Here is a 56,523-nt window from a genome sequence, read left to right on the forward strand (position 1 = left end):
TTCTGCTAGAAGTCTCTCCAGCCCCATAGGTTGATCATGCCCAAGCCGCAACCGAAGTTTGCCGCGGCACTATCCGTTCGTGACACCACTGAAGACGCATTGGCAGAGGTCATTCGCCAAGCTCTGGACGATCTCGCTGCGCCGGTTGATCTGGCGATGGTCTTCCTTTCGCCTCACCATGCGCAGCACGTGGAAACGGTCGCCAAAGAGTTGACGCGTCTGCTGGGCACAAGCAACGTCATCGGGTGCACTGGCGAATCGATCATCGGAGAATCTCGCGAAGCGGAAGACACACCGGCAATTAGTTTGTGGCTGGCTCACCTGCCGGAAACGACCATCGTCCCGATGCACTTAGAGTTCCAGCGTACCGCCGACGGAGGAAGTATCGTCGGTTGGTCCGATCAACTTCCCAACACTTGGCCAGCCGATGCGGCATCGCTGGTCTTGGCAGAACCGTTTAGTTTTCCGACGGATTTACTGCTAGAACGAATTAACGAAGACCATCCCGGCATGCCAGTCATCGGTGGCATGTCGAGCGGCAGTTACCAGCCAGGCGAGAATCGCCTGATCATGGGAGACAAAGTTCTCGAGTCGGGCGGGGTATTCGTCTATGTCCAAGGCAACGTTCGTATTCGCTCGGTAGTCTCGCAAGGCTGTCGACCGATTGGCGATCCATTCGTAATTACTAAAGCAGAGCGAAACGTCGTCTACGAGTTGGGTGGCCATCCGGCGCTGCAGCAAGTCGAGGCGATCTTCAAGACCTTGCCGGTTAAAGACCAACAGCTTGTCAGTCGTGGACTTCATATCGGCCGTGTTGTTGACGAATACCAGTCGGATCGCAGTCAGGGCGACTTCATCGTTCGTAACGTCGTGGGCATCGAAAAGGAGTCCGGCGCACTGATGATCGGCGACTACGTAAAGCCAGGGCAGACGGTTCAGTTCCATGTTCGAGACGAGTTCTCCGCGTCGGCCGAACTAAAGCAACTCTTCGCAGAGCTCAAGAAAGACGGCTGCCAGGCTGCCTCCGTGCTTACGTTTACCTGCAACGGACGAGGCACCAAGTTATTCAGTCAGCCGCATCACGACGCGACATGTGTGACCAACGCGTTCGGTAAGATTCCCAACGCAGGCTTCTTCGCCGCTGGCGAAATCGGCCCCGTCGCTGGACGTAATTTTCTGCACGGTTTTACCGCCAGCGTCGCCGTAATGGAAGCGTCTGCGGAATAGCCAGTCGCGTTGACCGGTGCCCAGCGATTCATGAGCATTGTCGAGCTTCACATCGGCTCGTTGGTCTGAGGCATTTTTGTGGCTACGAATCGCTTCGGGCTCGTACCCGTCAAACGGCGGAACATCGCAATGAACGACGACGATGTTCCGTATCCCAGGTCCAATGCGACCGATTCAACGCTGTGCCCGCCTTGAAGAAGTGGCAGGGCGCGGACAATCTTCAAACGCTGTCGCCACTCGGTTAAAGACATCCCTAGTTCCAACTGACAATGTCGCATGAGCGTTCTTTTGCTCATGTCGAAATCTGCAGCAAGCTGATCGAGCGAACGATTATCTGCGGGGTCGTTTCTGAGCTCCTGTAGTAAGGCATCCAAATCAGGATTGCTGGTGGCCGGGACATAGCTGCCGGTGATCTGGCAATTGGCCAGTTGATCGACCAAGACGCGAAGAAGCCTTTGCCGCTCGGACTGATTATTGTCGGCTGGGTTATCTCGCAGGAAATCGAGTATTGCTTGAACGAGTGGGGTAACGACCACTACGCAAAGTTCGTCTGGCATCGGCTTGCAGTACTTGCGTGAGATGTACAGCGAACAGTGAACCGTCTCGTTGTGATTAAAGCTGGTGTGCTCAGTCCCTGCGGGAATCCACAGGCCCAAATGAGGCGGTGCCAGGAAAAGATCGTCGCCCGCTTGGACCTCGGTGATACCACTATACGAATAAACAAATTCGCTCCATGGGTGACGCATCACCGGATACGCCCCACGAGCTGGCATGTGCTCTGTCCGAAAGTAAATCGGCGCTGGCATCTTGTCGGCAAATGGAGGATGTCGAACGTGATCGATCTGCTTCGTTCTCTTCTTTTTCATACGATTGGCACTCCTTCACGACCCATTGGCCATTTTGCGCTATATGTCGTGAAGTGGCAATCAATACACTAGATCATGCTCGACTAGAAACAAGGAATAAGAGAATGAGAAAGCAAGTCGACGCCATGGCCACGGCTATTATGATGCTGCTGTGTTTGACATGGGGTCTGCAACAATCGGCCATCAAAGCGGTATCGGGCGAGATGGCGCCTCTTTTACAAATCGCCGTCCGCTCCGGAGGAAGTGCCGCATTGGTCTGGTTAGTAAGTCGTTACCTCTTTCGAGACCAGTGGCTCAACGGTGTCGCTTGGCGGTCAGGCTTGGTTGTTGCGTTGTTGTTCTCTGGCGAGTTCCTCTTAGTTGCCGTAGGCCTGCGTTGGACGACGGCGTCGCATATGGCGATGTTCCTCTACACATCTCCTTTGTTCGCGGCAATCGGTTTGCACTTGGTTCGCCCGGAAGAACGACTGAACCTGTGGCAGTGGCTGGGAGTTTTGATTGCTTTCGGCGGTATCGTACTCACCTTCTCCGCGCCACAAGAGGTAACCACAGCCAGTCCCACAGCACCCAATATGCTCTTGGGTGACTTCATGGGACTCTGTGCAGGAGCGGCCTGGGGGCTCACGACGGTGGTCCTGAGGACGAGTCGTCTGAACGATGCTCCTGCAGCACAAACGCTTTACTATCAGCTCGCTGGAGCATTCCTTGCGTCAATCGTTGTTGCCTTAGTCACGGGAAAGATGGGCATCACCATCACGCCACTCCTCGTTATGAGCCTTAGCTTTCAAACCATCGTCGTGGCGTTTATGAGCTACTTGGTTTGGTTCTGGCTCCTGCGACATTATTTAGCGAGCCGTTTAGGTGTCTTATCATTAATGACACCGCTTTTTGGCATTGCGTTTGGAGCCATCTTACTTCGGGAACCGCTCACCTGGGCGTTTCTCGCTGGCGGATCTTTTGTGCTTGGCGGGTTGGTGCTGGTCAGCCGCGGCAAGGGCCGAGGCACATTCAAAGTGGTCGACGACTGCCAGGAGAAGGCTGTTAATGTACAGCCGGCGATTGAAGTGGTATCTGCTTGTCGCTCGGCAACCGGCGTCGAACGAGGGTCGTTTGCTAGCAACCAAGAAGATCTAGCGAAGACTACGCTTTAGCATTTCGAGTTCAAGTTCCATCAAGCGAACCTTGTCTTGGTGGAACCGCTGGAGAAGTGCTTTTTCTTCATTCAGATTCTTGAGTTCTTCCTCTGCTTCGACGTGAGCGACTTTGACGAACTCTAACTGTCCAAAAAGTGGGCCCGAGTATTTGAACTTGGTGAACTGTTCATACTCGTTCAGTTGTCGCTCCAGCGACTCGATCCGGGCCTTGGCCACTTTGATCTTCGAATCGAGTAGGCGTCGCTGAAGCGGGTACTCTTGTCCTTCGTAAAGCTTGATCCGCAATTGGGCCGCTTCGATTTCAGGAGATACTTGCTGCGACGGTGCGGCCTGGGCGACCAGACAGACTACGAAAAGCATCTTTAGAACAACGATACAAACGGTCGGGATGCGGACCAGCAGGCGGTAATTCACGGCGAAAGATCCTGAAAAGAGCGTCAAGGTGTTACTTTCCAGCCTAATTACCGGCCAAGAAAGCTCAACTGCTTGCGGTAACCCAAGCTCTATCAGCCGTTTCCGTAAATCGAATGCCGCCCTATAATCTCCCTAATTGAATCGCCACCGCGGGAGTTGCCGAGGAAAACCATGTCGGAAACGTATAAAATTCTGATCGCCGACGACAATCAATCGAATGTCGAACTACTGGAGGCCTACCTGGCCAACATCGATTGCGATACTGAAATCGCCGTCAACGGCCAAGATACGCTCGACAAAGTGGCCAGTTTCAAGCCAGATTTGATTTTGCTCGACGTGATGATGCCCAAATTGAGCGGTTTCGAGGTGTGCAAGCAGCTCAAAGCCGACCCGGCGACGAAGGGCATCATGATTCTGATGGTCACCGCGTTAAACGAGCTTGGCGATATCGAACGGGCTGTATCGGCCGGAACAGACGATTTCCTATCGAAGCCGGTCAACCGAATCGAGCTGACGAAACGCGTCGAAAACATGCTTCGCTTGAAAAACGTCGAGAATGAGAACGAACGGCTTCGTCAGTACATCGAACAGATGGAGAACAGCCGAGCTTAGCTCGGTGTACTGCGAGAGCGTCTCAAAGCTTATTGCCCCTCTCCCGGGAGGGGCTCATTGCCAACAAAGGCGGAATCACCCCCACTGGTTTCTCACTTGATTCTCCGCCACGGAAACTCTTGCCTTGTTTCTCGCGCAACTCAAGGAGTATCCTAGAGGGGGTGCTTGTTTGTTTTGGCGAGGATTGATCGATGCCTTGGAATAACCGGCTTTGCCGATTGAACGCTGCGGTCTGCCTATTTCTGATTGGTTCGCTGACCGCTTCATCGGTCCATGCGCAATCGACCACGCCTGCAACGCCGCAGGTCGATCAACTTATCAAACAGCTCGGCGACCCCAACTTCATGGTGCGTGAACGAGCACAAACCGAACTCGCTCGGATGGGCGTCACGGCATTCGACCAGTTGTTTGGCGCGATGCGAGATAACGATCTCGAAGTTGCTCGCAGAGCTCAGTACCTCATCCGTAGTGTCGAGATTGAATGGACACGACCTGAGTTCTCGGAAGAGGTGAACTCGTATCTGAATCGCTATGGCAACTTAAACACCGACAACCGCCGCAGCCGCATCGGGGAATTGGGGCGTCTACATTCGATCGATGCCCTGAGCGCGCTATGCCGCATCAGCCGTTATGACGTTTCGGAAGCCATCTCAAAAGAAGCTGCCCTTGCTGCCGCGATTCAATTCCAAGGTGCCCAAGGGGAAGAGAAGGAAAACATCGCTAAGGTCATCACCGAGCGAATAGGGGATAGTCCGCGTACCGGGCCAAGCTGGCTGAAGATCTTCCGCAAGAGTTTGGATCAACCAGAGGAAGCCGCTAAACAGTGGCAAGTGCAAGTCGATAAAGAAATCGACCTATTCACGACGCGGCCCGCTCTCACTAGTCAGCAAACGGTCTTAGACCTCGTCCGGTGGCAAGTCGATCAGCTTCGCTCGGACGGACAACAGGAAGAAGCCCTCGCCGCAATGCGTGACGTGATCCGGATCAGCACAAAGTTCTCGGAGAGTGAACTAATCGATCTGACGACGTGGTTTCTCGATCGGAAGGGGCCTTCGGTTGTCTCGGAATTGGCCGCGATGCATGCTGAAAAGCATCCTGTTCCTGACGACAAAGTCATGGGCGGTCCCTTCGGCGATAATCCTTCGCTACTTTACCTTCTCGCCGAAGCGGAGCTGGTTCAAAACAATATTGAACTTGCCAATCAATATGCCGATGCCGCATTGGCGTTGTTCCCCGAATCGTTTGATAGCCACTACCTGACGGCGCAGTCGCTTCAGGAACGTGGCTGTTTCCGTTGGAGCCGCAACGAGTATCAGTACGTGATTGATAGCAATCCGATCGATGATCGGGTTGGAATCTTCGCACGCGTGCAATACGCAGAAATGGAGCACGATCACGGCGACTCGAAGCGAGCTATGGAAATCATGTGGCCGTGGGTGGAAGTGGCGGAAAAGAAGGGCTCCGGCAATCGCGATCCATTCGGGGGCCGCGAACTCGACGAAGTTAACGGTGCATCTCTAGCTCGGGCCTATCTGTTCCGCGCTTCCTACCGAGAAAAGCAAGGCAAGTTCAAGGAAGCTCAAGAGGATCTCTTGAAAGCGCTGAAGCACGACGAAGACGAAGCAGACGTGCTGATCGCAGCCTATCGACTCGGCAAGAAAGATGAGATGTGGCGAACCAAGGCCAAGGAACACATTGATCACACCATCGCGTTCTACAAGCCGTATATCGAGCGTTTCCAGAAACAGTACGAGTTCTTCAAAGAGAACCGCCGTGGTGACGACATCATGGGCGCTCAGTCAAGCCAGATGGCCCGCTATTGCAACCAATATGCTTGGCTTGTGGGCAATACCTATGGCGACTTCGATCACGCGATCGCGGCTAGCAAGCTTTCCCTCGACTTGCAGCCTGGCAACGGCGCCTATCTCGACACCCTAGCGCACTGCTATGCCGCGAAAGGGGACTGGGAGCAAGCCTATAAATGCCAACGTCAGGCCGTTCAGCAGATGCCACATTCCGGCATGGTTCGTCTAAAGTATCTTGAGTTCGCCGAGCAATGTAAGAAGCACAAGATCGAAATCCAACCACTCGATCTACCGTCCAGCCCAGACACCCATTTCCCCGATTTCATGAAAGACGGAGGAAAGTGAGTTCGTCGCTTGTGACGCCGCTGCCTGACGAACCGGTACAGCCGCGACGATGGGCGTTTCACGTGCTAATGCTGGCGATATCGTTGCCGGTGATTGGACTCTCGTTTCTGCTTTACCTCGATGGTCCGACGCATGTCGTGATCCCCTGGTTCGATATGCCGCTGCCGCCGAGTTGTGGTATGCAGCGAGTCCTTGGACTCGATTGCCCTGGCTGTGGTCTGACACGTAGCTTCATTGCGTTGGCCCATGGTGACCTTAACGCTTCGCTAGCGTTTAATCCCGGCGGGTTCCTGGTCTTCGGCTTAGCACTATTTCAGATCCCATATCGAATTGCCCAGCTGTACCGAGTTTGGTTGGGAGAAAAACCTTGGGATCTGACAACGATGTCACTATGGTTCTGGTCGTTGATTGGCGTCGTACTGATCTTCCAGTGGGTTGTCAAAATGGTTCTGTGACTTTCCAACGTTGCGTGCCACACCTCGAAAGATAATAGACATGGATCATACACTCACCATTGGCGACACTCGGTTCTTCGTTCGCACGGAAGGGAAAGGAAGCCCCTTGCTCTTGGTCCATGGTTTTCCGTTGGATCATCACATGTGGGACGCAGTGATCCCTCAACTGGCCGCCAAGCATCTGGTCATTGCACCCGACCTACGAGGTTTCGGTAAGTCAGAGGGGCACGTTGAAATTGCCCCAATGGAGTTGCTGGCCGACGACTTGGCTTCGCTTCTCAATGCCCTTGAGGTTACCGCCCCCATCACATTTTGCGGGCTTAGCATGGGAGGTTACATCGGCTGGCAGATGTGGCGGCGCCACTCCGATCGACTCGCCCGATTGATTCAACTCGACACGCGGGCCGCCGCCGACAGCGAAGTACAGGCGCGAGCACGAGGCGTAAATGCAGAACATGTACTTGCTAACGGAATGAGCGAAGTCCCTCAAGCGATGCTGCCCAAGCTGCTTAGCGAAAAGACCATTGAAAACCAGCCCCAGGTTGCCGATTCGCTACGGGATATTATTTTGCGACAAGACCCTCGCGCTGCGGCCGCAGCTCAACGAGGCATGGCGCAACGTCCCGATGTTACCAACTGGCTTCCTGAAATCTCGCTACCCACGCTAGTACTCTGCGGAAGCGACGACGGCATCAGTCCTCCGGCTGAGATGCAAGCATTCGCCAAAAGGATTCCAGGTGCCCAATTTCTCGAGATTCCAAACGCCGGACACATGGTCCCAATGGAAGATCCCAACGCGACTGTGGAAGCCATACTGGAATTTTCCAGTCGAGCAAATTAGCAGGCAGACGCCTAACCGCAAAAGCAACTTGCAGCGTTAGCCGGGAAGGCGGAAATAGGTTTCCGTTTTAACGATTGCATTGTCGTCGGGAAACGTATGAAACGCCTGGATAAAGACACTGCGGTTGCGTGTTTCAGCATTCATGTAGCTAACCGCACCCAAATTCATGCGGCCACTGGAATCGAACTCGTGAACAAGCCCAACCTTGCGATCATCGTTGCAGAGCTCCCGCTGACACATTCGAAACAGCTTGTTCGAGACCCCTTCCAGCTGGAAGGTGGTTTGATAGCGGATGCCACCATGGCACTCAAACTGATCGCCCCGTCGGCCTTTAATCTGGTAGGCCATGATTCGACGCTTAGTTGGTAGCGATTGATGCGCCGATGTGCAGACTTCCGTGAGCGTTAGTCCTTCGTGCCGCCAAGTGAGAACGTGGCCGCAATTGGTGATATCCATCTTCAGAGTGTACCCTCCCCGCTCGACTGTTCGCGACTGAAAGGTTTCGAACAATTCGGGGTGAAGTGGCCTCGTGTATAACTGGAAGGCCAGCTCGGCAACTCTGGGACGAATAGATAGCAACGAGAACTCCTTCTAAAAGCAATTCGGCCGAGATCCTCCTGACCTCGACGGTCTTTGACAAGCGATGATTAAGCCATCATCTCTCAAGCATACTTCGCATGTCCGACCTTGATTATAAACGGGTCGCAAATTCCCGAGGAATACTGTTTTTTGCGATGCCTGAAATTGATTATTTACCGCACGTTTTTTTTCGCAAGGACTTGACTTTGCACATTCGGCTGGCGTCCACTCGGCAACAAATCGCGAAATAGGAATCTCAGTTTGCCCTATTCTTGCTCGTGTGGGAATGTCAAGTTTTTTGCGGTTTGGAAGTGCGACAGCTTGCTATCGGAAAGCCGATTTTCGACTTAGAATATAACTTTCCTTGTTTTCCCAAAAAATGTACGCGGTTTCTTCTCTGACGCTGCTTTCTGCGCCCCAAGCAGCCGCCAGCTGGGGACTCGGTCTACAACTTAAACGCCGCTCTTCGATTCATTATGACCGTATCTGACTTCACGAAGCTTGCCGAAAATTCCTCGGAAGCAAGCGAGTGGCTTTCGCAACTGAAAATTGTCGACGTGGCGCGCGGACGTGAAAACTTAAACAGTTTCGTCCGTCTGAACTTGCCGCTTGATCTGCAAGCGTTCTTGTGCAGCAAACTGGCCGAAGCCTTGCCTGGCTGTAGTGACCCGGATATGGCTTTGAACAATCTGGAACGGTTGTTCACTCGCAGTCGAAGTCCGCTGAGCCTGGCGGCAACCTTCGAACGTGATGCTTCCTCGCTGAATACGTTGGTTCGCATCTTCAGCACGAGTCAAAGCCTGAGCGATCAAATTGTCACCGATCCGGAAAGCTTCGAGCTCGTTCGCATCACCGATGGCCAACCGGCAGCACGCCAGTACCTCGTCGACGAAATCGTGGCCGAAGTGAATGCCCTGCATGAAGAGCAAGCGATTATGAAGGCGCTACGTCGTTACAAACGCCGCGAGACCTTGCGTATTGCTTACGGCGACTTGATCTGCAATCAAAACATTGAGACTGTTACTCGGCAGATTTCTTTCCTGGCCGATGCTCTGATCGAAGCAGCCGTTCAAGCCGCTTTCAAATTGGTCTCTCTCCGCTTTGGTAAACCTGCCGCGCGCAGTAGTCGCAACGGACGCTCCGGTTCGCCCCGATTCACGGTGCTGGCGTTGGGTAAGCTTGGTGGTTCCGAGTTGAACTACTCAAGCGACATCGATCTGATGTTTCTCTACGACGGAGATGGCAACACCGACGGTGAAAAGTCGATTACCAACAAGGAATACTTCGAGCGAGTCGGCCAGCGTCTGATGAAGCTGTTGACGGAGCCAACCGAACTAGGGACACCTTATCGAATCGACATGCGACTACGCCCTGAAGGAAGCCATGGCCCGTTGATCAACAGCTTGGAAGGGGCACTGCATTACTACGACATCATGGGACGTACTTGGGAACGACAAGCGTTCGTCAAAGCACGTACCTGTGCGGGCGATACGGCGCTCGGAGACGAGTTCCTGCAGAAGCTGGAACCATGGATCTACCAGCGTTACTTGAGCCGTGCTGACATCACCGGAATCAAGGCGCTCAAGCGTCGAATTGAGAAGCGCGCCACGGCAGCTGGTGCGGCCGATGCTAACGTGAAGACCGGTCATGGCGGCATCCGTGATATCGAATTCGTCATTCAGTTCCTTCAACTGCTCAACGGTGGCGACCTTCCGCAAATCCGCACGCAAAACACGCTGGAAGGAATTCGCACGCTGGAAGAAGTTGGCTGCCTAACTCTGCAAGAGCGGACCATCCTGAAAGACAACTATAGTTTTCTTCGCAAGCTTGAACATCGTTTGCAAATCATGTTCGATCTGCAGACGCATTCGCTGCCGCCTGATCCACACGAGCGGACTAAGCTGGCACTACGAATGGGTTACAGCGATAGCCCGCAGGACGCCGCGCTAGACCAATTCCAAGCCGACTTCGCGGAGAAGACCGAAATCAACCGGAAGATTCTCGATCACCTACTGCACGACGCCTTCCCTGACGAAGAAATTACCGCTCCTTCGGTCGACCTCGTGCTCGACCCCGAACCGACCGCGGACTCCATCGACGAAGTCCTTTCCGACTTCGGCTTCCACGATCCGAAGACCGCGTACGAAAACTTAATGGCCCTCACGCGGGAACGCGTTCGTTTCCTATCAACGCGTCGCTGTCGTCACTTTCTCGCAGCGATCGCACCTCAGCTTTTGGAAGCGATCTCGCAAACGCCGGATCCCGACTCGACCTTGGTCAACCTATCTCAGGTCAGCGATTCCTTGGGTGGCAAGGAAGTACTGTGGGAGCTATTCAGTGCCAATCCAGCCACGTTGCATTTATACGTCCGCTTATGTGCTGGGAGCCCTTACCTGTCGAACGTGCTCATCAGTAACCCAGGGATGATCGACGAGTTAATGGACTCGCTAATGCTCGATCGCCTTCCAAGCCGGCGTTCTCTCGAAGAGATGCTATTGGAATTGTGCCGTGGTGCGGAAGACATCATGCCGATCCTGCATAGCTTTAAGAATCTGATGCACTTGCGAGTGGGTGTCCTCGATACGCTTGGCAAGAAAGATCTCGGCGGACGCTTGCAAACACTTTCGGACGTTGCGGAGGTGTGCTTGCACCAAATCGTGTTCCGCGAGTATCGGCAACTGGTTGCTCGCTTTGGTGAGCCTCGCTTGGCCGATGGCAAACCGTGCGACTTGATTATTTTGGGCTTGGGCAAGATCGGCGGCGCTGAGCCGAACTATCACAGCGATCTCGACATCATCTTCGTTTACGAGGGAAATGGCCACACGGTTCTCGATGCGCGGAGCCGTGGAGGAAGTAGCACCACGAACCAACATTTCTTCGGCCAATTGGGACAGCGCATCATCAAAAGCGTGAACGAACTCGGCCCCTACGGACGACTGTACGAACTTGATCCTCGTCTTCGCCCAACCGGCAAGAGCGGGCCGATGGCCGTTACCCTGGAAGATCTCTACAACTATCACGCCAAAGGGCAGGGGGAGTTATGGGAGCGCCAGGCGCTTACCAAAGCCCGCCCAATATTCGGCTCAGCCGATGGCTGCGAGTCGGCTAACAAAACCATTCGCGAAGCGATCACTTGCCAACCCTGGAAGACATCGGACGCCGACGAGATTCGCAAGATGCGAGCTCGCATGGAAGAGACCGCCTCGAAAAATAACATCAAACGAGGACCTGGTGGAACAGTCGACATCGAGTTCGTGGTTCAGATGCTACAGATGAAGCATCTGTCTGAAAGTCCAGAGATCTTAGTTCCCAACACGCTGGATGGACTTCGGCTGCTTTACGAAAAGGGTTACCTTGCCAAGGAGGATCACGACCACTTTGTCAAAGCCTACGAATTCCTGCGTATGGTCGAAGCCCGCTTGCGATTGATGAATACAACGGCCCGGCACGACCTTCCGGAAGAACGTCTGGAAGTCGCCAAGCTGGCTTACCTGCTGGACTACGCGGACCCAGCCACACTGCTGAAAGAATGCCGCCAGATGACTCGCGAAACACGTCGCCGCTTCGATCAAATCTTCGCTGCGGCCGGAGCAGGATAGGGGATGTGCTTTCGTTATGCCTCGCATCTACGAATACGTCGGCCCGCAAGAGATTCGCGAAAGGTCCCATAATTCTCCACCTGGCGTACCGATCTACTCCAAGCAAGGGCTTCTTAACTGGTTTCATGACCATCGGGAAGATCTCGATCAGGCGAACCAGTTGGTGGCGACATTTGTCATCGATCTGAAAGGAGAACTTCTTCTCGCGCCGCGCCAATCGGAGCATGTCGCCTGTGCGGGTGGCGCCCCGGTGCGAAGCGCCGGAGAGATCACCCTGACAACGAAGGGTGAAGTGTTCGAGATCAGTAACCAATCGACGGGTTACTGTCCTGAACCTGAGTCTTGGCCAGCTTGCCAGGAGGTTTTCGAGCGGCTATCAGTAACCCACCCAGGTCATTTCACTCAGCAAATTATCTTTCGACGTTGCCCGGCTTGTCACGAACGCAACGTTGTGAAGGACGACTGGTTCGTCTGTGCGATTTGCGGCGGCGACTTACCGGAAACCTGGAACTTCTCGTCCGATGGAATCTAACCAAGACATTGAAGAATGCCTGGCAATGCTGCGCATTCATGGAGCGTCAAAGATCGATACCATCAAGGCTCTACGAGCCTTCCCATCGATCTCGTTGAGCGAAGCCAAATCAATCGTTCACAGCAGTCCTGTGTGGCAGGATGTGAAAGAACGAGACGAGGCGTTTCATCACACTTTTCGAGCTTTTCAAAGATGATTCAGAACTACATAGTAACCGATAAACACCCACAGGCATCTTAGTCATCAAGGTGCCTTTGTCAGGCTGCCGCCACCGTTCCCACACGGAAATAATGGGTAAGTCATGGCCTATTCTACCTCGGTCGCCGTTGTTCCGCCGAATCAAATCGAACGCATTCGTGAAGATCCCAACGCTATCCTCACGCCAAACAAGATCAATCCCGTTTCGCATTTGCTGGCGTATTGGATCGAAACACAACCACTCGGATCACTTCTTAGCAAAGCGATCGATGGAGGTCAGCCGTTGCACGCTGACTTTTGGCATCCGTTACGACCTCCGATGTTTCACGGCGAGACGGAGGTTGCCAGTTTAGCGCTCGACCTGACGGAGGCATGGGAAGAAATCGAAGAAGACATTCCGTCCGATGATTGGCTGCGCCATGAAATCAATTACTTGCTGGAAGCGATGAGATATGCAGTCGATACGAACGCTTGTCTGGTAACGGCCCTTGGATTTCCAGGTGGACGTGACCAACGTAGTCGCGTCCGAATTCCTTGGCTTCCGCCTGTGAAACCAGTCATTACGCAATCGATCTGGCAGAAGTGGTTAGCTCGCCTAGTTCGTTAATTAGGTCGACGACCTAGATCGCGTGCGGAAGGAGTGAGCCGCTCTTGTTGAGCTCGTGGGGCGATCATCCCTGGTCGGGATGGCCCACGGTAAAGCTGCTGCTGTGTACGTTCCGTGGCACTAAGGCGATTGCGAGACAGAATATCTCGCGTCGTTCGCTGATTGCCGATAATCGGCACGTTCATATTTCGCACTGGGTCTCGTGAAGGGAGAACGTTGCCCGCTGCATCGGTGATCCGCGCATCGCGTTTCTGCGGCAAAATCGGCAGCTTACCGGCCACATCGTACCCTTGCTCCGTTAACGCTCGTTCCACTGGATTGATCGACAACCGTTCGCGTCCGCGAAGGGGATCATAGATACCTCGGTCGGTTTGCGTCCAGCGACGGATATTACCAGTCACGTTTGTGCCTGCCGGTTCGTCGTAAATCGTCGGTGCTTCAAGATCCTCGTCATCTCGGGTCAGTGCAATGTCTTGACGAGGCATCGCCACCCGTTGAGTTCGTCCGTCGTACAGCGTATTCAACGAAAAGGGTCGACGTGGCGCGAGTTTCGGAACAGGTGGTCGCAACGGGATTTCGACCTCCGGCTCGTCAGGAATCGCGTATAAATCGGGATCCGCGGCCCAGCCGTAAGAAGATGCGTAGGTGGCGACTAACAGAAATAACAGGAGGGCCAAAAGGCCAATGAGCAGGTGTCGCATGATTCGGACTCCTTATGCTCGTGCATTAGGTGCATTACCTAATGCAGAATCAGGTTTCGCGTTGTTCAACTTCCGCTATATCGATCATATCGGCTTGGAAGGAGAGGGGAAGCACAAAGATCTTGCCATCTCCCATACGTCCGCTTCTCGCAACCGCGACAATTTTCCTTAATGTCTCTTCAACTCTAGCATCGTCTAACCAGGCGCTGATTTCGATCTTGGGCAGAAAAGTCTTGGAGTATTCGCTTTCGCTATATTCATCCAGGTAGTTCTTCTGCCGGCCAAAACCCTTCACTTCGCGGACATTCAAAGCTTCTAGCGGTGCCCGACTCAGGGTATCGAGAACCTTCTCGGCCAAATAGGGCTTCACAATGGCGATGATTTGCTTCACGTTCTTACGTTCTTCTGATTTCCGACGAAATGCCCAGAAACACCTGAAACCGGTGCTCCTATTCATCTTATCGTAAACGGGAAGCCAGGGGAGCGGCTAGTCAACTTGGGAAACTTGTTAGGACATGTTGCTAATATTACAATCGAATCTTCCCCGGTGGATAAACGCTTCCATCGTTAATTCCCTCCCCTGAAAGACCCCTCCGAACGGATGCATCCTAAGCATCTTTGGCGATGGCTCGCTCTCGGAAAACGTGCAGTCACGTTTATCCTGTTGGGATGTATGCTTGCTTGGGGAAGCGGCATATCAATTCCTATGCCGAATTTTAAGGACACCAGCACGCCGTTTATGTGCCAGGATCATGCGTGTTCTTGCCGCAACGCGCGGAATTGCTGGAATCATTGTTGCTGCTTCTCTCGTGCCGAAAAACTGGCCTGGGCAGCGAGGCAGAAGGTAGAATTGCCCGATTATTTCGACGAAATCGTAGAGCGCGAGCGTGACACTTCGTCAGAATTCTGTGGTGAGACCGAACCGCAGAAACTTGCCTGTCACGAGCATGACCATCACTGCGATCATTCCGCTCGCCAAGCAAAGTCGAAACCCAAGCTGGCAGCGGCGTGTTTCGGAACAGAAGCCGATCGGTGCGAGCCGACTTCACCAGTTGAGGATTCACCACCACTCACTCCTGTCTCGCTTACCAACGATCTTTGCTGTCGTGCGTTGGCCAGCGTTACTTTGATCTTCTCGCCAGTCCTGGAGTTGGACTTAGGGCACGGCGACCTTGTCTGCATAGCCGACGACTCCTTAGCCACAGCTAATCTTTTGCGGCCTGATTCTTTCCGCGCCGCACCTGACCCGCCTCCACCGCGGGCCTAATGTGTTTCTGCCACATTTTGAATGAGAGTGCGCTACTGCGCGCCTGGCGACTTCGCAAAGCTCCCCAATGAGCAACTGCGCGGTGACCCTATTGCTGTGTGGCTCCCCACTCTCACGAATCGCACAACACATTCTCAACAATATCCAAATAACTATGCACAAACGACAAGCTTTTACGCTGGTCGAGTTGCTGGTGGTGATTGCCATCATCGGTGTCTTGATCGCACTATTACTCCCCGCCGTACAACAGGCCCGTGAGGCAGCTCGGCGGATGTCTTGCACCAACAATCTCAAGCAATTGGGGCTGGCAATGCACAATTATGAATCGGCGCATACAGTGTTGCCTCGATTTGGCCAACGCGACGCGGACTTCTCGGTCCAGGCTCGTCTGCTTCCTTACATCGAGCAAGGCAATCTGTACAACTTGCTCGACTTCTCGCAGATCGCATTCACCGGCAGCTGGAGCGAGAAGATCCCCAATCCCAAGTTCATCGCGGCTTTCTCAACAGAGATCGACGTCTACCTTTGCCCTAGTGATCCGGCTCCAGAAAGTACCACGGTCACCACGAGCGGCGGTCCAGTTACCTATGGTGGTTTGAACTATATGGTCAGCATAGGTAGTGCGAAGGGGACGAACTACGATTTTCGTTGGACGACCGATGGTCCGTTCTACGAACCGAGTGGCTGCCGTTTTGCCAATCTGACCGATGGGCTTTCGAATACGGCACTGATGAACGAAACCGTTCGCAGCGTCGGTGCCGACGAGACATTGGCGGCTGGGCAACTTCCCAGGTTTCCGTATCAGAAGACGCTCAACGGGTCGAGTGGCGTGGGAACAAGCATGGGTTCAAAACGTGGCATGTCAGGAAGTGGAAGCCCGTGGAGCAGCTATACGGATGGCAGTGGGATGATTGCCAATGCGGATGTCGCTTCCTTTTGGAATCAATTCACCAGTTGGCGTGGTGGCGAAAGCCCAGCACTACGTGGCCGTGGCACCTCCTGGGCATTCAGCGGGGCAATTAATTCCGCCACCAATGGCTACCTAAGCCCCAATAGTCGGACGCCGGATGTGGTCACTCACTTCACTGGCTATTTCGCAGCCCGCAGCTTCCACCCTGGCGGAGCCGAGGTGTTATTCGGCGATGGCTCGGTTCGCTTCTTGAGCGACACAATCGACTTGCCCACGAACCGCAGTCTCTATAGCGGAAGTGGTGGGGAAGTGATTGGCGAATATTAATTACTGACTTACTCCATATCTCTCAACTACATCTCAAAGACTTAATCATGAAAAAAACACTTACTACGTTGGCCATGGTTGCAATGACCGCAGTTTCCGCTTCGGCACACGATACGTGGGTCGAAACCAATACGGGGATCGTACGAACGGGCGATGCCATTTACATCGATTTGAAACTCGGAAATCATGGCAACGAGCATCGTGATTTTAAGATGGCGAGCAAAGCCAACCCAGCTGATGGAACTTGGGACGTCGTCACTCCGTCAGGCAAACAGTTTGATTTGACCAGTGTCGCCGTCGACCTAGGTTACGCCCCGAAAGAAGGTTTTTGGAATGCGAAGTATGTGGCGGATACGGCCGGTTTGTATGCTGTATCGCACACGCGCGATCAAGTCGTAAACCACGGACATCCCGTTCGCAGCATTAAAAGTGGGAAGACCTTCTTCATCGTCAGTGATAGCCTTGCTCAAGTCCCCAGCGACTTGACCGGTTTTAATAAACCACTGGGGCATGATCTGGAACTGGTTCCCACCGAGAATCCGGTCGCTCCACTCGGACCTGGCAAGCCGATCTCCGTGAAGCTTTTGTTTCATGGCAAACCACTGGCGAACACACGAGTTTCGTTCATCCCACGCCGGGAAACGTTGAAAGAGGGTTTTGACGAAACATATGAACGAAAAACGAACCAGCAAGGAGAGGCGAGTTTCACGCCGAAAACAGGCGACCAGTATTTGGTCGTAGCCCACGTGAAGCAGCCGGAAGCGAAAGGAGAAGGCTACGACGAAACGGCCTACAGCGCGACGCTGTTGGTGATTGTGCCGGAGCGTTGTCCTTGCTGCGGCGAGTAACCCAAAGAATCGTCCCTCTCTTCGAACTGAGGAGAGGGACCTTCTTTTGCATTATCAGCATGCCACTTATTGCGGTCTCACAACTAGCCGTCAGTCCTGTTGATATCTGGCAAATCTGTTCGATCGAAGTTTCGCTGATCGTTGAAACTTCGGTATCCGCGGTTCTTTCACCGGATTTATGTCTTGCCAGCAGTGATACCATTCGAGAAAAATGCTGGAATTCAGCTGGCCGGAAAGCCGATCGCTTTACAGTCTTCGGCGACTCTGTCACGATGAATACTCGGCCGCACCAGCTTGCGGTCTTATTTGGTTTCTTGATTCGTAAAAGGATGTCCGGATGGCCAAGTCCTACACTAAGCATCAGCAAAATATCATTAAGCGGTATTACGACAACAAGGACGCCATTGCGACGCAGAAGCTGCAAGAAAACATCACCGAGCTCTACCTGGCAGAAGGTAAGAAGCGGGCCACCGTCTGGAAGCGGATTATCGGCCATCTTGAGAAGCTGGAAGTTCCCAAACAACAGATCGACCATTTGGTCAAATCGGACGACGCGACCTTGGTTGCCAAGTACCTCGAACGATTGATGGCCAAGGAAACTTAAGCAGCACGCGGCATTATGGCAGACTCCTGGAGCTTTTTTTCCGCCGGACAGTTTACGTTCGGTTGTGGTTCTCGGCACGAACTTGGCAAACACGCGGTCCGACGAGGTTATCGCAAGCTGTTGATCGTTACCGATTCGACGCTCGCGGGCCTCGGTCTGGTACAGCCGCTGCACGACGACTTGAGCGAGCATGGCGTGCAAGTCGAAGTCTTCGACGGCAGTGCCGCCGAGCCGGACCTGTCGATCGCCGAGAACGCTGCGCTCACGGCGAGAACGTTCCAGCCCGATGCTATTTTAGGCCTCGGAGGCGGCAGCAATATCGATCTGGCGAAGGTAACCTCCGTCCTCGCAACGCACGGAGGTCGGCCGCAAGATTTCTTTGGCTGGGACAACGTACCAAACCCAATCATTCCTGTGATTGCGATGCCAACCACGGCCGGTACCGGAAGCGAAGTATCGCAATCGGCTGTGCTGACCGATAGTCAATCGAGTATGAAGGTCAGTATTCTCAGCCAATTCATGCGGCCAGCGCTAGCTCTTGTCGATCCTGAGCTTACTTATACCTGCCCGAAGCAGGTCACTGCAGATAGTGGTATCGATGCATTGACCCATGCGGTTGAAGCTTATCTCTCCAAAGATGCCGCCGAAATCGCTGCTCAGCCGGGCGAAGCCATCCCGTACAGTGGATGCACACCGATTGGGGAACTGATGGCAGAAGAAGCGATTGCCCTGGTTGCTCGTTACCTGCCAGCTGCTGTGCACGAACCAGAAAACAAGGTCGCTCGCGAGAAGATGGCGTTGGCAGCGTCGTTGGCGGGGCTCGCATTTTCGAATTGCGGCGTCGCGGTAGTCCACGCACTCGAATACCCAATCGGGGGTCGCGTTCATTGCAGTCACGGAGCGGGTAACGGCTTACTATTGCCGTACGTGATGCGTTACAACCTACCGAAGCGGGAAGCGAAACTGGCTCGGATTGCGGAGCTCTTCAATCCGATCGGCGACCATGGCAGCGATATGGAGGCTGCTTTGGTCGCGATTCGTGAAGTGGAACAATTGAAAAGCTTTATCGGTATCCCTGAGAGGCTGACCTCGCTTGGCGTAACGGAAGAGATGTTGCCCGAATTCGCTGACAAATCAATCGCCATCAGTCGGCTGATGAACATCAATCCGCGGACGCCCACGCGTGATGACCTGCTTAAGATTCTCCAGGAAGCCCTTTGATCCGCTGGTTGTTCCAGACTCGCGATTGGCATAGAACGTATGGTTCGCATTCCGTGCTTGTTGGCTGAGCGAGCTATCTGAGGAGCAAACGATCTTCGATCCTGTTCGCTTGCCTGGCTTTCGACGCTCAACCTAGCTTTCTCTCACCCCAAGAGACAGCGCCTTTGAGATATCTATGTTCCGCTACGCAATTTGTAACGAGACCTACCAAGACTGGCCGTTTGAAAACGCCTTGTCGCATGCCAAAGAAGCTGGCTACGATGCGATTGAAATCGCGCCTTTCACGCTAGCCTCAACGGCCTACGATGTGACGGACAAGATGCGAGGTAAGATCCGCGAAGAAATCGTCGATGCGGAACTGGAAGTCGTGGGTCTGCACTGGCTGTTAGCGAAGACTGAGGGTTTCTACCTGACCACGCCCGATGACGACGTCCGTCGGCGCACGAGTGACTACTTCTGCGAGCTGGCCCGTCTTTGTCGTGATCTGGGGGGCAGCATCATGGTGCTTGGAAGCCCCCAGCAGCGGAACCTGCTGCCGGGTGTCAGCGAATCGGAAGCGATGCGTTTGGCGGCCGATTGCATTCGACGTGCGATGCCCACCTTAGAACAGTGCGATATAACTCTAGCTCTCGAGCCACTCGGTCCTGCTGAAGGTGATTTCTTAAATACGGCCGAGAAGGGGATGGAGTTAATGGATCTGATTGATTCTCCCAACTGCAAAATCCATCTCGACGTCAAAGCCATGTCGGCCGAAGAAAAACCGATTCCGCAAATCATTCGAGAAACGGCCCCGAATATCGCGCACTTTCACGCAAACGATCCAAACAAACGCGGCCCAGGCATGGGTGACGTCGATTTCGTCCCTATCTTCCAGTCCTTAAAAGAAGTTGGCTACGACGGATGGGTTTCGGTCGAGGTATTCGACTACGAGCCTGGTATTGAATCGCTGGTAAAAGACAGTATCGCCTATATGCGTCAGTGTGAGTCGGCGGTCGTCTAATAAGTCACGTTCCTTGGCCTCCTAATCAGTTTCCGACGATGCAGCAATATCTCGACCTAATGCGGCGCATCCTAAACGAAGGCGCCGAGAAGCACGATCGAACCGGTACCGGCACGCTCAGCGTGTTTGGTCATCAAATGCGTTTTGATCTTTCCCAGGGATTCCCCGCAGTCACAACCAAGAAGCTGCATCTGCGGTCAATCATTCACGAGCTGCTCTGGTTTCTGCAAGGGGACACGAATATTCGCTACCTTCGTGAGAACAAGGTCTCGATCTGGGATGAATGGGCAGATGAAGAAGGCAACCTTGGCCCAGTCTACGGTAAACAATGGCGAAGCTGGCTCACACCTAGCGGTGAGTCGATCGACCAGATGTCGCAGTTGATTCAACAGATCAAAACGAACCCTGATTCACGGCGGCTGATCGTTTCCGCCTGGAATGTGGCCGATGTGCCGAACATGGCGTTGCCGCCGTGCCATTTGCTGTTTCAGTTCTATGTGGCCAACGGTAGGCTTTCGTGCCAGTTGTATCAACGCAGCGCGGATGTCTTCTTAGGAGTTCCATTTAACATTGCTTCGTACGCATTATTGACGATGATGATTGCTCAGGTCACCGATCTCGAACCGGGCGACTTCGTGCATACCTTTGGCGATGCCCATCTTTACCTGAATCACTTGGATCAAACTAAGCTCCAGCTTTCTCGCGATCCACGTCCCTTGCCAACGATGAAGATCAATCCTGAGGTCAAAGACCTTTTCGCGTTTCGGTTCGAGGACTTCGAGCTGCAGAATTATGAGCCGCATCCGCACATCTCAGCTCCGGTTGCCGTATGAGAATCTCGATGATTGTCGCCGCCAGTCAGGACTGGGTCATTGGCCGAGACGGGGACATGCCGTGGCGTTTGTCCAGCGATTTAAAGAGGTTCAAAAGCCTCACGATGGGGCATCCCATGATCATGGGACGCAAGACCTACGAGTCGATTGGACGCCTGCTACCAGGTCGGACCACAATCATCGTGACGCGCGATCCAGAGTATGTGGTTGAAGGCGCTGTGATCGCCCATACCATTGGTGAAGCAATCTCGGCCTGTGAAGAAGCGGACGAGGCTTTTATCGTCGGCGGAGCCGAAATCTACCGAGCAACACTTCCCTGGGCGACGCGACTTTATCTGACGAAAGTCCATGCCTTGATCCCGGACGGGGATACACATTTTCCACTGGTCAACTTCGCCGAGTGGGAGCTCGAATCGTCCGAGGAGATACCAGCAGACGAGAAAAACCTCTACGCAACTCGGTTCGAGATCTGGGATCGGTTACCGGTCGCCGATTAGCGTTTGAACTACTTAGTGCTGGTCTGCTTCAGACGTCGTCCCTTGGCCGTACTTGGGGCACTCGTTAGCGGGTTCTCTGCTCCTACCAAGGGATCGCCGACCTCAACCTTGTCGAGACGTTCACCCACTTGTTTCGCATAGTCAGGCGAGAGTTCATAACCTAAGAATTGGCGCCCCAATTTCTTGGCCGTGATGAGGGTCGATCCGCTGCCGGCGAATGGGTCCATCACCACTTCGCCTTCGTTCGAGCTGCACTTTATGATTCGACCCAGTAGTTGCTCTGGCATCTGGCAGCCATGAAACCCGGCGCGTTCTTTGAAGGTACCGGCGACACGGGGGAAGTACCAGGTATCTTCTTCACTACTGAAGCTTTCGGGCGCATCTTGTGGTCGAAGAATCCAAGTATCGTCCGGCACCCGCCCCTTCGGATTGGCTCGCTTATCGCCGTAAACGAGCATCCTGGCGCTGGGCACTCGGACTTCCGTATCGTTGAACGTGAACTTCTTGGCGTCTTTCGTAAAGTAAAAGATGTGAGCGTGACTGCGTGTGAATTTACTTTTGCAATGAACGCCAAACGTGTAGTACCAAACCACCCAATTACGACAATGAAAGCCAAGCGTGCGCGTCGCCAGAACTTTTAGCTCGGCGGCGAATTCATCTCCGATTGCCAGCCAAAATGCTCCTGTCGGCTTCAGCACGCGATGAACTTCTTTCATCCATGCCTCACTCCAATCGAGATACTCATCGACCGAGCGGCGGTCGTCGTAGACGTCGTACTTATACCCGATATTGAAAGGGGGATCCGCGAAAGCCAAGTCGATCGAGCCTTCCGGAAGCTTCTTCATCTGGGCGATACAATCGCCGGTGGTTACTCCCGAAGCAGGGATCTCAAGAGGCTTCGCCATGGCAGCCCTCCTTGGCGGTGATGTTTCTACGAAACAGGCATTTTAATCAGTTCCCCAGTGTAAAGGCAGTCGTCACGCCGCGCAATCCTGTCAATGGAGGCGATCGCGCCGTTTCTTTGCCTCAAATAGCCCAAGACAACGCACCAAAGACGCTGTTGGAGTTCCGTCTGAGCAGAAACCTTGCGGCTTTCGAGATCAGGGAGTTGACCCACCAATATTGGTAGGTGATGTTAGTAATTATGACGTCGTTGACGGGTTCTCTTCTCCCGAGACGTTGCGCGGCGAAGCACTTTACCTGGAAATGTCCTGACATGAGCGATGCCACTACCGATTTGGTTCACCAAACTCTCACCGATGATGTCCTGGTCCTGACTCCCCAGGTCGACCAAATGCGCGAGACCGATGTCTGTTATGCCGTCCGCGATGGAATGACGCACTTCGTACAGAATATCGAGCATCGTCGCGTCGTCATTGATATGAAAAACGTCACTTTCGTCAGCAGTACTGGCATTTTGGCGTTTCTAAATCTGCGGCGTTCCGTTCCGAACTCCGACGAACGGATCATTTTCTGCCATCTCTCAGACGACCTACTAGGCATGTTTCGGATTTGCAAACTGATCTCAGACGATCCTCAGAATCCCACTCCATTCCGAAACGTCGACACGCTAGAAACGGCGATTTCGGAAGCCTGATGTCTGACAGATGGACGTTAAATGACGTCCTCATCGGCAAATGGAGAGTTGCGGGGATGACTTTTCATTTGTAGCCTTATACTCAGACGAACCTATTCTTCCAGGCCTGGTGGAGGTCGCCATCCTTTGCGAGGACGGCCTCACTCGCCTACGTTTTTATAAGTAAGGCCTCCCACCCTCATGCCCGACCTCCTGCTCGAAGCCGTTAACCCAGTACTGCCGTCCCGCGACGTGAAGCAGTCGATCCAGTTTTACTGTGAAAAACTCGGGTTTAAACTTTCGTTTCAAGATGCCGACGATCCTCGCTATGCGGCCGTCACACGTGACCGGGTTGAGATTCATCTTCGCTGGCACGATGCTTCCAGTTGGGATCGAGTTGAGCGTCCGAACATTCGCATCGCCGTTTGCGACGTCGAACATCTTTACAGCGTGTTCCAACCACTGGGAATCTTCGCTTCCGATACCACACTCCGCGATACGGCCTTCGGCACAAGGGAATTCGGTTTCTTTGATCCGGATGGCAACTTGTTGACGTTTTACTCGGACCTCGGGCAGTAGAAACTCAATTTCACGTGCCCCTGTCCTTCCAACTGGAGAGGTCCGCCTGAGCATACGATGACCCATCCTCCGGTCCCACAGATATCGTGGACAAGACGTTTGCTCTACCTTGGCTGCGCAGCATTTTTCTTCAGCCTGGCCGTGCTCGGGATGATCCTGCCAATTGTCCCGGCGACCCCTTTTCTGCTAGTGACCAGCTACTTTCTCGTGCGGTCATTTCCAAAGCTGAACGACCTTTTGCTCGATATGCCGTACTTCGGTCCCATTTTGTACGACTGGGAGGTCCGCAAAGGAATCAAGGCCAGCGTTAAGCTTCAAGCGATTGCCACCGTTGTTTTGGGGTGGGGGATCTCGATCTGGCTTTTTCCGATTCCTGTGTGGGCTTTGGTGATCATGGCCGTTCTGGTCACAATCGGGATCTTGGTGATCTACCGAGTACCAGAGCCGCGCGATCCATTGGAGGCCAAACCAGAGAGGGATCAGGAAGAAACACGAACCGACTATCCTGATCCAGACAATCCGTACGCCTCGCCGCACGAAATCGACCCGGTTCGAAACGACTCGCAAACGTAATTGATTGCGATCAAGCAATCCCCTTCTGCTGCAGTGCCAGATAGACCAGCAGCACGACCCACAGCACGGCGATCGCAATCATTGCCACGAGGAATACGCGGTTGCGTTTCGGCGGATTGCTGGTTGGAAGAAACGTCGGAACAGTGCGAGGTTCTTCAGGCGGAGCCGCTGGCCGCGATTTCTTCTTCTCTTGCTTAGCCGCCGTCATGATGTCGCCTTAGGCCGATCCCGTTTCTTCCGAGAGTTCGAAGTCAAAGTTCTTGACGAACGCATCTTCGAAGTCGTATTGATCGTCGAAGTCTTCACGTCGATCGCTCTTCGACTTCTTCATCATATTGATGCTAATTAGGTTGTAGACAATTTCGCCGAAGTCGCTTGTCGTGTGGATCCCCCACGAGTTCAACACCACTTTGGCCAATAATCCGTACTGCTGCGTGGCGTATTGGCGAATCGCCTGACACAAGACCTGGCCGGTCAAATGACTCTCGGCTTCTTCTTCCTCTTCCCACGATTCGATTTCATCATCATCGTCGTCTTCGTCCTCGAAACACTCCAGATCAAGGTCTTCCAGATCTTCTTCGTCGGCCAATTCGTCATCGGCATCTTGTTGGAATCGCTGGCCAAATGAGAGGGCTTCTCGAACGAATTGGTACGCTTCCATGCGAAAGCGCGGGTCGTCTTTCAGTAATTGCATGAATGCGGAATAAGTGTCTTCGGACATTCGTTTATTCCTCGCTATCGTCTTGTTGCTTGGGGGTGTCCTCGCCACGATCCTCGCTCGGCGCTTTCTTGTCTCGGCGTTTTCCTCGGCGGGAACCTCCACCAGGATTACCGCTACCGCGCTTGAGGACCGTTAACACTTCGCTGGCATCGATCATGATGTTGCGGTTGTCTTCCATCCGCACGAGCAATTGTCCGGCCAGGATCTCATGATTCAATACGCGACCGCGACCATTGCCGGTGACGATCTCGCTGCCGATGGGTGGCAGATCTCGTTGCAGTTCTTCATAAGTATCGTACTCGTAACGCAAGCAGCATTTTAGCCGTCCGCAGCGTCCCGAGATTTTGGTGGGGTCCAGTGTCGCTTTTTGGAGTTTTGCCATCCGCATTGAAACGGGTGGCATTTCACTAAGGTGCGTATTACAGCAAACTGGCTTGCCGCAATCACCAAAATCGGCCAACAACTTCGCTTCGTCTCGGACGCCGATCTGACGCATCTCGATACGGGTTTGCAGTTCCGCTGCTAGCGCTTTGACTAAATCCCGGAAGTCGACCCGGGCCTCGGCCAGATAGTAAACGACGACCCGCTCGCCACCAAATAGATGTTCGATATCGACCAACTGCATCGGAAGATTCATTTCGGCAATCACCCGCCGCACCGTTTCGATCTCGCGAGCGATATCGCCGACCATATGCTGCGTCTGCTTTTCGTCCTCTTCGGACATAGCACGCATGATCGAGCCGAACGTTGGATCGCTGAGCTGCTTCACCGCCTCGTCGGTCGCTTCGCACAAGACATCCCCGACCTCCAAGCCGCGCTTGGTGCGAACAATGACTTTGTCGTCGCGACCATATTCATCCTTGGCTCGGGACGAGAACACGCCCAAAAAGCGCATGGCCCCATAGCGAACGATGTACTTCGCCATACTGGTATCTTTTATATTCCGGCAGGCCCGCCAAAAGAACGTGCCTGACAAGCATGAATGGTCACGTCGTTTCCGCAAGGGAGGAGCTTACGTGCCATTGATTAGTTTTGGGAAACCTTTGAAGTATAACCTGTTTCGGGCATTCCTTGAAATCTGCCCTCCCCAAATCGGTGTTATCATCACCCCAATATTTCGTCGACACTCTCTGGCGGACGGCCAAGCCGGGCCTGGCTGCCGACCACAACGATAGGCCGTTCGATGATCTTGGGGTTGGCAGCCATTTGCGATATCCACTCTGTCTCGCTGGTCGGTTGCGGCAATCCGAGTGCCTTGTGATCCTTCTTGCGGATCAGTTGCTCGGCCTTCAACCCAAGCTTTTTTAGCAACTGTTTCAGCGTTTTCTCATCCAGAGGCTCTTTCAAATACTCCACCACCTTAGGTTCGATGCCCTTATCTTGCAGCCTGGCAAGCGTTTGCCGACTCTTCGTGCATCGTGGATTGTGATAGATGGTGACCTGCATGACTTGACTCTAATCAGGGGGTAGATGGAATTTAGGCGATTCGAGCAATCAGGGGGAATCGTCGTGTAACGCTTCCAGGGTACCTGGCATCGTAGATAACAGCGATGCAAGATGGGCCTTAGCCGGTTGTCCCGGCAGGAACGTACCCCATAATAGAAGCAAGGCCCCCGGCTTGTGAACCTGACTGGAATCCGCAATTCTATGGAGTTGAAATCGGATTTAGCCCGTTGCAAGACGTCTGGGTAAAACGAGTTCCCTCAAAGACAGCATACGAACGTACACCTATATCCATTTGATCGGGAGTAGCCACCATGGCCAACGTGTTTAACGACGACAACTTCGACGCCGAAGTCCTTCAATCGAGCGAGCCAGTCCTGGTCGACTTTTGGGCTCCGTGGTGCGGTCCTTGCCGTCAATTGGCTCCTGTGATCGATCAACTCGCTACCGAATACGAAGGTTCGGTCAAAGTTGGTAAGGTCGATACAGACCAATGCCCCAATCTCGCCGTGAAGTACGGAATCCAAAGCATTCCGACCATCATGATTTTCAAGAACGGCGAAGTCGTCAATCAGATGCTGGGCAACCAGCCGAAGGCGAACTTGCAGCAAGCACTCGATGCGGCCAAGGGCTAAACGCAAACAGTTGCACGCTTCTATGAAGATCGCTAGCAAAACGGAGGTTTCCCCCCTCCGTTTTGTTTTTGCTAGCACCATTGGAATTGCCATGAACCGCAGCAATTCAATCGCGCCAGGCGTTAAACTCAACTTCTCAGGCAGAACATGCCGATGCGAAGAGATGGCCGAGGGTCCTATATTCGTCCGCCGACCTCCTTCGATGATTCGCCATGAAGTCTTCTGCCAATCGCAATACCGATATCACGCCTCAGCGACGTGACGATTCCCGTCATGTGACGCCGGAGTTGCGAATCGATCCACCGCACGAGACGAACACCGAATCTTCGCATGCTGAAATGCTTGAGGAGGACCAAGGAGTCGATCTCACCGCCGCCGATCTCGAAACCTTACCAGACTGGCAGCGTCGACAGATCAACCAGCTTGCTCGCTTACTGCGTGATCGGCAGGTCGACCTGGATCGCCGCGAAGCGGAACTAAACGCTCGCATGGCGAACTTCGAAAGTCAGCAGCGTTCGGCCGCGTTTGCCCATGCAGAACATTTGCCCAAGGCGGCACCTTCACCATCGAGTGGAACGACTTCAGCGGAAGCGTCCAATCCGCTTCGAAGTATCGAGGAAAAAATCCGCTCCTGGCGGCGCAAGTGGCGTGGCGAAACCTCCGAGCCATCCGTCGAGCCGATTATCGACGAAAGCGTCACTGTTCGTCTTGAGAAGCTGGCCGAGGCGGAATCTCAGCTCGCACAACAGTGGGCACTGCTGAAAAATGCACGGTCACTGCAAGCGTTGCGCGAAAAAGAATTCGCTGGATACGCCCAGAAGGTCGAACGCGAGATGGAGCAGAGCCGCTCGCAACACCACCTTTGGCTCGAGCAGGAACAAGAACAACTTGCTCGCCAACAAGAAGACGTTGAACGTCGCGAGTCTGATCAAGCAGGCGTGCAGCAAGAATTGGAATTGGCATTTGAAGAGTTGCAGGTCATTCGCGATCAGCTGGAACTAGCTTGGGCGGAGATTCGTGTTCGAATTCCATCCGCCCTACGTCGACGACTCGATCAACAGACCGAGCAAGCGGTCGATCACTTTGACAAAGCGTTACATTCGCGTAACCAATCTTCGAAGCTGGAAATTCGCCACCTGCTGCATCAATTGGAACTTGCCAAACTGGACATTCAGGAACAACAAGTTCAGCTCGAAGATGACACACAGCAACAGTTCAGTGAGCTGCGCCGCGCTCGACGAGAACTATCCGACCGTGAAGCATTGGTCCGAGCTCAATTGAACGATCTACGTCGTGAGCAAGAGACGCTCAACGAGACGAAGCTGGAGATCCTTAAAGAGCGTTATCAAGAGCTTAGCCAAGAGATGCTTCCGAAGGCCGCCTAACTTGGTCTAAGCGGTTGCCATGATAATAAAAAAGGGGACGCTCAATTGAGCGTCCCCCGAATCGTGCTGATTCATCTTGAGCGGCATCTCTGCCGTGTTGCGACAACCGTTAGGTTAGTTGCCTTCGCTCAGTGAAGTGTAGGAGGAGCTTTCCTGCTGCTTCTTACGAGCTTTCTCAACTTCCTTGGCGTACTCGGCTGCTTTGTAGGCAACTTGCAGCTCTTGGCGGCTGAAATAAGGAGTGTCTGGGCCAATCAGGTGCTTGATTCGCTTGTTGGCCAGTTCTTCCCAGCTCATGCCGTTGTTCAAGTGCCAAGCTGCTGCTTGAGCACTTCGTTGATTCAATTCGCCGCTACCAAGCAGATGGCACAGCTCAGCAACACCTGGCTTAGTGGTGTACGAAGCGATTGGCTTCAGTTCGTAAGGAATTTTTGGATCTGGATCTTCCAGGCCATGGTCGAGGCAGACTCCTTGAACTTTGATCTTCTGGGTCTTCTCAGGCATGACGTTGAAGAATCCACCTCCACCGCCGCCCATGCCGCCCATGCCGCCGCCGCCCATGCCGCCCATGCCGCCACCGCCGAAGCCGCCGCCACCGCCGCCAAATTGGGCCAATGGCACGCCAGCGAATGCCGCAGGCAACGCGATACGCATCTTCTTCTTAGTCTTGTTGGTGAAGATCACGGTGCCCTTCTCGGAGTTCATTGGGATGAACTTCACTTCGATGTCACCGTTGTCGATCGCCTGGAACATTTCGACCGTCACGACTTCGTCGGTCGAATTCTCCGATTTGTCAGCCGCAATTACTGCTGTGGCAACAACGCCCAGCATGGCCACGCAGCCAACCCATCGCCCAAACATGTGCCATTTCATAAGAAGAATGCTCCTGTGATTCGCACCGAAAGCGAATATCGGCGAATCGATTAACGACTTCGAGATGATTCTTTAGACAAGATCCGACGCGGCTTTGCCTATAAACGAGCCGGACGCGGATGCTTCTCCTACCCAATACGTAGGAAACACGACAACTAAAGCTTAATCGCTTCAAGCACTGAAGCCAACAATTTTGCAGCGGGATTATTCCCCTTTGTGAAAGGAATCTTATCCACTCATCCTGGGGGAACGCGCGGTAGAATGGGATATCTGGGCTGAAACCTCACCTTATTGGAGGATATTTGCCTCTCAGCACGCAGGGTATCTCACTTGTAGACGCTGAATCCAGGAATCACTTAGGCCTCCTTACTAAGGTACAGATCACTCCGCAAACACCACATCTAAGGAAAAGAAATACCGACAAATCATTTCAGCCACCCCAATATTCCGGTTTGCCAGGGTCCGATAATGTGGATAATAACGATAGCATCCGCGATACACCTTCCTCGTATGAAGAATGGATCCCACGGCGATTAACCCCGTGTCGATTTTCACACCTCGGATTATCCCGTCGGCTTACAAAGGAATGGCACCATGAGTCTCGGCGTCTGGTTGTTGTGGTCTTTCGTCTTCATCGCCTCGCTGGCGGCCTTGGTTCAGGCCTACTTTTTCTTCAAAGGGATGCTCGAGGCAGATCCAGGCACCGATCGCATGCGTGAAATCGCTGGATTCGTTCGCCAAGGCGCCAACGCCTATCTGACGCAGCAGTACACCGTCGTCGCCGTGTTCTTCGTTGCGATCAGCTTAGTGCTCGCCCTGTTGGCGTTTGTTTTCGAAGTTCAAAGTCATTGGGTGCCGTTCGCATTTATGACCGGCGGTCTCTTCTCGGGACTTGCTGGCTGGATTGGCATGAAGACCGCCACCTTAGCCAGCAGCCGGACAGCTGCGGGTGCCGAACGTTCGCTGAATCAAGGGTTGCAAATTGCTTTCCGAAGTGGCGCCGTAATGGGGCTGACCGTTGTTGGGCTCGGCCTGTTGGATATCACCATCTGGTTTGCGGTGCTGTACGGCATCTTTCAGCTATCGCTTTTGGAAGTAACCGTCACCATGCTTTGCTTTGGGATGGGGGCCAGTTGTCAGGCACTGTTCGCGCGTGTCGGCGGTGGGATCTTTACCAAGGCCGCGGACGTTGGAGCAGACCTCGTAGGAAAAGTCGAAAAGGGGATTCCTGAAGACGATCCACGCAACCCAGCATCGATTGCGGACAACGTAGGGGATAATGTTGGCGACGTGGCTGGCATGGGTGCCGACCTTTACGAAAGCTACTGTGGCAGCATCTTGGCCACGGCAGCTTTGGGAGTGGCAGCGTTCGCTTCGCCGGGCATTGCGTCTGCAGCAGGTTTCGAAAACATGGCGGACGCTCAGCTTCGCGCGTTGTTTCTTCCGATGTTGGTGGCTGCCACCGGTGCGTTACTTTCCATCGCCGGCGTTTATCTTGTTCGGACCAAAGAAGATGCCAATCAAAAAAATCTGTTAGCGGCACTTTCTCGCGGTATTAATGCTTCGACTGCGGCAGTCGCCGTGCTGTCGATCGTGATTTGCATATTTCTGATGCCGGTAGTTCCCGGGGCTTCCTTCCAGATTGGCATTACGATCCCAGGCGTCGCCTTCAGCATCTTGGTTGGCTTGGCTGCTGGATGGTTGATCGGAAAATGGACGGAGTATGCCACCAGCGACGAATTCACACCTACCAAGCGGCTTGCAGAACAATCCGAAACAGGGCCGGCGACGATCATTATCGGTGGAATTGCCGATGGCATGCTCAGTGTTTGGCCGCCGGTGATTGTGATCACCGTGGCAACGATCGCCGCATTTGGCTGTGCTAACGGCTGGAACTTCAACGACCCGAGTCTGTTCGCCCTCGGTCTGTATGGCGTCGGCATCGCTGCGGTTGGCATGCTCAGCACCCTCGGAATCACTCTGGCCACCGACGCTTATGGGCCAATCGCTGATAACGCCGGCGGCAATGCCGAGATGTCTGGCTTAGAACCCATCGTGCGAGAACGAACCGACGCGCTCGATAGTCTTGGCAATACAACAGCCGCCACAGGGAAGGGCTTCGCAATCGGCTCAGCAGCGCTCACCGCGTTGGCCTTGATGGCAGCCTATGTCGAGGAAGTTCGCGAGGGCTTTCGTCGCTGGGGCGAAAGTGTGGCGGAGCAAGTCGAGTACGACACGCCGACGAAAGTCAGTCCAGGTTTTGTCGTCTACAAGGAGAAGCACGATGGGGAAGATCACGTGCACGGCTACCTCACGATGCCAGGCGACCTGCGGCACGAGAAAGTCCAGGCTCTCTGGAAACAGCTTGGCACCGACGGCAAACCAACGGCGATTCCGCTAAACCTCGTGGAAGTCGTCAGCACCGAAGGCGAGCCGGAATTGAAATTCGCGGGTACTGAGAACGAACTCATACACGTCCATGCGGCAACGCTTAGCGACTACACCAACTACTACGAGGCCAACGTGATGAATCCTCGCGTTCTTGTCGGGATCTTTATCGGAGCGATGGCTACGTTTGTCTTCTGCGCGCTCACGATGAAAGCAGTAGGGCGTGCCGCGAAAGGAATGGTGGAAGAAGTCCGTCGCCAGTTCCACGAAAAAGCGGGCATCATGGATGGAACCGAGCTACCTGATTACGCCGCACCGGTCGAGATCAGCACGAAAGCCGCACAGATGGAAATGATCATTCCTTCCCTTTTAGGTCTGATCACGCCCATCGCGGTTGGGTGGCTTCTTGGCGTCGGTGGTGTTTTGGGATTGTTGGTAGGAGCGCTGACGACGGGATTCTGCCTGGCGATCTTCATGGCCAACAGCGGTGGCAGTTGGGACAACGCCAAGAAGTATATTGAAGCTGGCCACCACGGCGGCAAAGGAAGCGACTCTCACAAGGCGGCAGTCGTGGGAGATACCGTTGGCGATCCGTTTAAAGATACCAGCGGCCCCAGCCTCAACATTCTGATCAAGTTGATGAGCATGGTCAGCGTTGTCGTCGCCGGCTTTGTCGTTCGGTACAGCTTGATGGCGATGGGGATTTTTTAGGACAACCCTGCGTACCTCAGCGGCCAAACATCTCTCGAAATACCCGAGATTTGGCTTATCCCCATCTAGAAATAACGCTGCGCCCGTTTAATGGTGCCCAACCTGCCACTACAGGCCCTATAATCCATGTCCATTGATACAAAACTCAATTTTTACCTCTTTTTTTCTCTGGGGCGGCGTAAGCGGGAATAATTCGCTTATCAAACTAAGAAGACGAGTTTAGCGATCGATCGGTTCCTCCTTGTGGTCGGTCGCTGTAGCAGAATTCCCTACATCTAATCTTCGTCGGCGGCCGCTGCTTGAGATCTGTCAAGCGAGGCGCGGCGGACTTTGCACCCCACATACTCGTCTGCGGCCCTGCGTCGCGCTTCGTTTCGAGGTTCCGATGTATTTCAAGTTCAAGTGCCCCGAGTGCGGTCAATCGCTCAAGGTGCGTCAAGAGTTAGCTGGTCAGAAACGGAACTGCCCTTACTGCAAAGCCACGGTGCGAATTCCGCATGTCGAGGAGGTTGCCGACGAACCCCCTTCGCCTGATGCGCCGAGCTTTCCTGATCTCAGCAACCTGCAAACCGATTCCCCTTCGTCCCGAGCCGGCAGCAAAGGCCCTGCGGTGAGCAAGAAGGGAACGTCGAAAAAGAAAGCCGAGGAAGGGCCTGCTTCCTCCGATGGCGATTTTACCGACCCTAGCGAAGTTAGCCTCGTCCCAACCGCTTTGGTTGGTTTAGCCGCGGCAGTTGTCTTCATGCTGCTGATGATTCCGTTAACAGGAACCTATATCGGCGACCTGTTTATGAAGGGAGGAATCACCGGAGTTGGGATTCAAAGCATCACCAGCTTCTTGTTCTTCTGGTCGCTGGCCATTTTGTGGCAGAAGCATCGCAAGATCGCACGGCAGCGTGACTACTTGTTAATGGATGTTCTGCCGACCGATATCTCGCAGGAAATCACCGTCGACAAAGTCGGAGCATTCCTGGAGAACATCAACAGCTTGCCAGGGGAGCACGGCGAAAGCTTCCTGGTCAATCGCGTCACGCGCGGTCTACAGCACTTCCGTGTACGACAAAGTGCGGCAGATACGACCACCATGATGTCTTCACAATCGGACATTGATGCGAACAACGTGTCATCTAGCTATACACCGCTACGCGTGCTGATCTGGGCGATCCCGACGATGGGATTCATCGGGACTGTGCTTGGCATTAGCTTGGCTGTGACCGAGCTATCTGGTTCGCTGGGCGGCGGTGATATCGATAAGTTGACGGAATCACTGCAGGGAATGTTCAGCGGTCTCGGAACCGCGTTCAACACGACGCTGGTCGCCTTGGTCATGTCGATGATCATCAAGTTCCCCATGTCTTCGCTGCAATGGAGTGAAGAGGGGGTGCTGAACTGGGTCGACGAATACTGTAATGAGAACCTCCTGCGTCGCCTGAAAGATGGTCGCGAGAAGATCGAAGAGAAGCAAACCGGACCCTACGACACCAAGGTCTTCCGCCGGGCTGTCGAGGAAGCGATGGCCACCCAGCAAGCCGAACTTGAAGGCTGGGTCAAAAAGCTGGAACTTGTTGGTCAAACGATTACCCAGCAAACGTCTGATGGCTGGAACGAAATCAACAACAAGATTCTCGTGAGTCAGCAAGATACGACCGGCAAAATCATGGATCAGGTTCAAGCACGCACAGTCGATATGCAGAAACGCCAGGAAGAGCAGCAAGCGTTGATGCAGGACCAATTGAATCAGATGCAGGAAGTCTCCGCGCAACTGCAAAATACGCTCGGCCAATTGGCGAATGCCGCGGTAGATTCGCACGTGAAGGTGAACGAAACGATGACCGACACTTCGGATCGTCTGGAGAAGTACCTGGGCGGTGTTGAAAAAGGACTGACCAGCCTCAGCGATGTACTCGGCAAACTCGGCAACGAACAAATTGTCGTGCAACAGGTCGAAGCCCCGGCCGCGAATGGAAGCAATGGCGGCTGGTTCGGATTTGGTGGGGGCAGCAAGACCAAGTCGCGCCGTAACGGGAGACGATAATGGGACGGCGAAACAAGGAGACAGGCGAGGACATCTCCCTCTTCCCGTTTCTCAGCGTACTGGCCTGTGTGATCGGTACGTTAGCGATGGTGATCGCCATGATCGCGATCCAGTCGCTCGATAACGACGCCGTCGATCAGGCCATCGAATATGAGAAGAAAGCCAAGGAACTTGAACAAGGTAACGAAGAACTTGCCAAACTGCGTGAACAGCTGAAAAAGAAAGAATCGGAACTTAAAAGCGAACGTTCTGAGGAGCAACGCTCGCTGGAGAACGCCAAGAAACGTCTCGCCGAGCTGTTAGCCAAATTGGAAAAGACCGAGGGAGAACTCGAAAAGATCTCTGTCGAAGGTCCCAAGGTTGACGTCGCCGCTCAGAACGAAGAAATCGCCAAGATGGAGGAAGAACTCAAGTCACGGCGTGAAAAGATTGCTCAACTCACGGCTCAAATCAAAGAGCGGAAGCTTCCACCAGAAGAGGCTGAGGTTTCCATCGTTCCTGGCGGTAGTGGCGTCGGATTTACGCCTACTTTCGTTGAATGCGACGACGGGCGGATCGTGATTCATGATGGCGGAAAAACGACACCGGTGCGTACGGCAGAGCTAAATACCAATGCCGATTTCGCCAAGGTGTTAGAAGAAGTTAAGAATAACGAGAAGGGAACGCTCGTGTTCCTGATTCGCGACGACGGACTCGGCACTTACCACGCGGCTCGCAACTTCGCCAACACGAAGGGAGTCAAGAATGGAAAGCTGCCGGTGATCGGTGATGGGCGAATCGACCTCAGCTACTTCAAGAAACAAGCCAAGAACTCGTAAGCAGAAATACCTCCAAGGCCATGGCCAAACGCAAAGCCGCGCAAGAAGAAGAGGGACTCGACTCCCTGCTCGATACGATGTTCAACGTGGTGGGCATTCTCATCATCGTGCTGGTCGTCGTGCAGATCGGAATGCAGGAGTCGGTCAAACAGATCGCCAACAGCGTGAGTGTCGATCCGGCGGCGTTGGAGAAACTAATCCAGGAATTGGAGGAAGTCCACAAAGACAAGTTGAAGGTTGAATCCGATATTCAGGAGATCAATCCCAATGAAGAAGACCTTGCCGAACTGATCAAACGGATTCAATCGGAATCAGACGCTAAGGCAGCCGTGCTCAAATCACAGCAAGGCGAACTTAAGGAAGCCCTAATCGCGCAAGGAAATGCTTTGGAAATGCAAAAGGAGGCGGAGAAGAACCAAGAAGAGCGCAAGCAGCTTTCCACCGAGCTGAGTAGTTCGATCGAGCAGATCGCCAAGTTGGAAGCAACTCTCGACGATACGCCCCCGCGAGCCCAGCGTCCGGCTAAGGTGGTAAATCTCCCTGATCCCCGGCCAGCTCCCGATGGAATTAAGGAAGCCATTTTCGTTTGTACTGGGAACCAGGTTTATCCAATCGTGATCGATCCGATCCGCGATGCGGCGAAGAAACGATCCGAGTACCTCGCTGAAAAGGGACTGCGTAAGTACGTCGACGATCCCAAGCAGGGTATCAACGCCGAGAAGTTTGTAAAAGACTTTAACGAACGTCCCTTCCAGGATGACTTCTTCAAGATCGAAATGTACGCTGCTGGTCGCGATCCGCGACTTAGGTTAGATCCGAAAAACGATGCTGGCTTCAAGATCGCCGAGATTCAAAACCCAAGGTCCCGCTTTCGCAAACTGTTAAGCCAGGTCAATCCGACCAAGTTTTACTTCAAGTTCATCGTCCTGCCCGATAGCTACGAAGCGTACGTGGAAACGCGCCATGTGACCGACGAAATGGGCTACCTCAGTGGATGGGATCCTCAAAACCAAGACTGGAAGTATACAACTTGGGTCGGTGGCAAGGTAAAGTTTGGCCCAGAGCCACCTCCCCCCGATCCCAACGCTCCGAAACCTCCACCCAAACCGCCAGCCCCCAAGCCAAACGTGCTGGATTAGGGTTGGCGTGTATGAAAACCGGCAGAGTTTGCCTTCTTCATACGCATATGCAATGCTGAGCCCGACTCGCGCCCAGCTTGAACTTCAAGGTACTACCTCACGATCTCTAAAGAATCGTTGGCAACTTGCCTCTACGTTGCGGTCAACTATTGGCCACTGCTTCCATCCGAAAGATACGCCCCTTTTTCATCTGGTTTTGTCGGACAATAGAAAAAGATTCCGTACTTTTCGCTAGTTCGGATAGTAAGGAATTGCGAAGATAGCGGGATACGAGATCGCTTCCATTCGGCCGGCCAGCCAACGATGAAAGAAGACTTCTTCTTCGACGAGACCTGCGACAAGCTTCTGCAAGAAGAAGAGCAGATGGTGTGGCGAGGTTACGCGCGAGCAGTAATACCACGTCATCTTCTAGTTATCAGCGGCTTTGTCGGCGCTGTTGGTGTTGCGTTGGGCGTATGGAGCAATGCTTATTTTCCGGCGAACGACTTTTCGGAAGGCTTCACAGGAAGTTTTTTTGTCGCCTTCGCCTTCTTGCTGTTGTTTCTGGCAGTGATACCACAGATCCGCATGCTTTCCCGCTTGCGGAAAGTGCGATACGTCATCACAACACAGCGTGCGTTGATCCTCGACGGTGTGGTCGAATTGCCCGGCGGTTCCCTCGCAAGCGACCTAGTGACGGTGCGTTCGATCCCACCCGATACATTAGCTAAGCGATCGCAACCTTCGGCCGACGGTACGATTTGGATGGGTGAAGACACGTGTACGATCGTAACTGAGAAGCTACCGATTCGATACGGATTCTATGCCTGTAGCGAACCGGAAGGAGCCGAAATGGAGATTCGCCGTTTACTAGGCGAACTACCTCTCGTTCCAGAAATAGCCGAAGCTGGCTAAATCAATCTACTGACGACAACACCGGTAACTCCACCGAGTCATCCGAGCCTACGCCCGTCTGCGGTTGAACACGTCCTAACCCTGATAAGATGTTTTCCAGCAAAGGGCGCATCTGACCAACTTGCTTCAAGCGGATCGCCAGATTCCACAAGCCTTCAAACTTTTTCCAGCCAGCAGAGTAAGCAGCATGCCGGGCAAACCGCAACCAAGTGGGCTTAGTTGAGGCTCCCTTGAAAATGTTGCGCCACGTATAAAACCGGCGATACGCCTGCCAGTAGCCTGTTTCCAACTGCTCACCCGTTAAGAGTTTTGGCTGAAAAACGGTATGCCGCGTATCATATAAATCCCAGTTAGAATGCAGCAATCGTCCTTCGGCTTCCATCCGCTGATAAAGTCCGGTCGCAGGGTAGGGAGTCAAAATATGATAGGTGGATGTTTCGATTCCACTTTCGACCGCCCAATCGACCGTGCGTGAAAAGACTGACGCGTCGTCGTCGTCCATCCCGAAGACAAAGCTACCATTTACCATCACGCCAGCATCGTGCACGCGGCGGATCGCGGCTTGGTAGTCACGATTGAGGTTTTGCACTTTCGCGTGATCCTGCAAGTTTGCCACGCTCAGTGACTCGAATCCGACAAAGATACTCCGTAGCCCTGCCTCTGCCGCGAGCTCCAACATGCCTGACTTAAGCAGCGAATTCACCGTGGCCGCAGCTTGCCACAGCCTTCCCATGCCGCGCATCCCTTGGAACAACTCGCGAGCAAAACGACTATCCCCGAAGATGTGATCGTCTAAGAAATAGAGATGCTTCCCCGGCAAGCGATCGATCTCAGCTAAGGCATCGTCCACCTTTTGGGTATAAAACGATCGGCCACCTTGAAAGAATGCATCCTTGTAACAGAAGTCGCAATGATGCGGACAACCTCGAGTCACGACAATTGAATTCGGCACCAAGTATAAATGGCGTTTGATCAGATCGCGACGGATCGGTGGTAGGCGTTTGAGGGTTCGCACCTTAGACACATATCGAGCCTGCGGATGACCTTCTCGGTAGTCCTTAAGAAACTGTGGCCAGATATCTTCGCCAGGGCCGAGGAAGATAGAGTCCGCGTGTACGGCCGCTTCTTCCGGCAACGAGGTCACGTGCAGCCCACCGAGACAAACGTAGCAGCCTTTCTGCCGATAATGGTCGGCCAACTTATAAGCCCGGTAGGCAGAGGTGATGTAAACCTGAATCACCACGATGTCAGGCTCGTCATCGGTCTTCAGGATTTCGACATGCTCGTCCTGCAGATCAACTTCGTCATCATCGCGTAGATAACCTGCCAAGGTCGCTAAACCTAACGGCGGGAATAGGCTGTATTTGATGGGCCGGAACAGCGGGCTGGTCGCTTCGGTGAGCGCCGGCAGAATCATCTTCACGCGCATCGTGCTTCGTCTCCCTGATCCCTGGAACTCCGCCTCGGTGAATTCGAGATACCACTATCAGGTTACGTCGCCATACCCGTACGGGTTCATGTCACGCATCAATTCATCAGAAAACCCTATTCTGTCGTCAGCATCCAGTACGCTGTTAGCCACTTTTGTTCTGGACTATCCAGCAACTCATATTGTTCCTCAACGCGTTGTGGTTCCTCTGAGGCGGCAAGAGAAACTATTAGCGCAGCAACAAGTCCGTTATCCTTACGCTCACAAGCCTTACTAAGACATTCTTCGATTTCAACGAGTGAAACTACCCGACCAACGCTTTTCCATCGTTCGCTCGGCTCCAAGAAAAAGGGCGATGCGCCCAAAATCGAGAGATCATGTTCACGTTTCAAGTACTCTTTCAAGGCGTCTTCGAAAGCAGTTTGTGCCAATTGCCGCACACCCGCCTTTTCGGCAACGTCGCCGATTTGAAGGAGTTTAAGAACACTACTACTGGAATCATTCTCTTTAACAAGTCCAATCACTTTTTGGAGTTGAACCTTTGCCAAGTCCGTTCGACCTTCCGCAGCAGCAACCTCCGCGCTACGCAGTGCCCGTGTATATTGCAGATCTTCTTCCGACATCTGTTGGTCGATTGCCAACCTAATCTGTTGGTCGAGGTAACCAGGGTCGCTGGGAACAAGAAGGCGGCCCACTTTGTTGATTCGCTCCTCCAGTTTCGTTCGAAGATCAGGATCGCTGATTCGCTCGACCAGCTTATGGGCCTCGTCTAATTCTCCAACTTCGGAAAGATTGCTCACGATACTCTTAAGTGTGCTATCGCGATTTTCCGGATCAAAGGAATCCAAATCGCACTTCGCTAGTGCGACTTGTAAGCCAGTCATATCACGACGTTTTATGCGTTCCACCGCAACCAATGTGAACGCACGTAGCTTTCCGTATCGGGGCAGAGGATCTGCGACGCGAAACGCCGCTTCCAGATCACCACACTGCGCAAACCCCGACGCGGCGAAATAGCGAAAGCTCATTGCTTTCTGCGGTACGCCTGCAGGAAGTAACGAAAGGGTTTCTTCAACACATCCTTTGGCAGCCAGGACGTGCGCCGACACATCGCGCACGTAGTCTTTGGAGTGTTCAGGAAGCCGTTCTCCATTGAGTAGGGCATTCGTTAGATCGAAGGTTCGTTGAACCCAAACGTGGTTGGTTGTGGCGTCGGCGTTTGCTGGGGCCACTAGAAGTACGCCAAAAAGTAGAATGGGAAACGTCCAATGGCGTTGGCAAGCTCGATAGGATTGAGAAAACACGACAGTTCCATACCCAAGTGCGTACGAATGATGATTCGATCTAATTCCGCAATCCTTTCAGTCTACCCACCACCGAACGGAAAGCATGGTACACCCTGACAGCATTTCCAGAATATGCCTTAACCGTTTCATATACCAAAGGTTACGGCAATTCACTGCGACTCTAAATTGACAATTGAACATCCATCCGGCATACTTTCTTCTCTGGCAAGCGAAATTTCGCTTCCCCCGGGTAGACCAGTTTCGATTATTCGCTAAACTGGTGCTTTCCTAGATGAGGGAATTGGATCCTTAAGGGATTCTGCTTTCCTTTTGCGGGTGTAGCTCAGTTGGTAGAGCACAACGTTGCCAACGTTGTTGTCGACGGTTCGAATCCGTTCACCCGCTCTTACTTTTGATTGCATTGCGAAGTGTGCCTCATTTGGCACACGCAATGCAGCAAAACATCTGGTGGATGTGGCTCTTGGCAGTGCTTTGCCACATCGCCACGTTTAATCCGAGACGCTGTAAAGCATAAACAGTGTGACGAGTCTCGCGGCGTGGGTGAGGATAAACCCACCCATTCTGCTCTGACATCAGTTGCTAATGAATCCCGCGAATACTGCGGGCTTTCTGATTGTTCACCCCAGATTTTGCGGAATCGCTGAATGAATTCGCCTGACATTGAAAACGCCGAAGGTTCGGTTGCTGAAGCGGATGCCCCCAAGAAGTTGACGCTCGACGTTAAAGTCGACGCTCCTAGCTCTTGCCAGCGACACGTCACGGTCACTGTTTCGCGTGAGGACATCGATCGTTACTTTGACGTTGCGATCGAAGACATGGTCCCGAACGCTGCTGTTCCTGGTTTCCGTAAGGGTTTCGCCCCGAAGAAGCTGGTTGAAAAGCGTTTCCGTGCGGAAGTTAAGGACCAAGTGAAGGGCACGCTGTTGATGGACAGCATGACCCAAGCCACGGAAGAGCAATCGTTCTCGGCAATCAGCGAGCCTGATTTCAACTACTCGGTGATCGAACTGCCAGACGAAGGGGATCTGACCTTCGAATTCGATATCGAAGTCCGCCCAGAGTTCGACCTGCCGAAATGGAAGGGTCTGAAACTCGAAAAGCCGACCAAGTCGTTCGAGAAGGAAGATATCGACAAGCATCTGACACAGGTTCTTGGTCGCTACGCTTCGTTGGCCCCGTACGAAGGTGCTGCCGAAAAGGACGATTTCCTGGTCTGTAATCTGATCTTCAAGCACGACGGCAAGAAGATCGAACACGCCGAAGAAGAGCAGATTCGTCTTCGCGAAAAGCTGAGCTTCCAAGATGCGAAGTGGGAAGACTTCGGTAAGGAAATGACCGGGGCCAAGGCGGGCGATAAGAAGACCGCTACCCTAACCATCAGCGACGAAGCTGCCAACGAGCAAATGCGTGGCAAGGAAGTCGAGATGGAAATTGAAGTCCTGGAAGTGAAGCGTATGGAGCTTCCGGAAATGGACGAAGCGTTCCTGAAGCAAATCGGCGGCTTTGAAAGCGAAGGCGATTTGCGTGACTACGTGAAGTCGGACATGGAACGCCAATTGGCCTACTACCAGCAGCAACGTCTGCGTCAGCAAATCACCGAAGAGCTGACCAAGGACGCCGATTGGGATCTGCCGCCGGAGCTGCTGAAGCGACAAGCTCGCCGCGAACTGGAACGAGCCACTCTCGAACTCCGCTCGGCCGGGTTTGGTGAGGACGACATCCGTGCTCACGAAAACGAACTGCGTCAAAACAGCATGGCTTCGACTCGCAAGGCGTTGAAGGAGCACTTCATCCTCGAGCGAATTGCCGAAGAAGAGAAAATCGAAGAGTCGCAGCAAGACTACGATATGGAAGTCATGCAGATCGCCATGCAGCGTGGTGAATCGCCACGACGCGTGCGTGCCCAACTGGAAAAGGGGGGCATGATGGACGTGCTGCGTAATCAAATCATTGAACGCAAAGTGATCGACCTGATCAACAGCGAAGCGACCCACACCGAAACGGACGCCGACCTGCAGCAGGGCAACACCGCCGCGGTCAACATCCTGATCTGTGGTGAAGGGGAAGAAGCTGCCCCGGCCACCGAGAAGGAAGAAGCTTCGGACGCCGAATAGTCCGTGAAGTTTCTTTGTGAAATACCCACAAGCCCTGATCGTACGGTCAGGGCTTGTGTCATTTCTTGGTTTACCTATTTCCACATTCTGCCGTGATAGCAGGACGTGCTTGGCTGAATTTCGGCGTTCCAGCGGACTGAAACTTTAGCCGTGGCAAAATAATCCGGCTCGTACCGGTTAGCAAAAGTACAAAAAGTTCGCAGGCCCCCTTACCAAGTGTCTTCTACGGTTGTCTTCCCCTGGTAACTGGAGACAATAACAGGGTACTTCTCGATGTTTGCTTCGCCGGAAGCGGACCGGGCGGGCAGGTGGGTTTGTTCCAGTGCCACGGCGTCCTTTCGCGGCACTTTTGAATTGGAAGGATCGACGACCATGAATTTTGATTATCTCAATGCACCCGTCGGGCCCCAGGCGATGGCCTACGCCGAATACCAACGGCAGCGTCAGATGACGCTGAACGATCTCTTGCTGGAGAATCGGATTATCTTCCTGCAGGGCGAGATCTACGACGGTAACGCCAACCAACTGGTGATGCAGCTGCTGTACTTGCAGAGCGAAAACCGCCGCAAGCAGATTCACTTCTACATCAACTCGCCAGGTGGTAGTGTCACCGCAACGATGGCCATCTACGACACGATGAATATGCTCTCGTGCCCGGTCGCCACTTACTGCGTTGGTTTGGCCGCCAGCGGTGGCGCTATCTTGCTGGCCGGTGGTGCTGCTGGTAAGCGTTTCATCCTGCCGCATGCTAAAGTGATGATCCACCAACCGCATGGTGGCGTCGGCGGTCAGGTTTCGGACATCGAAATTCAAGCCAACGAAATCATCAAGACGCGCGAAGAACTGAATAAGATTCTCGCTCAACATTGCGACCAGCCGATCGATAAGATCGCCAAGGACGTCAACCGCGACTTCTACATGAACGCCCAAGAGGCTAAGGAATATCGGATCGTCGACGAGATCCTCAACAAACCGCCCGCAGAAGCAGGCGAAGAGGACTAAAGGCAAATTGGCCGGAACTTCCGATTCTCGTACCCTCGCCCCTTTAGGGAGAGGGTTAAGGTGAAAAGGAAAAAGCCAGGCACTCGCCAACCACCTTCAACGATCTCGACATTCCGATACTCAAATACACATTCCAGACACTGGAGCTTATACCATGCCTCTGATTCCTTACGTGGTGGAAAAAAGCGGACGGGAAGAACGCGTCTTCGATATTTACAGCCGCTTGCTGAAAGACCGAATCATCTTTCTGGGCACTGGCGTCAATGATGAAGTCGCCAACCTGATCGTGGCTCAGATGCTCTTCCTGCAATCGGAAGATCCTAAGGCTGACATCAACTTATACGTCAACTCACCGGGGGGTAGCGTCAGCGCCGGGATGGCGATTTACGACACCATGCAGTTTGTGACCTGCGATGTTGCGACCTACTGCATCGGTCAGGCCGCTTCGATGGGTGCGGTGCTCCTAACGGCTGGTGCCGCTGGCAAGCGATATGCACTGCCGAACGCTCGCGTGATGATTCACCAACCGCTGGCTGGCATGCAGGGTACTGCGGAAGATATTCTGATTCACGCTACGGAATTCAAGCGGATCAAGCACCGCATGAACGAAATCCTTTTAAAGCACACCGGCAAGCCTATCGATCAAATCGAAGCCGATACCGATCGCGATCGCTTCATGAGCGCTGAAGAAGCCGCTGAGTACGGCTTGATCGACAAGGTAGTTGAGCACATGACCAACTAACGTTGGTTTGGCTCAACAATTGAATCCACGAAAGATGCCCGGTATAGTGCCGGGCATCTTTTTTTGTTTTCGTTCTTCAATTTTCCAGGGGCCGCACATGTCGCAGTGGGAAACAACCATCATTCCATTGAAAGACGCAAGCGATCTCCTAATCGCCTTTGGAGTAGATACCGGTAGCGACCAAGTCCATCGCTGGAAGCGGGAGGATGGTTTCCGCTGGATCGACCTGGAAGGGCTGCTTAGCGAAAGCGATTCGGTCCTTGTAATCGATTGGCGAGAGGAATTATCCATTGCTCTGGAAGAGATCCAAGAACAATTGGAGCAACTGCAAATCGACTTCGAGTTCGACCTGGATGAAAACGAGGAACAAGGAGATATCACCGTCGAAGACGTAACGAAACCAGTCAAATACATACCCGATGATGGGGACGAATTCCATACTGTCATCAACACAATCAACGAGCTTATCCAGCCCAGAGCCCGGTATCGCATGTTTCGCTCGTCCGAGGGAAGTGATACTTGGAGCTACACGTTGCTGACGGAAGAAGCTTGGCGAAAGTTGGAGTCAGACGCCCCAAAGACGGTTGTGCTCTTGTTCGCATGATCCTACCTCGTGACACTTACTTCCACTCATCCCACACCACTTCAATATGCACGTTATTGAAGTCCGGGTCTTCTACATCACCTCCGTGGTGGGCGATGCCTCCGGGTGGTAACGCTTCCATTCGGATCGCCTTACCCTCGGGAACGACCAGGCCGAAAGCTTGGTGCTCGATTAGTCGTTGAATCATTTCGACGACCGCTTTTTTCTGATCGCTCGGTACGTTGTGGACGCTGATGTCAGGGCGGCCGAACTTGCGCATGCCGCGGGTATGGTACCAGGTGCGATCATTGGCATGTTCTTCCGGTGAGAAAAGGGTCACCGTATGACTTCGCGGTACTGGCTTAGCTGGCTCGAAGATTCGCTCTTTCCATTCTCTTGGATGCCACCACTGAAACATCTGTGGGTCGTAAACCGCACAACATCCTTCATCGAGAAAATAGGTGATTAGCCCAACCGTGTTTCGCAAGTAATTTAGGTTCGAATCATCTTCCGGGCTTCCTCGCAATACCGTACACGAGTCGCACTGCTCGATCTGTTCAGCCAATTCGGGCTCGTTTTGCTGAAGTTGTTCCCACAGATAACCTTCCTGGAAACTCGAGACAACCTCGGGATGCTGCTCAGGACCATATCGCATTACTTTGATCCCCGCAGGCATTTCGCTACAACGATACTTACTCGCCGACAACGAATTGCCAGCGGTTGGTTTTCCAAAGAGCACATAGAACAGAAAGGGTTCTCCGCCGCCAGGCGTGTAATGCTTACGGGTCCAATCTTCGAGATCTGCAGTCATGATGTTTAACTTTCTTCGTTGGGGCTTTCAGAAAGGAATTCTTCCAACTTCTTAAGACCATCGATATGCTCTTGAAGTTGGGGAGGTGTAGGCATGCCGCGCATCATCTTCATCGCTTCGTCCATCTGCTTGAGCTGATTACGAACAATGTCGGCTGGCGTTTCGCCGTTGGGGCTTAGGCGTGTAGGATCGGCACCCAGTTCCAGCAGAAGCTTGACGACGGGCTTCGAGCCTCGCATAGCGGCAGCGTGCAGTAGCGTACCGGTGTGTTGATCGTACTCATTGACGTCCGCTCCGAGTGCGATCAGTTCGCGAACGTTGTCGCCTTTACCGGCCATCACGGCCATATGAAGTGGTGAACTACCAACGCCCTGATTTCCTCGAAAATGAACGTCCGCGCCAAGCTCAACCATCCTTCGAAGGAACTCAGGCGAAGCATTTCCTGCGGCGAGAGACAACGGCGGGACGATAAACATCTGATTCGTTTCGTTGATGTTCGCTCCTTCACCAACGAGACGTTCGATCGCCGCGAGATCTCCACGCATGGCCGCTTCATGAACGGGCGAAGTGGAAACGCGTGCCGCTGGCGACTCTTCGCCCATCTCCGCCATTCCCTCAAAATCTTCCATGCCCATTTCAAAGATTCCGGGGTGATCCGATGGCTCGCCCTGACCGATCCATAGCGCACCGACTTCTTCCGGTTGAACATCACGCCCGATGTCGCCGTAATCGGTGTAAAGCATCTCGGATCTGATCTCTAAGTGAGGGGCCAATGCACTGAGTCGCTCTTCCGCGAAGACATATTGCGAAGTAATTCCTTGCATCGCTTCAGCCTGCGTCCAAATCTTGAGTATCTCCTCCAAAGCCTCGACTGAGGTTTCTGCCCGACAATACTTTCTGAGAAGCTCGCAATTGGCAGCCATCGCACTTTCCTGCGACGTGTCGCCGTCAAAGTAACCGGGACAAGAGTTGTATTCATCCAGCAACTTCCCGTTGTCGTACAACCAATAACAGATGAAGTCACTATCGTGATTTAGAAAGGCAAAGACGGGTGCTTCCAACTGGCGAGATAAAGGTTGAGCGATCTCTTGAATTCGCGCCGTGTTTTGCCGCGAAGCTAACGAATCCCAGAAACTGATCCAGCGGCCAGTTGGGCCAGAGATCCAGCCGCCTTCGATGCCGATCCCCTGCAGCACATCGGTGACTCGATCTTGGGACGAACCCTGCACGTGAAAATTGACAACAAACGCACCCATCGTAATTCTCCGCGTATCGCTTACCGAATGAGTTGGCTCACGGAATCTCTTGTTTCGATCAAAACATCACATCAACGAGAACAACCACAGCAGTGCCAACCAAATGGAACTGACCACGAAATTGACCGCCAGTGATTGAAAAATCAGATAGCGTGTCCTAGAAGAAAAGTTCCAGCTGAGCCGCAGCGCTGCGAAGAGTAGGAACAAAGAATAGAGCGTTCCAAACAATGGAATCAGAATGCCCAACACAGCAGCGTTCGCAGACTGCGTGATCAGATCTTCCGCTTCCTCTTGAGAAGTTGGCTCGTCCTCTGCTTCGATCTTCTCAAACATTGCCTGGACTGTCGGGGGCGCGTATGGGTTCGTCTCGTCCACGCTGGCCGACTCTGGGAGCGAAGCATTGGCCGGATCACGCGGGTCAGAACCATCCGACTCGGTTGCCAAATCGGCGACTTCTGGAAATGGCGCCTCGACTTCTTCGCGTGGCTGGCCGCACGACCAACACATATCGAAGCCTGGCTCGATCACTTCTTCACACTCGCCACAAAACCACGGTCCGTTAATCGGATCACGGGCCTCGCGACTTAGTTCGTCGAGCAACCTCTGGGCACGCTTTGAATCTTCCGAACGGACAATCAGCTTCACGTCGCCCAGCGCCGAGCCGATGTAGCTTAGACTCGTCTTGAGATCAGCTCCCTCGATGAACGCGTCGATGCCATTCCAATTGAGCACGGCCTTGGCGTGCTCAGCATCGGCGGGATTATGCCAGCTGGCAATCTTGACGAATTCGGGGGAGGGCATGATGTGGCATTCCTGGAATGATTGTGCCTCGAAAATACACGTTCGATTCGGTGTGTCAAACAAATTCTGGAAGAGTCCTGGCCATTCGAAACAACCAAGGCCGCGTCGTGGCGGCCTTGCCTCTTCCGTGACAAGTTTGGCAACGTTTGTCCGCGTTAGTAATCAATCTGACAGCGAACCGCGTAGACATCGGCGAAGCTGCTGCGGTAAGTCGGATCGTTCAGGTCGGAGTAGATATAGTTGAGCTGAAACTTGGTATGGGCGATTAAATACCAATTCAAACCAAGCTCAGTATTCCGATTTGTAGTCTCGGTCCACGAATAACGCTAGCCGTCAGTTACCCTCATACTGATGGGCAGACTAACCTTTGCTGGCATTCGCTCACTGGCGAAATGGCAATTACCGTTTGCTATCGTGGCATTGGGTTTGACCTGGATAGCGAATTTTCGTACCTATGCCGCATGCGCGTCAGATCTTTAGCGAATCCTGACGCCAAGTGGCCAATTTGCCAGGAAAGTTTGATCGACGTGCTATCACGTTACCACGCAATTCGACTCGCAACGGTTTGCCTATCGTTGTTCGCCATCGTCGGTGGTTGCCGAACCACCGATCCGTCGATTCAACTGCTCGAGCATGAAGCACGCGGTCTGGAAGACAAGGTCTATCATTTGCACGACATCGTGCAGCGAAAGGAAGCCGAGATCGCTTCGCTTCGTCGCGAAAACGAAACTCTCCGCAAACAGCTTGGTCTCCCTCAGGGCCAAACTGCCGCATCAATCGAAGAGGAATTGATCCCGACACCAACTTCACGGGCGACAACGGTCGACGTGGAGGAACTGGAGAGCTCGCTCAGCCCAGTCATCGAGATGGGTATGTCGAGCAGCCTGCCAGAACTTGAGAGCGTGGCCCCCGGTCCTGAATTAATGGAAGGTCCGCTCCTTCAGGAGTTTCAGCCGAGTGAGGAAGTTGTCACGGATCGAGTAGTCACCAAAATTGTTCTTAACCCCAAGCTGACCGGCGGCTACAGCGTCGACAATAAAGCAGGGGACGACGGACTCATGGTGGTGATTGAACCGCAGAACGTGGAAGGACAGTACGTCGACGTCGCAGGTCCGGTATCGGTCGTTCTGCTTGACCCTGCTTACTCCGGCAAAGAAGCGTTTGTCGACCGCTGGGACTTCGACGCTAGTTACGCGACGGATCATTTACAGTGCACCCTTCTAGGAAAAGGGGTTCATCTGAAGATTCCGTGGACCGAAGGGCCGCCAAAACATGAGAGCCTCCAGTTACACGTCCGTTACACAACGGAAGATGGCGAAGTGCTCGAGCAGAAGAAAGACATCAAGATCGATCTTCGAGGTGGCACTTCGCAAAGCTGGACTCCGGCCACAGTGCCGTTGCCTGGCCCGCGCACGGCTGCCAAACCAGCCGAATCAAGCGGCGATTCTTCATCAGAACGCACTGGCTTGCTGAAGAAGCCACTCTGGAAGCCTTTTCGATAAGCCATCGATAAGGATGTAGCTGACGCAACGGTCACCTTCTAGAATCGGTTTCGATTCAAATTTCTAAGGTGACACCGCATGACCCCAAATGACGTCTATCTCGCGGGAGCGATCGCAGCTCCGGTCCTCGTATTTGGCCTATTCGCGCCAATAATCGTCTGGCTAAGCTTGATGCTTCTTTCGCCTGATACGCTGGACGGTCTTTTCGAGCAACGACTTATTCAAGTCCGTGGAATTCGATTCCGCTTTGCCAAGTTCCTCTTGCGAGTCTTTCTTGGACTCTTAGCAGCTTTGGCTACCGTTTTGGCGGTGATATTTCTCTTCGCCATGGGACGAGTCGTTGAAATTGGTTTGTTGGTAAGCAGCCTGATACTTGCAACCTGGTGGCTCTACTTGTTAGGAGGGAGCATCGTTTACGCTTGGCAGATTTTAGATGTCCTTGGCGAATCGTGATCTCTCCCGATGAGCGAAAGTGACCTCTTCGAAACAAAAAAAGCGGACTTCCGTGAAGACCGCTTTTCGCGATTCGTTTATTTTTAGCAACCGGTTAGGCACTCTTACGTTGAGCCGGTGTATCCAGGTTCGCTTCGATACCATAGAAGCGAGCGATCGACGATACAACCGCTCGTTGTTCGGCGTCGGTCAGTTCTGGGAAGATTGGCAACGCCAAGACTTCTTCAGCCGCCTTTTCGGTTTCTGGCAGTGGCGCCAATTCTTCTTTCAATCCGGCGAAGCACTGTTGTTGATGTAACGGAACCGGGTAATAGATTTCGCTACCAATTTTGTGATCGGCCAAATGTTTACGAAGTTGATCACGACCTCCGCGTGGAACGCGAATCGTGTACTGGTTCCACACGTGGTGGTTGCCCGTTTCCTCAGTCGGCAAGCTGAGCACCAGATCTAATCCACAATGGGCAAACAGTTGTGTGTACTTCTGAGCATTCTCACGACGCATTGCCGTCCAGTTGGCCATATGCTTCATTTTGACGTTCAGCGCGGCGGCTTGCAGCGTGTCTAAACGACTGTTGATACCAACCACTTGGTGGTAGTAACGCGGTTCCATGCCGTGACCACGCAACAGCTTTAGCTTGTTAGCGAACGTTTCGTCGCTGGTGACCAGCATACCGCCGTCACCCATGCCACCCAAATTCTTCGTTGGGTAGAAGCTGATACAACCTGCCAGGCTCATGCTGCCGGCACGTTGGCCATTGTGTTCCGCCAGAATTGCCTGAGCGGCATCTTCGATGACGGGGATGTTGTGCATTTGAGCGATCTTGTTGATCTCGGTCATGTTGGCGCATTGGCCAAACAAGTGAACTGGAATGATCGCTTTGGTATTGGGCGTAATCTGCTCTTGCAAGCGAGTCGGATCAATGTTGTACGAAGTCGGTTCGATGTCGACGAACACTGGCTTCGCGCCCAATCGCCAGACACAACTGGCTGTCGCGAAGAAGGTGAAGCTCGGTACCAACACTTCGTCACCTGGGCCGATTTCGAGGGCCATCATCGCCAGCAACAACGCATCGCTTCCGGAGGCACAACCGATGCCGAACTTGGTTTGCGAGGCCGACGCACATGTTTCTTCCAACTGGAAGACATCGGGGCCAAACAGAAACCGACCTGAGTCGAGCACCGACTCGAAGGCCGCCATGAATTCTTCTTTGAGAGGCGCGTTGCCGCGGCCGATATCGAGCAGTGGAACTTGAGAAACACCGGTCGAGGCCGGGCCTTTGTTTGCTGTCGTCATCCCTGACTTCCTTGCTGTTTTTCGGACTTGAGCCACGGTCGGTTCCAGTGCTTCCTGCACTCGCACAAGCGCGGCACGTCAAACGATAGGAGGATTGCCAACAAGGGTCAAGGTCAAGAGAAACGACCTTAGCGGGTGGGATAAATCACAATAGTGGTAGAACGAGATATCACGAAGAGATCGACTGCTAGCCCTTATGCTAGCAGTCCCGTTCGACGAGCTCCCTTTTCGTTCGCCTGCCAGAACTTGCCACTTTCGACCTCTAAGCAGGTCAGCCATCCCTCGCCGTAAACCCACGTATCGATACAGATCGAATGCCCAACATTCAACGGCCAGCCTGACTTCTGAGAGGAATGACCACAAACTAACGTTTTGCCAGAACAATGTGGTCCATTGTTCGCGAATCGTTCCCAAAACAGGAACGAGTCTGATTGTTCCTCCAGCGGTAATGAAGGCCATGCATTGGCATGCACGAAGATATGCGTATCCGTTTCGTGATAACGCTGACACATTTCATCCATAAACTTCCAGTGTGCTTCCGAAACTCGCTCGAGATGCTCCGGGATGAATTCTTCTTCCGGCGTCCCGTAGGAGAGCATCGTCTCTTCGCCGCCATACATCATCCAGGTGTGAAACGCCATCTCGTCATCACGGCCGTTTTGCATCATGATCTCGTGATTCCCGAGCAAGCAGGTCACATCGAACTGCTTGCGCAATTGAAGAATCCGATCGATCACACCTTTAGAATCTGGACCACGATCAACATAGTCTCCCAGCGTAACGATGCGATCATCGTCCGTTGGCTCGACAAACTCCAGAAGCGTATCCAGGGCGGTGAGACATCCATGAATGTCACCGATGGCCAACGTTCGCAAAGCCTTCCTCTACTTCTCGTTCAGGTTGTTTCAAGATGCTGGCTACTTCCGGGTAGTTCAGGCGATGGCAAGTTAATCGAAGCGGAAATCAATACAGCACGGGTTGGGGACATCGATTTGATAGCCGTTCGACGTCAGAGTTCCATTTTCTTGATTGATTTCGTAGACGACGATGTTGCTTGAGTTCTGGTTCGCGATCAGCAGGTGCTTTCCTTGCGGGGCAATTTGAAAACTACGTGGCGTTTCACCCATCGAACTGGCATGTTCGACGAATGTCAGCTTGCCGGACTTCTGATCGACGCTAAACACAGCCAAGCTGTTATGGCCGCGATTCGAGCAGTATAGCCACTTTCCATTTGGATGCAGGAAGATCTCGGCGGTTGTGTTGTTCCCTTCGAAGTCTTCCGGCAATGTCGACAGCTTCTGCAGATGCTCACTCTTACCGGTGGTTGGGTCGAACTGGAACACATCGACCGTCGACGCCATTTCATTCAGAACATAGACTTTGTCACCTGTTTTATTGGTCGCCAAGTGTCGAGGCCCCGAACCCGGCGTGATCGCGATGTACGCCGGATCGTGGGTCTTCAATTCTCCTTCGTCGGTCACGTCGTAAATCATTACCTTGTCGACCCCGAGATCAACACCCAAAGCCAGTTTGGTACCAGGCACCAGGTACATGCCGTGGGCGTGGGGTCCTTGCTGACGGCTCTTATCAACGCTGGAACCGGTCTGCTGCATTACACTCGCCGCTGGCTGCAACTTTCCGTCTTCAGTCAACGGAAGCGATGTAAACGAGCCACCACCATAGTTGGCCACCAATGCGGTCTTCTCGTCAGGACCGAGCAGGATGTGACAAGGTCCTCGACCGCCAGATGCTTCCTGATTGAGCAATTTGAGCGTCCCATCTTCGTTGATCGCGAATGCCGAGACTGCTCCGGAGGCTTTGTCCTTGAAGTTCGAGACCTCGCCGACTGCGTAGAGATGATCAGAAGCACCGTTGATTGCCAGGAAGGAGGGATTCTCGAGTTCGGCGGCCAGGGTCGGCTGCGCGAGCGATCCATCTTCCAAATTGAGCGAACTCAGATAGATGCCCTGGCTATCACCACTGGTGTAGGTACCGATGTAAAAAGGCTGCGATTTTTCCTGGGCAGAAGCCAATGACCCCAGCGCAAGCAAGCTGAAGGTAGCCAAAGCAGAAAATACGTATTTAGGCGAGATCATCAATGGTGCTCCGGTGCGGGGGGTAAATCCTTCTATCCTAATCTCGAAAGTCCGACTTTTCATCTCCCCTGATTCTTCTGATTTGCCTTGTCCGAAGTGAGCCCCTATGGGAAAATCAGGAGAATCCTACCTTCATCGCTTTCCTGACGTGTTACCCCATGACCCGAACGCTCTTTGCCACGCTTTGCTGCCTGCTTGCCAACGTCGCGCACGGGGCCTTGCTTGAGCAGGTCGACCCAAATCAGCCCGCTTACCGCCAGCCTGAAGACATGATCCTGACCCCCGACGGCCAGTACCTGCTGACCGCCAATCGAGGGACAGGTTCTCTTTCGATCGTGGATCGGAAGCGACAGGAAACCGTTTCGGAATGGAAAGTTGGGCGAAGTATCGTTCACTTAACCCAACTACCGGATGATCGTTTGTTGGGCCTCGACTCGGCGCAAAACGAAGCGATTTTACTTCATCGAGTCGACAGCCAACTTACCGAACTCGACCGCGTACCGCTTCCTTATTCGCCCGTACGCTCGGCGCTTTCGCCAGACGGCTCTCAGATCGTTATTAGCTGTGTCTGGCCAAGGAAGCTGGTTCGGTTGAAGCTCGACGGCGACCAACTTTCGGCGGATCAAGAACTAGTAATGCCCTTTGCACCGCGCGAAGTCTTATTTGAACCAGCCGGCCAAATCCTTCTGGCGGCCGACAACTTCGGTGGCAAGCTGGCGCTTGTCGATGCAGCTTCGTTCTCAGTCCGACATATCCGAGAGTTCCCTGCCCACAATATCCGAGCGATGGTCCTCTCGGCAGATCGAACGAAAATCCTTTTCGCACATCAAATGCTCAATAGTTTGGCGGTTACCAACACCAACGATATCCACTGGGGCCTGGTGATGAGCAACGATCTTCGCTGGGTCGATTTAGCTCGTGTGCTAAACCCTGAAGACGATTTCTATGGCGAAGGGTTCATGCATCCCATTGGCGAGCCTGGGAAGGGAGGTGGCGATCCGACTGACATCGCGGTGATCGACTCGGAACAAGCAATCGTAACGATGGGCGGCACCGCACAAGCTGGTATCGGCAAGCACGAGTCTTATGGACTATTTCGTACCAACGTTGGCGAACACCCGACGGCGGTAGTTGTTTCTCCGGAGAAAGACCTTGCTTACGTTGCGAATGGGTTCGATGATTCCGTCTCGGTGATCGATCTGAAGACCGCCAAAACCGTCAGCAAGTTTTCTCTCGGTGTTCGTCGTGAATTAACGGAACGGGAACGAGGTGAAAAACTGTTTCATAATGCGCGGCTTTCGATGGAAGGATGGATGTCGTGTCATAGCTGTCATACCGACGGTCACACCAATGGACTCGCGAGCGATAATCTAGGTGACAACTCGTTCGGCGCGCCAAAGCGTATCCTCTCGCTTCTCGGCAAAGCCGACACAGCACCCTTTGGCTGGCTCGGCGTTTCCCCCACCCTGAAAGCTCAAGCTCACAAGTCGGTTGAGCAAACCATGCATGGCGGTAAGCTTTCGGAAGAGGATGCCCAAGCGTTGGCAACTTACATGGCGAGCTTGCCGCTGCCTCCTCCGATTGACCAATTGCAACAAACGCATGACGAAGCAGCGATCTCGCATGGACGACAGATTTTCCTCCGTAACAACTGCGTCAAATGCCATGCCCCTCCCAAGTACACCACACCGGACCTATACGATGTGGGCATGGAAGACAAAGAACTCAATCGGGAGTTTAATCCACCTTCACTTCGCGGCATCGGCCATCGCGACACCTTCTTTCACGATGCCCGTGCGACGTCGCTGCGAGATATCTTCGAGGTGCACGGACACGAGTTGAAGGTTGAGCTCAGTGATCAACAACTCGACGACCTGATAAGCTTCTTGAAAAGCCTCTAACGTCGCCCGATGCGATCGATTTACTCACTCTCGGCAGCCAGCTGAACCTTTTTCTCCAGCACGTTTTGATACCACAAGAAGCTCACGTATCCAGCCACCACGATCCCGACGAATATCCCAAACAATGCCAGGTTGTAAATCGTCAACGCCAACAACGATACGACGGCAATCATCAACGCGACGGCCGGAAACACGGGATACAGCGGCACCTTAAATGGGCGTTCGAGATCGGCGTGATGCTTCCTTAACGCGAAGAATGCGATCATCGACACGATGTACAACGTTAACGCACCGAAGACGGCAAGTACGATGATCTCACCCGTTTGGCCTGTTAGAAGGGCGATGATACCAATCCCCATATTCACCAACAGCGCGTTGACCGGAGTCTTGGTGCGTGGATGGACAACTCCGACAAACGGCGTGACGTAGTGCTCGCGGCCAAGTTCCAACGTCGAACGACCGGCGGCTAAGATGATTCCGTGGAACGACGCGATCAAACCGAATAAGCCGATCGTGATTAGCATGTGGTACAAAACACTCCCTTCACCCACGATCTTCCCCAGTGCTAAGGGAAGGGGAGAGTCAGAGGGTGCGCTTCCCGGCTCGGGATAGACAATTGTTTCCCATCCGGCGACCCCAACCGCCGTGGTGAAAACAAGAATGCACAGCACAACCAGCGTGGTGATAGCCGAGCCGAATCCCCACAAGACGTCACGCTGCGGATTCTTAGCTTCTTCCGCCACGTTCGCCACCCCTTCGATCGCTAGGAAGAACCAAATGGCAAACGGAATGGCTCGGAATGCCCCTTCCCAGCCGTTGGGCAGGGCGTTCACAGTCAGGTTTCTTGTTTCGAACGCCGTAAAGCTGACACCTGCAAAGAGCAACAGTTCTAACACAGCCAAGATGGTAACGAATAACTCGAAGTAAGACGCCGAGCGGACCCCGACGATGTTCAAGCCGGTGAAGATCACGTAGGCCAGAATGGCGATCAGGGTCACGTCCAACTGCGGAAAGAACATATTCAAGTAGGCCCCGATCGCAAACGCAATCGCCGGGGGTGCAAAGATGAACTCGATGCTTTGGGCGATCCCAGCCAAGTAGCCCCAATGCTTTCCCAGTCCAAGTCGGGCGTAATCAAACGCCCCGCCAGCTTTGGGAATCGCACAGGCCATCTCGGTGTAACTGAATGTGAACGTCACGTACATGATGATCACAAAGAAGGTCGCGATAGCTAGGCCAAGCGTGCCTCCTTCGGCTAAACCAAGGTTCCAGCCAAAGTACATTCCGGAAATCACATAGCCGACGCCAAGCCCCCACAGCATCAACGGGCCAAGTGTTTTCTTCAATTCATTATTGGGTTCGGTCATCAAGCAGTTCGTCTTGCGAAAGGTCTTTAAGTTGGACGCCCGAGAGCTTGCGGCGGAGCGATTCTCCGATAAGAAAGCTCAACTTTTGGGCCGCGTGCTCGTGGGGCAAGCCTTCGCGGCGAATATTGGAAATACAGTTTCGCTTTTCATCCGTATTTCCGCTGCGCGGTGCATACGTCAGGTAGGCTCCCATACTGTATGGAGAAGTCAGTCCAGGTCGTTCGCCGATTAAAATGACCGATAGCTGACTGTTCAATAGATCGCCGATGGGATCGCTTATCGCAACCCTTCCCTGACGAACAATCACGATGGGTGCAATGCGGTACGACTTAAGCAGGGGAAGCAGGTATGCGAGGAATGGTATTGCATTCTGTTCGATCGCGATTGAAGACAGCCCGTCAGCGATGGAGATGCTGATTTCGTATTCTTGCTTGGGTCGTGAACGAAGGATCTCCTCCGACTCGGCACTGAGCAGTCGTCCTAAGTCAGGCCGCTGAACGTACTGTTGGCGGTCTTTGGCTTGGCTATCTAAGACCAGATCTTCCTGCTTGAGCGCTACTAACTCAGCAATCAGCTTTTCGACATCCATATCAGCCCAAACGGCATCACTGGCCAACGCATGGTCCGTCCGAAAGGCGAGCATCTGCTGTGTG

Annotated in this window: 56 protein-coding genes and 1 tRNA gene (1 of these 57 only partly in view); 35 read left to right on the forward strand and 22 right to left on the reverse strand. The window is 53.4% G+C overall.

All coding sequences use genetic code 11. The annotated features are described in order from the left end of the window. The first annotated feature begins 36 nt into the window (after nucleotides 1-36). On the forward strand, nucleotides 37-1,227 hold the full coding sequence (locus tag C5Y83_RS18465) for an FIST N-terminal domain-containing protein (RefSeq protein ID WP_105331230.1): 1,191 nt from the start codon (nucleotides 37-39) through the stop codon (nucleotides 1,225-1,227). A 47-nt stretch (nucleotides 1,228-1,274) separates the two neighbouring features. Here C5Y83_RS18465 and C5Y83_RS18470 read toward each other — a convergent pair whose 3' ends face one another. Next, complete coding sequence (locus C5Y83_RS18470) at nucleotides 1,275-2,093, reverse strand: AraC family transcriptional regulator (protein WP_105331231.1); 819 nt, start codon at nucleotides 2,091-2,093, stop codon at nucleotides 1,275-1,277. A gap of 104 nt (nucleotides 2,094-2,197) precedes the next feature. Between C5Y83_RS18470 and C5Y83_RS18475 the strand changes: the two genes are divergently transcribed. Beyond that, the gene (locus C5Y83_RS18475; RefSeq protein WP_105331232.1) at nucleotides 2,198-3,244 is read left to right on the forward strand and encodes a DMT family transporter; all 1,047 of its coding nucleotides are present in this window, start codon (nucleotides 2,198-2,200) and stop codon (nucleotides 3,242-3,244) included. Here the strand turns inward: C5Y83_RS18475 and C5Y83_RS18480 are convergent. Continuing rightward, nucleotides 3,224-3,661: a hypothetical protein gene (locus C5Y83_RS18480; protein ID WP_146117824.1), complete on the reverse strand. Its 438-nt coding sequence runs from the start codon at nucleotides 3,659-3,661 to the stop codon at nucleotides 3,224-3,226. The genes C5Y83_RS18475 and C5Y83_RS18480 overlap by 21 nt on opposite strands. A gap of 171 nt (nucleotides 3,662-3,832) precedes the next feature. On the opposite strand from C5Y83_RS18480, the gene C5Y83_RS18485 reads away from it, so the two are divergent. The 4 genes from C5Y83_RS18485 (at nucleotide 3,833) to C5Y83_RS18500 (ending at nucleotide 7,719) form a co-directional block, all read left to right on the forward strand. After that, nucleotides 3,833-4,273, forward strand: coding sequence for a response regulator (locus C5Y83_RS18485; RefSeq protein WP_105331234.1), 441 nt, complete (start codon nucleotides 3,833-3,835; stop codon nucleotides 4,271-4,273). Nucleotides 4,274-4,464: 191 nt separating this feature from the next. Beyond that, nucleotides 4,465-6,423: a tetratricopeptide repeat protein gene (locus C5Y83_RS18490; RefSeq protein ID WP_105331235.1), complete on the forward strand. Its 1,959-nt coding sequence runs from the start codon at nucleotides 4,465-4,467 to the stop codon at nucleotides 6,421-6,423. Further along, entirely contained in the window at nucleotides 6,420-6,878 is a 459-nt protein-coding gene (locus C5Y83_RS18495) for a DUF2752 domain-containing protein (RefSeq protein ID WP_105331236.1), read from the forward strand. Before C5Y83_RS18490 ends, C5Y83_RS18495 begins: the two co-directional genes overlap by 4 nt. A gap of 40 nt (nucleotides 6,879-6,918) precedes the next feature. After that, nucleotides 6,919-7,719 (forward strand): alpha/beta fold hydrolase, encoded by an 801-nt coding sequence (locus tag C5Y83_RS18500; protein ID WP_105331237.1) that lies wholly within the window; start codon nucleotides 6,919-6,921, stop codon nucleotides 7,717-7,719. Nucleotides 7,720-7,755: 36 nt separating this feature from the next. On the opposite strand, the gene C5Y83_RS18505 is transcribed toward C5Y83_RS18500, so the two are convergent. After that, entirely contained in the window at nucleotides 7,756-8,298 is a 543-nt protein-coding gene (locus C5Y83_RS18505; RefSeq protein ID WP_105331238.1) for a DUF2617 family protein, read from the reverse strand. Between the two features lie 476 nt (nucleotides 8,299-8,774). Here C5Y83_RS18505 and glnE point away from each other — a divergent pair, with 476 nt between their 5' ends. From glnE to C5Y83_RS18525, 3 genes are all read left to right on the forward strand, one after another. Then, nucleotides 8,775-11,897, forward strand: coding sequence for a bifunctional [glutamate--ammonia ligase]-adenylyl-L-tyrosine phosphorylase/[glutamate--ammonia-ligase] adenylyltransferase (gene glnE / locus C5Y83_RS18510; RefSeq protein ID WP_105331239.1), 3,123 nt, complete (start codon nucleotides 8,775-8,777; stop codon nucleotides 11,895-11,897). Nucleotides 11,898-11,913: 16 nt separating this feature from the next. Continuing rightward, the gene (locus C5Y83_RS18515; RefSeq protein WP_105331240.1) at nucleotides 11,914-12,429 is read left to right on the forward strand and encodes a hypothetical protein; all 516 of its coding nucleotides are present in this window, start codon (nucleotides 11,914-11,916) and stop codon (nucleotides 12,427-12,429) included. A 301-nt stretch (nucleotides 12,430-12,730) separates the two neighbouring features. Further along, the gene (locus C5Y83_RS18525; protein ID WP_105331242.1) at nucleotides 12,731-13,234 is read left to right on the forward strand and encodes a hypothetical protein; all 504 of its coding nucleotides are present in this window, start codon (nucleotides 12,731-12,733) and stop codon (nucleotides 13,232-13,234) included. On the opposite strand, the gene C5Y83_RS18530 is transcribed toward C5Y83_RS18525, so the two are convergent. Beyond that, a complete protein-coding gene (locus C5Y83_RS18530) occupies nucleotides 13,231-13,935 on the reverse strand; it encodes a hypothetical protein (RefSeq protein WP_105331243.1) in 705 nt (234 codons plus the stop codon). The two genes, C5Y83_RS18525 and C5Y83_RS18530, sit on opposite strands and share 4 nt — an antisense overlap. A 49-nt stretch (nucleotides 13,936-13,984) precedes the next feature. Beyond that, entirely contained in the window at nucleotides 13,985-14,326 is a 342-nt protein-coding gene (locus C5Y83_RS18535; protein ID WP_105331908.1) for a P-II family nitrogen regulator, read from the reverse strand. 459 nt (nucleotides 14,327-14,785) lie between these two features. On the opposite strand from C5Y83_RS18535, the gene C5Y83_RS18540 reads away from it, so the two are divergent. From C5Y83_RS18540 to C5Y83_RS18575, 8 genes are all read left to right on the forward strand, one after another. Continuing rightward, on the forward strand, nucleotides 14,786-15,202 hold the full coding sequence (locus C5Y83_RS18540; RefSeq protein WP_105331244.1) for a hypothetical protein: 417 nt from the start codon (nucleotides 14,786-14,788) through the stop codon (nucleotides 15,200-15,202). 154 nt (nucleotides 15,203-15,356) lie between these two features. After that, nucleotides 15,357-16,439, forward strand: a complete 1,083-nt coding sequence (locus tag C5Y83_RS18545) for a DUF1559 domain-containing protein (RefSeq protein ID WP_105331245.1) — start codon at nucleotides 15,357-15,359, stop codon at nucleotides 16,437-16,439. A gap of 47 nt (nucleotides 16,440-16,486) precedes the next feature. Further along, on the forward strand, nucleotides 16,487-17,287 hold the full coding sequence (locus C5Y83_RS18550) for a DUF4198 domain-containing protein (RefSeq protein WP_105331246.1): 801 nt from the start codon (nucleotides 16,487-16,489) through the stop codon (nucleotides 17,285-17,287). Between the two features lie 337 nt (nucleotides 17,288-17,624). Next, nucleotides 17,625-17,891 carry a hypothetical protein gene (locus tag C5Y83_RS18555; RefSeq protein WP_105331247.1) on the forward strand — a complete coding sequence of 89 codons (267 nt, stop codon included), beginning with the start codon at nucleotides 17,625-17,627 and terminating at the stop codon, nucleotides 17,889-17,891. 15 nt (nucleotides 17,892-17,906) lie between these two features. Next, complete coding sequence (locus C5Y83_RS18560; protein WP_105331248.1) at nucleotides 17,907-19,112, forward strand: iron-containing alcohol dehydrogenase; 1,206 nt, start codon at nucleotides 17,907-17,909, stop codon at nucleotides 19,110-19,112. A gap of 175 nt (nucleotides 19,113-19,287) precedes the next feature. After that, nucleotides 19,288-20,112 carry a sugar phosphate isomerase/epimerase family protein gene (locus C5Y83_RS18565; RefSeq protein ID WP_105331249.1) on the forward strand — a complete coding sequence of 275 codons (825 nt, stop codon included), beginning with the start codon at nucleotides 19,288-19,290 and terminating at the stop codon, nucleotides 20,110-20,112. Between the two features lie 38 nt (nucleotides 20,113-20,150). Next, the gene (locus C5Y83_RS18570; RefSeq protein ID WP_105331250.1) at nucleotides 20,151-20,945 is read left to right on the forward strand and encodes a thymidylate synthase; all 795 of its coding nucleotides are present in this window, start codon (nucleotides 20,151-20,153) and stop codon (nucleotides 20,943-20,945) included. Next, a complete protein-coding gene (locus tag C5Y83_RS18575) occupies nucleotides 20,942-21,442 on the forward strand; it encodes a dihydrofolate reductase (RefSeq protein ID WP_105331251.1) in 501 nt (166 codons plus the stop codon). The genes C5Y83_RS18570 and C5Y83_RS18575 overlap by 4 nt, the downstream gene beginning before the upstream one ends. Before the next feature lie 8 nt (nucleotides 21,443-21,450). On the opposite strand, the gene C5Y83_RS18580 is transcribed toward C5Y83_RS18575, so the two are convergent. Then, the gene (locus tag C5Y83_RS18580) at nucleotides 21,451-22,347 is read right to left on the reverse strand and encodes a DNA-methyltransferase (protein WP_105331252.1); all 897 of its coding nucleotides are present in this window, start codon (nucleotides 22,345-22,347) and stop codon (nucleotides 21,451-21,453) included. 311 nt (nucleotides 22,348-22,658) lie between these two features. Between C5Y83_RS18580 and C5Y83_RS18585 the strand changes: the two genes are divergently transcribed. From C5Y83_RS18585 to C5Y83_RS18595, 3 genes are all read left to right on the forward strand, one after another. After that, nucleotides 22,659-23,039: an STAS domain-containing protein gene (locus C5Y83_RS18585; protein ID WP_158262408.1), complete on the forward strand. Its 381-nt coding sequence runs from the start codon at nucleotides 22,659-22,661 to the stop codon at nucleotides 23,037-23,039. A 180-nt stretch (nucleotides 23,040-23,219) separates the two neighbouring features. Beyond that, nucleotides 23,220-23,597 carry a VOC family protein gene (locus C5Y83_RS18590; RefSeq protein ID WP_105331254.1) on the forward strand — a complete coding sequence of 126 codons (378 nt, stop codon included), beginning with the start codon at nucleotides 23,220-23,222 and terminating at the stop codon, nucleotides 23,595-23,597. A gap of 57 nt (nucleotides 23,598-23,654) precedes the next feature. Continuing rightward, nucleotides 23,655-24,170, forward strand: a complete 516-nt coding sequence (locus C5Y83_RS18595; protein ID WP_105331255.1) for a YbaN family protein — start codon at nucleotides 23,655-23,657, stop codon at nucleotides 24,168-24,170. A 10-nt stretch (nucleotides 24,171-24,180) separates the two neighbouring features. Here C5Y83_RS18595 and C5Y83_RS18600 read toward each other — a convergent pair whose 3' ends face one another. The 4 genes from C5Y83_RS18600 to arsC form a co-directional block, all read right to left on the reverse strand. Then, on the reverse strand, nucleotides 24,181-24,378 hold the full coding sequence (locus C5Y83_RS18600; RefSeq protein ID WP_105331256.1) for a hypothetical protein: 198 nt from the start codon (nucleotides 24,376-24,378) through the stop codon (nucleotides 24,181-24,183). Nucleotides 24,379-24,387: 9 nt separating this feature from the next. Next, the gene (locus C5Y83_RS18605) at nucleotides 24,388-24,891 is read right to left on the reverse strand and encodes a Minf_1886 family protein (RefSeq protein ID WP_233207278.1); all 504 of its coding nucleotides are present in this window, start codon (nucleotides 24,889-24,891) and stop codon (nucleotides 24,388-24,390) included. Nucleotides 24,892-24,895: 4 nt separating this feature from the next. After that, nucleotides 24,896-25,816, reverse strand: a complete 921-nt coding sequence (locus tag C5Y83_RS18610; protein WP_105331257.1) for a stage 0 sporulation family protein — start codon at nucleotides 25,814-25,816, stop codon at nucleotides 24,896-24,898. Nucleotides 25,817-25,995: 179 nt separating this feature from the next. After that, nucleotides 25,996-26,337, reverse strand: coding sequence for an arsenate reductase (glutaredoxin) (arsC, locus tag C5Y83_RS18615; RefSeq protein ID WP_105331258.1), 342 nt, complete (start codon nucleotides 26,335-26,337; stop codon nucleotides 25,996-25,998). A 311-nt stretch (nucleotides 26,338-26,648) separates the two neighbouring features. Here arsC and trxA point away from each other — a divergent pair, with 311 nt between their 5' ends. Beyond that, the gene (gene trxA / locus C5Y83_RS18620) at nucleotides 26,649-26,969 is read left to right on the forward strand and encodes a thioredoxin (protein WP_105331259.1); all 321 of its coding nucleotides are present in this window, start codon (nucleotides 26,649-26,651) and stop codon (nucleotides 26,967-26,969) included. Between the two features lie 212 nt (nucleotides 26,970-27,181). Then, nucleotides 27,182-28,354, forward strand: coding sequence for a hypothetical protein (locus C5Y83_RS18625; protein ID WP_105331260.1), 1,173 nt, complete (start codon nucleotides 27,182-27,184; stop codon nucleotides 28,352-28,354). 114 nt (nucleotides 28,355-28,468) lie between these two features. Here the strand turns inward: C5Y83_RS18625 and C5Y83_RS29615 are convergent, their stop codons facing one another. Then, a complete protein-coding gene (locus C5Y83_RS29615) occupies nucleotides 28,469-29,227 on the reverse strand; it encodes a hypothetical protein (RefSeq protein WP_199195072.1) in 759 nt (252 codons plus the stop codon). Nucleotides 29,228-29,821: 594 nt separating this feature from the next. Here C5Y83_RS29615 and C5Y83_RS18640 point away from each other — a divergent pair. The 5 genes from C5Y83_RS18640 to C5Y83_RS18660 all read left to right on the forward strand — a co-directional run bounded on the left by C5Y83_RS18640 (nucleotide 29,822) and on the right by C5Y83_RS18660 (nucleotide 37,212). Beyond that, nucleotides 29,822-32,326 (forward strand): sodium-translocating pyrophosphatase, encoded by a 2,505-nt coding sequence (locus C5Y83_RS18640; protein WP_105331263.1) that lies wholly within the window; start codon nucleotides 29,822-29,824, stop codon nucleotides 32,324-32,326. A 385-nt stretch (nucleotides 32,327-32,711) separates the two neighbouring features. Next, the gene (locus C5Y83_RS18645; RefSeq protein WP_105331264.1) at nucleotides 32,712-34,361 is read left to right on the forward strand and encodes a MotA/TolQ/ExbB proton channel family protein; all 1,650 of its coding nucleotides are present in this window, start codon (nucleotides 32,712-32,714) and stop codon (nucleotides 34,359-34,361) included. Continuing rightward, nucleotides 34,361-35,179, forward strand: a complete 819-nt coding sequence (locus C5Y83_RS18650) for a hypothetical protein (protein ID WP_105331265.1) — start codon at nucleotides 34,361-34,363, stop codon at nucleotides 35,177-35,179. The genes C5Y83_RS18645 and C5Y83_RS18650 overlap by 1 nt, the downstream gene beginning before the upstream one ends. 20 nt (nucleotides 35,180-35,199) lie before the next feature. Beyond that, nucleotides 35,200-36,318, forward strand: a complete 1,119-nt coding sequence (locus tag C5Y83_RS18655) for a hypothetical protein (protein ID WP_105331266.1) — start codon at nucleotides 35,200-35,202, stop codon at nucleotides 36,316-36,318. A gap of 303 nt (nucleotides 36,319-36,621) precedes the next feature. Next, nucleotides 36,622-37,212 (forward strand): hypothetical protein, encoded by a 591-nt coding sequence (locus C5Y83_RS18660; RefSeq protein ID WP_105331267.1) that lies wholly within the window; start codon nucleotides 36,622-36,624, stop codon nucleotides 37,210-37,212. Nucleotide 37,213: 1 nt separating this feature from the next. Here the strand turns inward: C5Y83_RS18660 and C5Y83_RS18665 are convergent, their stop codons facing one another. Next, nucleotides 37,214-38,641, reverse strand: coding sequence for a B12-binding domain-containing radical SAM protein (locus tag C5Y83_RS18665; RefSeq protein ID WP_105331268.1), 1,428 nt, complete (start codon nucleotides 38,639-38,641; stop codon nucleotides 37,214-37,216). A 116-nt stretch (nucleotides 38,642-38,757) separates the two neighbouring features. Beyond that, entirely contained in the window at nucleotides 38,758-39,945 is a 1,188-nt protein-coding gene (locus C5Y83_RS18670; protein ID WP_105331269.1) for a hypothetical protein, read from the reverse strand. Nucleotides 39,946-40,259: 314 nt separating this feature from the next. Here C5Y83_RS18670 and C5Y83_RS18675 point away from each other — a divergent pair. From C5Y83_RS18675 to C5Y83_RS18695, 5 genes are all read left to right on the forward strand, one after another. Beyond that, nucleotides 40,260-40,332: transfer RNA gene (locus C5Y83_RS18675), tRNA-Gly, on the forward strand. Between the two features lie 260 nt (nucleotides 40,333-40,592). Further along, nucleotides 40,593-42,062, forward strand: coding sequence for a trigger factor (gene tig / locus C5Y83_RS18680; RefSeq protein WP_105331270.1), 1,470 nt, complete (start codon nucleotides 40,593-40,595; stop codon nucleotides 42,060-42,062). 372 nt (nucleotides 42,063-42,434) lie between these two features. After that, nucleotides 42,435-43,064 (forward strand): ClpP family protease, encoded by a 630-nt coding sequence (locus C5Y83_RS18685; protein ID WP_233207279.1) that lies wholly within the window; start codon nucleotides 42,435-42,437, stop codon nucleotides 43,062-43,064. A 154-nt stretch (nucleotides 43,065-43,218) separates the two neighbouring features. Further along, the gene (clpP, locus tag C5Y83_RS18690) at nucleotides 43,219-43,806 is read left to right on the forward strand and encodes an ATP-dependent Clp endopeptidase proteolytic subunit ClpP (protein ID WP_105331271.1); all 588 of its coding nucleotides are present in this window, start codon (nucleotides 43,219-43,221) and stop codon (nucleotides 43,804-43,806) included. Between the two features lie 97 nt (nucleotides 43,807-43,903). After that, on the forward strand, nucleotides 43,904-44,410 hold the full coding sequence (locus C5Y83_RS18695; RefSeq protein ID WP_105331272.1) for a hypothetical protein: 507 nt from the start codon (nucleotides 43,904-43,906) through the stop codon (nucleotides 44,408-44,410). Between the two features lie 16 nt (nucleotides 44,411-44,426). Here C5Y83_RS18695 and C5Y83_RS18700 read toward each other — a convergent pair whose 3' ends face one another. The 4 genes from C5Y83_RS18700 to C5Y83_RS30000 all read right to left on the reverse strand — a co-directional run bounded on the left by C5Y83_RS18700 (nucleotide 44,427) and on the right by C5Y83_RS30000 (nucleotide 47,538). Then, nucleotides 44,427-45,200 (reverse strand): hypothetical protein, encoded by a 774-nt coding sequence (locus C5Y83_RS18700; RefSeq protein WP_105331273.1) that lies wholly within the window; start codon nucleotides 45,198-45,200, stop codon nucleotides 44,427-44,429. Nucleotides 45,201-45,205: 5 nt separating this feature from the next. Next, a complete protein-coding gene (locus C5Y83_RS18705) occupies nucleotides 45,206-46,456 on the reverse strand; it encodes an ankyrin repeat domain-containing protein (protein WP_105331274.1) in 1,251 nt (416 codons plus the stop codon). 66 nt (nucleotides 46,457-46,522) lie between these two features. Beyond that, on the reverse strand, nucleotides 46,523-47,257 hold the full coding sequence (locus C5Y83_RS18710; RefSeq protein ID WP_105331275.1) for a putative signal transducing protein: 735 nt from the start codon (nucleotides 47,255-47,257) through the stop codon (nucleotides 46,523-46,525). A gap of 155 nt (nucleotides 47,258-47,412) precedes the next feature. Beyond that, nucleotides 47,413-47,538, reverse strand: coding sequence for a hypothetical protein (locus tag C5Y83_RS30000; protein ID WP_114304690.1), 126 nt, complete (start codon nucleotides 47,536-47,538; stop codon nucleotides 47,413-47,415). Between the two features lie 180 nt (nucleotides 47,539-47,718). Here C5Y83_RS30000 and C5Y83_RS18715 point away from each other — a divergent pair, with 180 nt between their 5' ends. After that, nucleotides 47,719-48,759: a hypothetical protein gene (locus C5Y83_RS18715; protein ID WP_146117825.1), complete on the forward strand. Its 1,041-nt coding sequence runs from the start codon at nucleotides 47,719-47,721 to the stop codon at nucleotides 48,757-48,759. A 78-nt stretch (nucleotides 48,760-48,837) separates the two neighbouring features. After that, the gene (locus tag C5Y83_RS18720; RefSeq protein ID WP_105331277.1) at nucleotides 48,838-49,212 is read left to right on the forward strand and encodes a hypothetical protein; all 375 of its coding nucleotides are present in this window, start codon (nucleotides 48,838-48,840) and stop codon (nucleotides 49,210-49,212) included. A gap of 94 nt (nucleotides 49,213-49,306) precedes the next feature. On the opposite strand, the gene C5Y83_RS18725 is transcribed toward C5Y83_RS18720, so the two are convergent. From C5Y83_RS18725 to C5Y83_RS18735, 3 genes are all read right to left on the reverse strand, one after another. Then, nucleotides 49,307-50,506: a DegT/DnrJ/EryC1/StrS family aminotransferase gene (locus C5Y83_RS18725; protein WP_105331278.1), complete on the reverse strand. Its 1,200-nt coding sequence runs from the start codon at nucleotides 50,504-50,506 to the stop codon at nucleotides 49,307-49,309. Nucleotides 50,507-50,700: 194 nt separating this feature from the next. Next, nucleotides 50,701-51,381 (reverse strand): metallophosphoesterase family protein, encoded by a 681-nt coding sequence (locus C5Y83_RS18730; RefSeq protein ID WP_105331279.1) that lies wholly within the window; start codon nucleotides 51,379-51,381, stop codon nucleotides 50,701-50,703. Between the two features lie 72 nt (nucleotides 51,382-51,453). After that, nucleotides 51,454-52,602, reverse strand: a complete 1,149-nt coding sequence (locus C5Y83_RS18735; protein WP_158262409.1) for a lactonase family protein — start codon at nucleotides 52,600-52,602, stop codon at nucleotides 51,454-51,456. A gap of 158 nt (nucleotides 52,603-52,760) precedes the next feature. Here C5Y83_RS18735 and C5Y83_RS18740 point away from each other — a divergent pair, with 158 nt between their 5' ends. Then, complete coding sequence (locus C5Y83_RS18740) at nucleotides 52,761-54,503, forward strand: cytochrome c peroxidase (protein ID WP_105331281.1); 1,743 nt, start codon at nucleotides 52,761-52,763, stop codon at nucleotides 54,501-54,503. Nucleotides 54,504-54,523: 20 nt separating this feature from the next. Here the strand turns inward: C5Y83_RS18740 and eat are convergent, their stop codons facing one another. After that, entirely contained in the window at nucleotides 54,524-55,870 is a 1,347-nt protein-coding gene (gene eat, locus C5Y83_RS18745) for an ethanolamine permease (RefSeq protein ID WP_105331282.1), read from the reverse strand. Beyond that, nucleotides 55,854-56,523: the 3' portion of an ethanolamine ammonia-lyase subunit EutC gene (eutC, locus tag C5Y83_RS18750; RefSeq protein WP_105331283.1), read on the reverse strand. 83 nt of this gene lie beyond the right edge of the window; 670 of the gene's 753 nt are visible here — the last part of the coding sequence; the start codon falls outside the window, past its right edge; its stop codon occupies nucleotides 55,854-55,856. The genes eat and eutC overlap by 17 nt, the downstream gene beginning before the upstream one ends.

The sequence above is a fragment of the Blastopirellula marina genome, from assembly GCF_002967765.1.
GTDB lineage: Bacteria > Planctomycetota > Planctomycetia > Pirellulales > Pirellulaceae > Bremerella > Bremerella marina_A.

Bases quoted from the DNA above. Each gene is read 5' to 3' on its own strand.
- C5Y83_RS18465 (WP_105331230.1), top strand. From the start codon at position 37: ATGCCCAAGCCGCAACCGAAGTTTGCCGCGGCACTATCCGTTCGTGAC.
- C5Y83_RS18470 (WP_105331231.1), bottom strand. From the start codon at position 2,093: ATGAAAAAGAAGAGAACGAAGCAGATCGATCACGTTCGACATCCTCCA.
- C5Y83_RS18475 (WP_105331232.1), top strand. From the start codon at position 2,198: ATGAGAAAGCAAGTCGACGCCATGGCCACGGCTATTATGATGCTGCTG.
- C5Y83_RS18485 (WP_105331234.1), top strand. From the start codon at position 3,833: ATGTCGGAAACGTATAAAATTCTGATCGCCGACGACAATCAATCGAAT.
- C5Y83_RS18490 (WP_105331235.1), top strand. From the start codon at position 4,465: ATGCCTTGGAATAACCGGCTTTGCCGATTGAACGCTGCGGTCTGCCTA.
- C5Y83_RS18500 (WP_105331237.1), top strand. From the start codon at position 6,919: ATGGATCATACACTCACCATTGGCGACACTCGGTTCTTCGTTCGCACG.
- glnE (WP_105331239.1), top strand. From the start codon at position 8,775: ATGACCGTATCTGACTTCACGAAGCTTGCCGAAAATTCCTCGGAAGCA.
- C5Y83_RS18515 (WP_105331240.1), top strand. From the start codon at position 11,914: ATGCCTCGCATCTACGAATACGTCGGCCCGCAAGAGATTCGCGAAAGG.
- C5Y83_RS18525 (WP_105331242.1), top strand. From the start codon at position 12,731: ATGGCCTATTCTACCTCGGTCGCCGTTGTTCCGCCGAATCAAATCGAA.
- C5Y83_RS18530 (WP_105331243.1), bottom strand. From the start codon at position 13,935: ATGCGACACCTGCTCATTGGCCTTTTGGCCCTCCTGTTATTTCTGTTA.
- C5Y83_RS18545 (WP_105331245.1), top strand. From the start codon at position 15,357: ATGCACAAACGACAAGCTTTTACGCTGGTCGAGTTGCTGGTGGTGATT.
- C5Y83_RS18550 (WP_105331246.1), top strand. From the start codon at position 16,487: ATGAAAAAAACACTTACTACGTTGGCCATGGTTGCAATGACCGCAGTT.
- C5Y83_RS18555 (WP_105331247.1), top strand. From the start codon at position 17,625: ATGGCCAAGTCCTACACTAAGCATCAGCAAAATATCATTAAGCGGTAT.
- C5Y83_RS18560 (WP_105331248.1), top strand. From the start codon at position 17,907: ATGGCAGACTCCTGGAGCTTTTTTTCCGCCGGACAGTTTACGTTCGGT.
- C5Y83_RS18565 (WP_105331249.1), top strand. From the start codon at position 19,288: ATGTTCCGCTACGCAATTTGTAACGAGACCTACCAAGACTGGCCGTTT.
- C5Y83_RS18570 (WP_105331250.1), top strand. From the start codon at position 20,151: ATGCAGCAATATCTCGACCTAATGCGGCGCATCCTAAACGAAGGCGCC.
- C5Y83_RS18575 (WP_105331251.1), top strand. From the start codon at position 20,942: ATGAGAATCTCGATGATTGTCGCCGCCAGTCAGGACTGGGTCATTGGC.
- C5Y83_RS18580 (WP_105331252.1), bottom strand. From the start codon at position 22,347: ATGGCGAAGCCTCTTGAGATCCCTGCTTCGGGAGTAACCACCGGCGAT.
- C5Y83_RS18585 (WP_158262408.1), top strand. From the start codon at position 22,659: ATGAGCGATGCCACTACCGATTTGGTTCACCAAACTCTCACCGATGAT.
- C5Y83_RS18590 (WP_105331254.1), top strand. From the start codon at position 23,220: ATGCCCGACCTCCTGCTCGAAGCCGTTAACCCAGTACTGCCGTCCCGC.
- C5Y83_RS18595 (WP_105331255.1), top strand. From the start codon at position 23,655: ATGACCCATCCTCCGGTCCCACAGATATCGTGGACAAGACGTTTGCTC.
- C5Y83_RS18600 (WP_105331256.1), bottom strand. From the start codon at position 24,378: ATGACGGCGGCTAAGCAAGAGAAGAAGAAATCGCGGCCAGCGGCTCCG.
- C5Y83_RS18605 (WP_233207278.1), bottom strand. From the start codon at position 24,891: ATGTCCGAAGACACTTATTCCGCATTCATGCAATTACTGAAAGACGAC.
- C5Y83_RS18610 (WP_105331257.1), bottom strand. From the start codon at position 25,816: ATGGCGAAGTACATCGTTCGCTATGGGGCCATGCGCTTTTTGGGCGTG.
- arsC (WP_105331258.1), bottom strand. From the start codon at position 26,337: ATGCAGGTCACCATCTATCACAATCCACGATGCACGAAGAGTCGGCAA.
- trxA (WP_105331259.1), top strand. From the start codon at position 26,649: ATGGCCAACGTGTTTAACGACGACAACTTCGACGCCGAAGTCCTTCAA.
- C5Y83_RS18625 (WP_105331260.1), top strand. From the start codon at position 27,182: ATGAAGTCTTCTGCCAATCGCAATACCGATATCACGCCTCAGCGACGT.
- C5Y83_RS29615 (WP_199195072.1), bottom strand. From the start codon at position 29,227: ATGAAATGGCACATGTTTGGGCGATGGGTTGGCTGCGTGGCCATGCTG.
- C5Y83_RS18640 (WP_105331263.1), top strand. From the start codon at position 29,822: ATGAGTCTCGGCGTCTGGTTGTTGTGGTCTTTCGTCTTCATCGCCTCG.
- C5Y83_RS18645 (WP_105331264.1), top strand. From the start codon at position 32,712: ATGTATTTCAAGTTCAAGTGCCCCGAGTGCGGTCAATCGCTCAAGGTG.
- C5Y83_RS18650 (WP_105331265.1), top strand. From the start codon at position 34,361: ATGGGACGGCGAAACAAGGAGACAGGCGAGGACATCTCCCTCTTCCCG.
- C5Y83_RS18655 (WP_105331266.1), top strand. From the start codon at position 35,200: ATGGCCAAACGCAAAGCCGCGCAAGAAGAAGAGGGACTCGACTCCCTG.
- C5Y83_RS18660 (WP_105331267.1), top strand. From the start codon at position 36,622: ATGAAAGAAGACTTCTTCTTCGACGAGACCTGCGACAAGCTTCTGCAA.
- C5Y83_RS18665 (WP_105331268.1), bottom strand. From the start codon at position 38,641: ATGCGCGTGAAGATGATTCTGCCGGCGCTCACCGAAGCGACCAGCCCG.
- tig (WP_105331270.1), top strand. From the start codon at position 40,593: ATGAATTCGCCTGACATTGAAAACGCCGAAGGTTCGGTTGCTGAAGCG.
- C5Y83_RS18685 (WP_233207279.1), top strand. From the start codon at position 42,435: ATGAATTTTGATTATCTCAATGCACCCGTCGGGCCCCAGGCGATGGCC.
- clpP (WP_105331271.1), top strand. From the start codon at position 43,219: ATGCCTCTGATTCCTTACGTGGTGGAAAAAAGCGGACGGGAAGAACGC.
- C5Y83_RS18695 (WP_105331272.1), top strand. From the start codon at position 43,904: ATGTCGCAGTGGGAAACAACCATCATTCCATTGAAAGACGCAAGCGAT.
- C5Y83_RS18700 (WP_105331273.1), bottom strand. From the start codon at position 45,200: ATGACTGCAGATCTCGAAGATTGGACCCGTAAGCATTACACGCCTGGC.
- C5Y83_RS18705 (WP_105331274.1), bottom strand. From the start codon at position 46,456: ATGGGTGCGTTTGTTGTCAATTTTCACGTGCAGGGTTCGTCCCAAGAT.
- C5Y83_RS18710 (WP_105331275.1), bottom strand. From the start codon at position 47,257: ATGCCCTCCCCCGAATTCGTCAAGATTGCCAGCTGGCATAATCCCGCC.
- C5Y83_RS18715 (WP_146117825.1), top strand. From the start codon at position 47,719: ATGCGCGTCAGATCTTTAGCGAATCCTGACGCCAAGTGGCCAATTTGC.
- C5Y83_RS18720 (WP_105331277.1), top strand. From the start codon at position 48,838: ATGACCCCAAATGACGTCTATCTCGCGGGAGCGATCGCAGCTCCGGTC.
- C5Y83_RS18725 (WP_105331278.1), bottom strand. From the start codon at position 50,506: ATGACGACAGCAAACAAAGGCCCGGCCTCGACCGGTGTTTCTCAAGTT.
- C5Y83_RS18735 (WP_158262409.1), bottom strand. From the start codon at position 52,602: ATGATCTCGCCTAAATACGTATTTTCTGCTTTGGCTACCTTCAGCTTG.
- C5Y83_RS18740 (WP_105331281.1), top strand. From the start codon at position 52,761: ATGACCCGAACGCTCTTTGCCACGCTTTGCTGCCTGCTTGCCAACGTC.
- eat (WP_105331282.1), bottom strand. From the start codon at position 55,870: ATGACCGAACCCAATAATGAATTGAAGAAAACACTTGGCCCGTTGATG.